The following is a 56,472-nucleotide window of genomic DNA, read 5'->3' on the forward strand; positions in this document are numbered from 1 at the left end:
CGCAGGTCACCTCGATCACCGAGGGGCGCGTGAAGTTGCAACCATGGACGAGCTCGCGCTGGGCGGCCTCCACGACCGGCGGATAGGCGTGGCCGAGCCCGACCGCCCGGTTGCCCATCCCGTACTCGATGTACTCATTCCCGTCGGGATCCCAGACGCGGCATCCGGCGCCGCGGACGAAGAAGCCGGGGGCCAGGGTCGGATACTGGTCGTCTCCCTTGGCGTAGGTATGGCAGCCGCCCGGGATTAGGTGATGGGCGACGTCCCGCAGGCGGGCGGAGTTCTGGAATTGGCGGATCTGCAGGCTCACCCGAATCCTCCTCGCGACGCCGGATGGCCGCGGCCGCTTCGGCAGGACCACTCGGCCGGAGAGGCCATGGCGGAGCGGCTGCGGCGGCTGCCGCGACAGGGCCCCGCGACGCGCCGGCTCGAAGCCGGCAGACCGGCAGCCTGATTGTCGGCCAACACTAGCCGCGCAAGTCGGCGCCGAGAGGATAGCAATAGGGACGAAGCCCCTTCGTAGGCTGCCCCTCACCCTGCAAAGTTATCCGGCTGATAGCCTCCGCCCTTGGACGTATCCGCGGGACGCCGCCCCTGTGCGTTTTCTCAATTCTGCTGTCTTGCCGGCGGCCCGGGCTGGTCCGGACAATCGGAACCATTGGTTGCGGAGCCTGCCGTCGGGCCCGGGGGCAGGCCATCGGCCCGTCCCGGCCTTCGCCCAAGAACGGGGAGCGGAATTGGCATGAAGATCGTGATCGTGAACCGCTACTTCTATCCCGACGAGTCCGCGACCAGCCGCATGACTGCCAGCCTCGCCTTCGACCTAGCCAGTCGGGGGGTGGAGGTCCATGCGGTCTCAGGACGCTGCCTGCACAACGCGCCCCAGGCCGGCCTGCCGCCGCGCGAGCATGTGCGCGGCGTCCTTGTCCACCGCATCCGGACCAGCCGGTTCGGCAGGGGAAGGCTGCTTGGCCGGATGTGCGACTATCTCACCTTCCATCTCGGCGCGGCCTGGTTGCTCGCGCGGCTGCTTCGCCGCGATGATGTCTGCATCGTCTGCACGGACCCGCCCTTCCTGTCGCTGTCGGTGCTGCTGCCCGTCCTGGCGCGGCGCGCGCGCATGGTGAACTGGATCATGGACCTGTTCCCGGAGGTCCCGATCGCGCTCGGGATGATGCGGGCTGGCACGCCCCTGGCGCGCGCGACCCTCTGGCTCAGGGACCTCTCGCTCCGGTTCAGCCGCTGGAACGTCGCGCCGATCAGGGCCATGGCGGACCTCCTCCGGCGCCGGGGCATCCCCGCCGAACGGATCGCCGTGGTGCATCACTGGTCCGACGGCGACGAGATCCCCGCGCTCGCCCCTCGGCAGTCGCGGTTCCGCCGCCTCTGGGGACTGGAGGACAAGTTCGTCCTCGGCTATTCCGGCAATCTCGGCCGCGCGCACGACTTCAGCACCGTGATCGATGCCGCCGGGCGCCTGACGCACCGGACCGACATCGCCTTCCTTTTCGTTGGCGACGGACATCGCAGGGAATGGGTCGAACGGGAGGTGGCGCGCAGAGGCCTGCGCAACGTGATGATGCGGCCACTGCAGCCGCGCGAGCTGCTTGCCGAGACGCTGGCCGTGGCCGACGTCCACCTGGTGACGCTGCTGCCGGCCATGGAACCCTACATCGTGCCGAGCAAGTTCTACGGCATCGCCGCCGCCGGACGGCCGACGCTGTTCGTCGGCGACCCCACGGGCGAGATTGCCACCCTGGTGCGGGACGGCGACTGCGGCGATGCCTTCCCCATCGGTGGAGGCGAGGCGCTGGCTGCACGCATCGCCGCCCTCGCGGACGATCCGGCCGAGTGCGCGCGCCTGGGCGCGAACGCACGGCGGCTCTTTGAGAGCGCCTTCTCCAGGGACCGGGGCGTGGCCGACTGGATCGGCATCCTCGACGCGACCATGCAGCCCGCGCCCAACGCCTCCCTGATCCCGGCCGCGAAGCGGGTCGACACGAACGTCCGGCAGTGATCCGACCCTGACGTCCCGGTAAGCACCCCTCCTGCGGCGCAATGCTCGCCCATTCGTGCGCGGCTCCTATCGGAGGAATTGCCGCACTGCGGAACAACACGAAATTCCGGCTATGTTTGCGGGATCTCCCACCCTCGTTTCACATGTAACCCGGAATGTGGCAACCCATAACAGCATTTCACCCGAAAAGCCGGTTTGGTGTAGACATCAGTCAACCAAGGATTGCGATTGAATTTAAATGGAACCCCGACAGAAACTTCACGACAGCTGCGAAGTTTGCACTTTTTAAAACGCAACAATCAAGAAGCCCCCACGGAATTTTCGGGCGATCTTAACCAGTGGAAAACTTGTATCGGCATCGCACGCGCTTGGCCTTGATCACCTTCGCAGCAGGCGTTCGAAACGTGGGCGGATATTGTCCTGTAACGATGGGGGAGCGCATGAGGGACGCGGGATTTGCAATAAAGTCTGAGGCTTTTCAGGACGACGTCGATTACGTCTCTGGACCTGACAGCGAAGAGACCAGCGAGCACGCCCCGTCCTCGCCGCCCCGCAGGGCCATCATCGTGATCGACACCCGCAAGCTGACACTCGAGTGCTTCACGCTGTGGCTGGCGTCCTCGCTTCCCGAATTTGGCTTGGCTGCGGCCAGCTCGGTCGATGAAGCCCTTGCATGGGCAGCTTCGCATCCGGGCGCCGCGTCCATGATCCTCCTCAATCTCAGCACCTCGCCGATCTCCGATCCCGGTGTCACCGCCGAGATCGCGCAGCTGAGGTCGGCCCTGCCCTCGGCACCGATCCTCGTGATCGCCGACCAGGAGAATTCCGAATGCGTGCTGGAGGCGCTGGACCGCGGCGTCCGCGCCTACATCCCCACCAACACCGCCATTGCCGTGGTTGTCGGGGCCATCCGGCTCGTTCAGGCCGGCGGCGTCTTCGTGCCGTCGAGCGCGATCCGGCATGTCCACGCGCAGGAGGTCTCGTCGGCACATGCGGACGAATCCGATGACGGCACGCATGGCTTCACGCCGCGACAGATGCAGGTCCTCGCCTGCCTGAGGGAGGGCAAGCCGAACAAGGTGATCGCCTACCAGCTCAAGCTCTGCGAGAGCACGGTCAAGGTGCATGTGCGCCACATCATGAAGAAGCTGGGGGCGACGAATCGCACCCAGGTCGCATTCCTGACGGGCAATCTGTTCGATCAGGGACGCGCGCCGGCATGAGCCCCGAGTGGCGGAGCCCCCAACTCCGCCGCACGGTCCGCCGCCCCGCACCGCCGGGGATAGCCCGACCGGCACGGCGATGCTTGCCGCAGGCAAGGGCATCCACTGCAGCGACGCCGTCGAACTTGCCCCAGGCGATGCCAGCCTCCGGTGGCGCCCGACCTCCTTGACCTTAGCCGCCATACCAGGACCGGATCATCACGCACGGGGTAAGGCCGATGGCGCCGAAAGCCGCATCGGAAGAGGAGGTATCGCGCGCTGCGCACCAAATGGCTGATCCGAAGGGATCGGGGTGCCTAAGTAAGTAGGATGAGGAACGCAGTCCCAACAGGCAAGAAGACAGGGTCAGCCTTCTGCGGGCATGATGCCGTGGTGCATAAGAGTGTCTAAACGGATAACTCGCTTGCGAGTTCCGGAACCCGGACAAGCGTCCGTCATAATCGCGTCGGGGCAGGCTGCGCCGGTGAATGGCGGGTCGGGACTGGCACAGGGGTTGGCAGCACAGGCGTCGGTGAGTCGCAGTGCAATGGGAGATCCTGCCATGGGTAACACCAAGGTTTTCGTCCACCATCGGACGCGGCTGCACGAGGAATCCATCTTCGAGCTCTTAAAGTCGACGGAGTTCCAGCGCATCCCGACCGGTGAAACGAGGGGGGTCCCAAGCGAGCCGCCCGACCTGTTCATCACGGACCTCGCCCTCTTCCGTCGCAACGTGAAGGCGCTGCAGGACTGGTGCCAGTCCCCGGCTCGCATCGTGTTCGTCGCCGACGATTTCAGCCTGGGCGACCTCCGCCTGGCGCTCCGCCTCGGTGCGAATGGCTATGTCCTGAACCGCCTCTCCTCCGAGGCCTTCGTCATGTCACTGCGCCTGGTTATGGCGGGGGAGAAGGTCTTTCCCACGGAGCTGACGCGAGAGATCTTCTCCCGGGAATTCAAGAGGAAGAACGGCTCCAGGCAAGCTGCCGTCCCCTCTGATCCGGCGCTCGAGCGCATCCGTTCCGGTGCGGGCATCGAGTTCACCCGCCGTGACCTGCGGATCATCGACATGATCGCGTCGGGCGTCGGCAACCGCGAGATCGCGGGCTCGATCCAAGTGACCGAGGATCTCGTGAAGATGTACGTGCGCCAGATCATGAAGCGGATCAACGCCAGCAACCGCACGCAGGTTGCGATCTGGGCAGTGCAGCACGGCGTTGTCCGGCAGGAAGCCGCGCTCGTCGACTGAGCGAAGGACCGCCGTGGGCGGCATGCCCCCACAGGTAACCAGCGGGATGGGTGACCGACGGGGTGGGGACCAACAGGGCGGAACGACGATGACCAGGCCGACGGTACTGTTCCATCACGCCAGCAGGCTGGAGAGGATCTCCTTTGCGAAGCTGCTGGAGCTCAATGGCTTCGAGGTGTTCACCCGGCCCGAGGAAGCGGATGGCGCGACCTCCCCTGACGAGGCCGACCTGATCATCTTCGACCTCGGCTACGCCACCGCCCACAACACGGCATTCCGCGATTCCTGTGCCCGCTCCGCCAATGTCGTCGTGATCGCGCAGGATTTCGGCTTCGAGCACGCGCGCATGGCCTTTCGCGTGGGAGCCAAGGCCTTCCTGCTGTACCGAATGTCGACCGAAGCCCTGGTCCCGGCGCTCCACTTGGTGCTGACGGGCGAAGCCGTGCTGCCTTCGGAGATCGCCTCCCTCCTGCTGGCCGAGGATCGCGATGGCGGCGACGATCCCTCAGTCGCCCAGGCGGCACCCGAGCCCGGTTTCCAACTGCTGGGGCTGCCCGGGCTCGTCGAGCGCGACGTCCGCGTGCTGTCGCTGGTTGCGCACGGACGCAGCAACAAGGAAATCGCGCGCCATCTCGGCACGACCGAGGAGATGGTGAAGCTCTATCTCCGCCAGATCATGGCCAAGATCAACGCCCGCAACCGCACTCAGGCGGCAGTCTGGGCCATGCAGAACGGCTTGGCCGAGCGCGGCGAGCCGACCTCCTGAGCCCTGGCTGAGAATTGAGCCGTAGCTGAACCCCGAGCCGGCCCGGCGCGCCCGCGCCCGTCCACGGTCTCCGTCCATCCTTGCGTACAGGACACGCATCGCCCGCGCGACGAACAGGCGACCCCGTTGTTGTCTGCGTTCCACCGGCCCCTCGCGAGGGGAGGCCGGGCAACCGCTCACGGGAGACCCCGATGTCCGAACAAGCGCTCAAGGACCTTCTGATCGAAGAGCTGCAGGATACCTACAGCGCCGAGACGCAGATCACCGAGGCCCTTCCGAAAATGGCCCAGGCCGCATCCTCGCCACAGCTGAAGCAGGCGTTCGAGACTCACCTCCGCGAGACCGAGGGCCAGATCCGCCGGCTCGAGCAGATCTTCCAGATCCTCGGTGCCCAGCCCGGCGGGAACACCTGCGAGGCGACGCAGGGCCTCATCGAGGAGGCCGAGGAGATCATGGGAGAGGATCATCCGCCCGAGGTTCTGGACGTGGCCCTCGTCATGGCGGCCCAGAAGGTCGAGCACTACGAGATCGCCAGCTACGGCTCCCTGCGCACCCTCGCCCAGACCTGCGGCATGGACGATATCGCCCGCCTGCTCGAGCAGACGCTCGAGGAGGAGAAGGCGACCGACCAGAAGCTGAACCAGCTGGCCGAGGGCGACATCAACCAGCGCGCCTTCAAGGCCGCCTGACGCTTCGCGCAGCGCCCCCGGGGCCGGTGCACCGGCCCCGGGGGCGCGCCCTTTCGGCCTACCAAGCCGGACACAATCCGGCCTCGCTCAGCCGCCCGCGCCCTTGACGGCGTAGCTGGAGAGCACTGGCCCGCACCCTTGAACGCCGACGCGTGTCAGGAATGCGGGGCAAAGCGGTTCCGGCTATCCCGTGCCCCGCTCGCCGAACTTGGCGCCTTCATCGCAGTTGCGCGCGGACGCAGCTTGGCTGATCGCGACCGTAGGCCCGCATCTGGAGGAGATCGAGACAGGCCTGGCCGCCTTGTCCGAGCTTCGCGACAAGCCGGCCGGCATCATCCGCCTCACTGCTGTGGACCACGCGGCAGAAACGATCCTCTGGCCCTCGCTTGCAAATTTCCTGGCCGAGTACCCGGATGCCCAGGTCGACTTGGTCGTCGACAACATGCTCCGGGACATCGTTGCCGAGCGCTTCGACGCCGGCATCCGGATGGGCGAGCGTGTCGCCCGCGACATGATCGCCGTGCGGATCGGACCCGAAATCCGCATGGCCGCCGTTGCCACGCCCGCCTACTTCAAGAAGCGCCGCAAGCCGAAGGTCCCTCAGGATCTAGCGACGCATAGCTGCATCAATCTACGCCTGCCCACACTGGGCGAAGTCTATGCCTGGGAATTCGAGCAGGGCACGCGTGAGATCAACGTGCGCGTCGAAGGGCAGCTGACCGCCAACGACATCGTGGTGATCAGGAACGCCGCGCTTCATGGCCTCGGCATTGCGTTAATGCCCGAAGATGTGGCGCAACCCCATCTGGATTCCGGTGGCCTGGTCCGTGTGCTGGCGGACTGGACGCCGCCATTTCCCGGCTACCACCTGTATTATCCCAGTCGGCGGCAGCAATCGCCCGCTTTCGCCCTGCTCGTCGAGGCGCTGCGCTATCGTGGATGACGGAACATCCGTTTTCGATCCTGACCACCGGAAACCGGACCGGCCCGGTGCCGGCCACACTCGGTCATGCTGACCTATTTCGCGCCTAGCAAATATCTGTGCCCGCTCCATGTGCTGTCCCCTTGGCAGCGTCTTCCGAAGCGGCCCCCTCCCGCGCGGCTCCGTGCCGGTCGAGGATCCCCGCCGCGCGCCGCCGGCGCAGCGAAGATCGCCCGCCCGGCCCCCGCGGCCTGACGCGACCTCGGACCGGACGGCACCCGCCGCGGAGCACATCCCAAGTCCCCAAGGGCACGTCCCGTCCCCCGCGAAGGGGACAGAATTCGTTTGTTGACGGGGCGCATCGTAGGCGAAACAAACGTCTGCGGGCGCGACGCGCCCACGGATTCGGGAGGGATTGCAATGACCGGATCGTCGGCGCGCGTGCAGACCGGCGGCTACGACTTGCCCGTCTACGACTACGTTCGTCCACCCGAGCTGGCGGGCGGCCCGCGGCGGCGCTATCCCGTCGTGATCGTCGGCGGCGGCCTGTCGGGGCTGACCGCGGCCTGCGACCTCGCCTGCCGGGGGATTGAGGCGGTCCTGCTGGACGAGGACGACACGATCGGCGTGCGCGGCGCGTCCAGCCGGGGCATCTGCTACGCCCAGAAGAGCCTCGAGATCTTCGACCGGCTCGGCATATACCAGCGCATCCGGGACAAGGGCATCACCTGGTCCGTCGGCAAGGTCGTCGAGGGCGAGGAGGTCCTCTACAGCTTCGACCTCGCGCCGGGGAGCGCCTCGGCCCAGCCGCCCTTCATCAACATCCAGCAGTTCTACGTCGAGTGGTTCCTGGTCGACCGGATCCGTGAGCTCGGCCGCACCGACCTGCGCTGGAAGAACCGCGTCACGGCGGTCCGCCAGGGCGCGGAGCATGCGGTGCTCAGCGTCGAGACGCCCGATGGCGCCTACGAGATCGAGGCGGACTGGGTCGTCGACGCCACCGGCCTCGCCAGCCCGATCCGCGACGGGCTCGGCCTTCCGACCCATCCCGAGCGCGGCGAGGATCGCTGGTGCATCTCGGACGTGCGGTTCCGCAAGCCCTTGCCGACCGAGCGCTGGACCTGGGTCGAGGCGCCGTTCAACGAGAACCGCGCGGTCTGGCAGCACCTGATGGCGGACGGAGTCTGGCGCATCGACTACCAGATGGCGCCCAATGCGGATCCCGCCGAGGTCAGCCGCACCGAGGTCGCTGAGGCGCGGCTGCGCGCCCATCTGGGCCCGGAGGTCGAATTCGAGGTGGTCTGGGTCGGCCCCTACTCGTACCGCACGCACCTGATGGACGATTTCCGGTGCGGCCGCGTGCTGTTCATCGGCGATGCCGCCCATGTGATGAGCCCGTTCGGCGCGCGCGGCGGCAACAGCGGCATCCAGGACGCGGACAATCTCGGCTGGAAGCTGGCGCTGGTCCTTCGAGGCGAGGCACCGGAATCCCTGCTGGACAGCTTCGACGCCGAGCGCCGTCCCGCCGCCGCGCACAACATCAAGGTCACCAGCCGCACCGGCCGCTTCCTGGCGCCACGCACCGAGATGGAGCGGATCATCCGCAAGGCCGTGCTCGACCTTTCGACCGAGCACCCCTTCGCCCGGCTGCTGCTGAACACGGGCCGGATGTCCGCGCCCTTCCGCTACGACGCCTCGCCCCTGAACACCGGGGCCGAGGGCGAGGCCGTGCCCAATGTCCGGCTCGGCGAAGGGGTGCTGTCGGACCTGCTGCGCGGCGAGGGCGCCGCATTCGTCGCGCTGTGGGCCCCGGACCCGGCCCAGCCGGGCCTCGCCGCCGCACTGCAGGCCGTCGCCGAGCGGGGCTGGCCCGTCCGCGTCTTCGCCTGCGGGGCCGAGGCGCAGCCGCTGCCGCATCTGTCCGGCTCCGGCATGGGGCTGCTGGGGCTGACGCCCGGCACGCTGCTGCTGGTGCGTCCGGACCAGCACCTTGCCGCCCGCATCCGCGACGCCGATCCCGCGGCGCTGGAGGCAGCGCTCGCCAGGGCGCTGTGCCGGGCGCCCTCCGACGCGCTGGCGCGAGCCTGACCGATTCCCGAAGGAAGACACATGCGCACAGACCCGAACATCCCGGATCCCGACGGCTTCTACGAGGCGCTGCTCGACACCCATGCCGGGCTGAGCATCGAGGAGAGCCACGCGCTCAACGCGCGGCTCGTCCTGCTGCTGGCCAACCAAATCGGCGATGCGGCCGTCCTGCGCGCCTGCCTCGCGGCGGCCCGCGCCTCGGCCGGCCAGAACCGGGACACCGCAAGCCGGGACACGCAGAACCGGGAGACCGCCCGATGACCGCCTCCTTCGCCTCGACGGCGGACCTCGCCGAGCAGAAGCCCCGGCTGATCGAGCTCGCGCGCGACGTCTACGGATTCGTCAGCGACTTCGACCCCAATTGCGGCTTCGTGGTCGGCCCCGAATACGTCGTCGCCATCGACACGCGGGCGACACCCGCCCTGGCGCGCGAGATGCTGGCCGCCATCGCGCAGGTCACCGACAAGCCCGTGCGCTACGTATTCCTGACCCATTATCACGCGGTCCGCGTGATGGGCGCCTCCGCCTTCAAGGGCGCGACGATCATCGCCAGCCAGGGGACCCTGGAATGGGTGCTGGAGCGCGGCCAGGCCGACCTGGAATGCGAGGTGCGCCGCTTTCCGCGCCTGTTCCGCGGCATCGAGGAGGTGCCGGGCCTGACCATGCCCGAGCTGGTCTTCGACAGCCACCTGACCCTGCGCCTCGGCGAGCGCGAGCTGCATCTGAGCTATCTCGGGCGCGGCCACTCCCACGGGGATGCCGTGTGCTGGATCCCTGACTGCCGGGTGCTGTTCTCTGGCGATCTGGTGGAGAACCGCTGCGGCGTCTATGCCGGCGACGGCTATGTCGGGGAATGGATCGACACGCTGGGCCGCCTGCGCGCCCTCGGGGCCGAGGTGATGGTGCCCGGCCGGGGCGCGGCGCTGCAATCGCGCGAGGCCGTGCTCTCGGCCATCGACGGCACGCAGTCCTTCCTCTCGGACCTGCGGGACGTCGTCACAAGGGCGCGCGCCGGCGGCGCCGACATCAAGGCCTGCTTCGCGGCGGCGGAAGCGGCTATGACGCCGCGCTATGGCGACTGGCCCGTCTTCGCCCATGTCCTGCCCTTCGACGTCGTGCGCCTGTACGAGGAGCTCGAGGGCGTCCGGGACCCGAGCCTTTGGACCGCGGAGCGCGACCAGAACCTTTGGACCCTGCTGCGGGGCTGATCCCCGGCTGATCCGGCCTTTTCACGCGACCTGGGTCACTCGGGCCGCGTCACTCCGGCCGGATCAGCCTGGGCAGGTTGCGCAGGCACAGCGCGAAGAGCTCGCTCTGCGAGGAGATGGCGAGCTTCTGGTATGCCCGCTTGCGCAGCGTGATCACGGTCGAGGGCTGGACGCCGAGGTCGAGCGCGATGCCCTCGGTCCGGTAGCCCAGCAGGATCCGGCTGCACACCGCCTGCTCGCGGGCGGTGAGCCGTCCGCTCGCGAGGTCGATCAGCCGCTCCACGAAGGGCAGCGTCCGCCCCGCGCTGATGTCCGCCTGCACGATGTAGTGGGCGCAATGCTGGCGCACGATGCTGGTGAGCAGCGTCGCAAGCCGCGACAGCACCGACACCTCGCCCTGCCGAAATGGTCCCGAGCGCTGCGTGCGGTAGAGGTTCAGGTAGAAGGCGATGTCGGAGCTGCGCCAGATATACGAGACCTTGTCGACGATTCCGACGGTCGTATAGAAGCGCTGCGCGTAGCTGCGCGTGGCGAGACGCGTGGGATCGTGCCGGCGGAAGATCACCTTCCGGCTGTTCGTCACGCGGCTGAGCTCGGCGAAGTTCGGGTCGAAGCGATAGTACTGGCTGACATAGTCCCGGGTCAGCGACCGCGCGACGGACAGGTCGACCCGGCTGGCCACCACCACCGATTTCAGCCCCTCGGGCTGGGAATAGCTGCTGATCGTGCAGTGGTCGACCGGGACCAGCCCGGCGATCCCGTCCAGGAAGGCCTCGTCGAAGCGCGGCGTGCCGATGGCGGCGATGGCCTCGGCCAGCGCGCTGAAACGGCCGATCGCGGCGTCGCTCAGCTCGTCCTCGGGCGCGCCAGCCCCGTCCCGGACCTGAACCGTCATGACCGGATCTCCTGCTGCTTGTCCCCCTTCAAGGGTACATACACGCAAATGCTGGCATCTCTAGCATTTTTGCATGGGAACCATCCCGGCCTGCGGCCGGGCTTCAAGGGGAGATCCGGGTGAGCATGGAACTGGTCGTCATCGACGTGCGTCCCGGCGCCGCGGCCGAGAGCCAGTCGGGCCTGCAGATGCTGCGGCCCCGGATCTACGGCGCGGCCGCAAGGCCGCCGGGGGCGCGCACGGCGGCCCTGATCATGCACCCGACCAGCAACTTCATGGGGCACTACCTCCTGGAGCCGCTCGCCAAGCGCGGCATCGCGGCGCTGGGCCTGAACACGCGCTATCTCGGCAGCGACGTCGTGCTGGTGCTGGAGCGCGCGATCCAGGACATGGGCGCCGGCGTCGCCTGGCTGCGCAGCCAGGGCTACGAGAGGGTCGTCCTGGTGGGCAATTCGGGCGGGGCCGCGCTCTCGGCATTCTTCCAGGTCCAGGCCGAGGAGCTAACCATTACCGACACGCCGGCCGGCGATCCGGTCGACCTGGTCCCGCAGGACCTTCCGCCGGCCGACGGGATCGTCCTGGCGGCCGCCCATCTCGGCCGGTCGCGGCTGATGGACACCTGGATCGACCCGGCCGTGATCGACGAGCGGGACCCGCTCTCGTCGGACCCCGCCATCGACATGTTCAACCCCGAGAACGGCCCGCCCTATTCGGCGGAGTTCATGGAGCGCTACCGCGCTGCCCAGCGTGCCCGCAACGCCCGCATCGAGGCCTGGGCCCGGGCGCGGCTGCGCCAGCTCCGCGCCCGCGACGGCGGCCCCCGCGACGAAGCCTTCGTGATCCACCGCACGCTGGCCGACCCGCGCTGCCTGGACCCCGCGATCGATCCCAACGACCGCGCCCCGGGCACCACGGTCTGGGGGCTCCCGCGGGCGCAGAACTACGCCGCCAACAGCATGGGCCGCTACACTTCGCTCACGGGCTATCTCAGCCAGTGGTCGCAGAGCAGCCGCGGCGACGGCCCCGCGAACCTCGCCAGGACGCGCTGCCCCGTGCTGCTGCTGGAGTACACGGCGGATTCGTCGGTCTTCCCGTCGGACAACGCCCTCTGGGCGCAGGCGGCGGGATCCCGGCTGGAGCGCCACTCCGTCAAGGGCGGCAACCACTACCTGACCGGCGCCCCGCACCTGGTCGAGGAGGTCGCCGACCGCATCGCCGCCTGGACTGCGCGCCTGTGAGCCCGCCCCGTTTCCCGAACCCCGAGAAGGAGGGATCAGAAATGACTGCCATGTCCGCCCCCGTGTCAGCCCCCGTGCCCGTCCACGGCCTGCACCATTTCGCCTACCGCTGCCGCGACGCCGAGGAGACGCGCGCCTTCTACGAGGATCTGCTGGGCCTGCCGCTGGCACACGTGATCAAGGCCGACCACGTCCCCAGCACGGGCGAGTATTGCCCCTACGTGCACATCTTCTTCCAGATGCAGGACGGCTCCTACATCGCCTTCTTCGACCTCGGCGACGACGTCGCGCCGGCCCCCTCGCCCAACACGCCGGCCTGGGTGAACCACATCGCGCTGCGAGTCACCTCGGTCGAGGATCTCGAGCGCGCCATGGCGCGGCTGAAGGCCGCCGGGGTCGAGGTGCTGGGCATCACCGACCACCACATCATCAAGTCCATCTACTTCTTCGACCCCAACGGCCTGCGCGTCGAGCTCACGACCATGACCGTCGAGGAGGAGTACATGCAGGAGGCCGCCAGGAGCGCGCATGGCGAGCTCGCGGCATGGAACCAGCACAAGGACGCACGGCGGGCCGGCGCCCGCTAGGGGGCCGGGGCGGAGCGCAGCCGCGCAGGCCGGGAGGAAGCCAAGGATGAAGCTGTTCACGACATGCGGGCTGCCGGCCCGCGAGCGAAGGGCGGCCTGGGACGAGGTGGTCGCGAAGGTCTGCGGCCCCTTCATCGCGGAGTACGGCCCGGACGATACGGTCCTGGACGCCGAGATGGACGTCCGCAGCCTCGGCGGCCTGCACTGCGCCATGATCGCCCAGAACACGCTCTCGGTGCGCCGCTCTCGCGTGGAGGTCGGCCGGGCCGACGACCGCCTGTGCTTTGTGGTCATGCAACTCCGCGGGCGCAGCCGCATGGTCCAGATGAACCGGGAGGCATGCCTCGCGCCCGGCGATATGACCCTGATCGATTCCGGGCGTCCCTGCGCCTTCCATTTCGACCGGGACAACGCCCAGTTCTCGCTGCACATCCCGCGCGGCCTCATCGAGCGCCACCTGCGGGCCGGCAGGCTGCCCTTGGCCGAGCCGATGCGCGGCGGCCTCGCCGCCGCCGCGGGGGCCATGATCCGCTCGCTCTTCGAGACCGGCGGCACGCTGAGCGCAAGGCACGGGGCGGTCGCGCGCGAGGCCCTGACCAGCATGATCCTGTCCATGCTCCTCGACGACGACGTCGCCGACGGCCCCGCCGTGCCGGCCCATGCGGATGCCCAGGTCGCTGCGATCCGGGCCTATATCGAGCTGCATGTGGATGCCCCGGGCCTGTCGGCCGCCTCGATCGCGCGGGCGCATAGGATGTCCGTCAGGCACCTGCACCGGCTGTTCCAGGCCACCGGGACGACGGTCGGCGACTGCATCCGCGGGCTGCGCCTCGAGAAATGCGCATCCGACCTGCGGAACCCCGGCATGCGCGGCGCCACCGTCACGGAGATCGCCTACCGCTGGGGCTTCTCCGACGCCGCCCATTTCAGCCGCAGCTTCCGCGCCGCTTTCGGCCAGGCACCGCGCGAGTACCGCGCGACGCTCCGCATGTAGCCAGCTCCAATCTGCAGCGGCCTACGAACATCGGCCTGTGACGTGTCGGCTATCGGCCGGTTCTATTCCCATTTGGAAAGGACCCGGGAATGGCCATCGCCAGCCACACGCGTCGCCCGCTGTCGATGCTACGCCACTTCCTCGAGAATGAGGCGTCGGCCGGTCTGGTGCTGATGGGCGCCGCGACGCTCGCCCTCATCGTGGCGAACTCACCACTGGCCGATGCCTATTCCAGTGGGCTTCATGCCCATGTCGGCCCACTCAGCGTCGAATATTGGATCAATGACGGGCTGATGGCGGTCTTCTTCCTGCTCGTCGGGTTGGAGATCAAGCGCGAGATCCTGGACGGGCAACTATCGACCTGGCCTCGCCGCGTGCTGCCGGGCATCTCGGCACTGGGCGGCATGGTGGCCCCGGCGCTGATCTACGTCGCATTCAACTGGGGTGATCCCGCGACGATACGCGGATGGGCCATCCCGACCGCTACCGACATTGCCTTCGCACTCGGCGTCTTGAAGCTGATCGGTCCGCGTGTGCCGACCTCGCTCCAGGTATTCCTGGCAGCGCTCGCGATCATCGACGACCTCGGCGCCGTCGTTATCATCGCTCTGTTCTACACCAGTGATCTGTCCGTCACGGACCTAGCATTGGCGGGCGCCGTGCTCCTCATTCTGACGGTGATGAACAGGCGCGGCGTGACGCGGCTCTGGGCCTACCTGCTGTTGGGGTTCGCCCTGTGGTTCTTCGTGTTCCGCTCCGGCGTGCACGCCACAATCGCCGGGGTCGCGCTCGCCTTTACCATCCCCCTCGCCCCATCGCGAGGCCGCCCGGACGACATGGCGGGATCGCCATTGCACCGGCTGGAACACGGCCTCCACAACTGGGTCGCATTCCTGATCGTCCCTGTGTTCGCCTTTGCCAACGCCGGAGTATCCCTCGAAGGCGTGACCGCGGATGCCTTGCTGGACGACCTCACCTTGGGAGTGGCTTTCGGTCTGCTCCTCGGCAAGATGGTCGGCGTGTTCGGCTGCGGGTTCGTGGCCGTCCGCGTTGGCCTCGCCGACGTGCCAATGGGAGCCAACAAGCTTCAGTTCCTTGGCGTCTCGTTGCTCTGCGGCATTGGCTTCACCATGAGCCTGTTCATCGGGCTGCTCGCCTTCGCCAACGATCCGGCACTCCAGGAAGAGGTCAAGATCGGCATCCTGTCCGGCTCGCTGCTGGCAGGCTTGGCTGGATGGGCCGTGCTGCGTTTCGCGCCAAGGACGGCGCGCGCCATGCCTCCGGCATCCCGCGCGGGATCCAGGGCAACCCGATAGGATCAGACTGCCCCCGCCCCCTGCTTCGCGCGTTGCCATTCGGACAGCCTGAGCCCGGACCCGTCCTGCCCATCCCGGGACCGCACGGCGACGGGCCATGCCGGACACTCATGAGCCTGAGCAGCTCCTATGCAAGGCCGAACTCCCGCATGCGCTTCCAGAGCGTCGTCCGCGACACCCCAAGATGTCGCGCAGCCTGCCCCCGGTTGCCGCCGCTGCGGCGCAGCGCATCCTCGACCTTGATCCTCGTCGCTGCCGCAAGTGCTTCGTCGAGGGACCCTTGCACCCCACGGTAGGTGCTCTCCAGCGCAGTCTCCGGAAAGAGGTCCGACCGTCCGATCACGGGACCGTCTGCCAGGGCAGCCGCGCGCTCGATGCGGTTCCTCAGCTCGCGGACATTTCCTGGCCAGTCATGCTCCGCCAGCGCCGCGATCCCCTCGGGCGACAGCGTCCGCGGCCCGATTCCGAACCGGCTCGTCGCATCCTCCAGAAAGTGCCATGCCAGCATCGGCAGGTCGTCGGGACGCTCGCGAAGCGGCGGAACACGGAGTTCGACGACGTTGATCCGGAAGAGCAGATCCTCCCGGAAGCTCCCCTTGGCGACCAGTGCGGGGAGATCGGCGTGGGTGGCACATACGAGGCGGCCCCCGAAGCGTCGCTCGTGGCGCGCACCGATCGGAAGAAAGAGCCGCTCCTGGATCACGCGCAAGAGCTTGGGCTGCTGATCAATCGGCAGTTCGGCCACCTCGTCGAGGAAAAGCGTGCCTGATCCGACCCGCTCGAAGAGACCCATGCCGGGGCCGACGGCGCCGGTGAAAGCCCCCTTCTCGTGGCCGAACAGCGTGCTTTCCACGAGGTCGCGTGGAATGGCCGCGCAGTTGACGGCGACGAATGGTTCGGCCGCCCGCGGCGACGTACCGTGCAGCAGCCGCGCAGCCACTTCCTTGCCGACGCCGGTCTCACCGGTGATCAGGACCGGAATGTCGACCCGAGCCGCCTTCCGCAGGAGCGCCTCGACATGCCGCATCCCCTGCGAGACGCCCAGCGCTCCACCCTCAGCCGGGGCTGCGTGCTCCCGGCAGACCTCGCGCAGCACATCGACCAAGGTGTTGACGTTGATCGGTTTCGTCAGATAGTCCCGCGCGCCCGCCTTCATCAGGCGCACCGCCTGATCGACCTGGCCGAACGCCGTAATGAAATAGACCGGCAACGCCCCGTGCATGTCCAGGAGGTGCCTAAAGATGGCCTCCCCGTCCATATCCGGAAGGAGAATGTCGCTCACCACCGCGCGTGGCGGAACCAACTCTTGTAGAATGTCCAGCGCCTCCCGTCCGGTCGTCGCCAATCTCGGCTTCAGGCCTTCGAGGCGCAGCCTCTGCACCAGTGCCGGACCAAGGACGGCGTCGTCCTCGATCAGGAGCACCCAGCCACCCTCGCTCATCGCATCATCCTGCATTCAGAGCGTCCTGCGCCTGCGCGGCGGCGTGCGGACCCGCCTGCCGGGCTCCGAAAGTGAAGGGAACCTCCAGCCGGACCAGCGTTCCACGACCGGATTCGCTGTTCACGGTGGCACGACCGTCAAGCGCTCCCAGGAGCGACACGACCACGTCGATCCCGAGGCGTCGAGCCTCCCGATCGGTGCGGCCTTCGGCCAGCCGCGATGCCACGGCCTGATCAAGGCCAGGGCCCTGGTCCGTGACCTCGCAGATCAGCTTGTCTCCCTCCGTTTTTGCGGCGAGGCCCACCGTGCCTCCCGCAGGCGTGGCGGCGCAGGCGTTCAGGAGCAGGTTCAGGAGCACCTGACGGACCTCGGCCGCGCCGAGACCGAGCGTTTCGGGCACGTCGACCTTCCACGCCAGCGCCACCCCGCGCCGCGCGGCCTCGGGTGCCACGAGATGACGCAGGTCGTCGAGATCCTGGCGCGTCAGGCGGCGGTCATCCGGCGGGCGATACAGGTCGAGGGCTCCCGTCACGATCCGGTCGATCGTCTCGATCCCCCTTTCCAGGAGCCCCAGGGATTCCGCGCGGACCTGTGCGTCTTCGCCGAAGCGTCGAAGGGTTGATATCGCCGTGGCCAGCCCGCCCAACGGATTGCGGACCTCGTGAGCCATGGTTGCGGCCATGCGGCCCAGCGCCGCCGCCTGCTCCTGATCCGCGAGCGCACGGAGCAGGCGCTCTCGATCCCTAACGCCCTCGACCATGCGCTGATAGGCAGCGAAGAGCCGGGCGCTCTCGGCATCGGCCTCCCGCAGGACGCGCTTGGGCAAGGGCACAGGCTTGCCGGGGGGCTGGGATCCAAGGTGATCCACCAGGATGCGGACAGGGCGCGAGAGGCGCTGCAGGACCAAATAGGCCAGCAACCCGCAGACAAAGGAGAATGCGAGGTCCACTGCCATCACGGCCCATGTCAGCCGATCGCGCGCCGCGATGATGCTCGACACGTCGAGCGCCACGACCACGCCACCTCCACCCTCGCCCCTGGGCCCGAGGCGGCGGCCGGCCCAGCCGATCCTTTCTTCGGCGTCGACGTTGAACGGCAGCCGCAGGATGTCTTCGAAGGGACGCGCATCGATGGTGCCGTCGCCGGCACGCGCGACCAGCCGACCGTCGCTGTCAAAGGCGAAGAGCGCTCTTTCCGCGATGCCGACCTGCTGGTCGAGAGCGCTCGCGAAGCGTCGTTCGATCTCGATCGCGGTGCCCGAGGTGACCGATGGGCCGATGCTGGCTGCGATCCCGTCGAGATAAACCTGGGCCAGACGCTCGAGCCGTTCACCCTCGCGCGAGGCCATGATGCGGACCGCCACCTGGGTCGAGCCGACCGCGACCGCAAAGACCATGACAGCCGCGATGGCCGGCACGCGCAGGGACGGCGGGACAGGTGCCTTGGTCCAATTCGGGATCCTCATCCTCCCAACTTGGCCTCGACCGGCCTTACGGCAAGAGCGTAACCGGAAGAGTGCCGGCGGTGACTTCGAACGGGCAGCTCCGGACCATGCCGAACCAGCCGAACTGATGCGAAAGGCAACCCATCACGGCCCCGTCGAACCGTCGGATGCTTCGGCGAAGCGCGTCGGGCTCGAAGTCCAGGTCGATCGGATCCATGACGGCCACGCTGCGGCCGTGCGCCTGAATCAAAGCGACCTGCTCGTCGATCGCCGTCTGGACAATCGGCCGATAGCTGGCGACGGGCAGTAGCGTCACCGTAGCATCGGGCCATATCCCGGAGTGCAGGAACCTCCGGGCAAGCTGTGGGCAGCCAGCCGTGCCGGAGACCACGAAGACCACGCTGCTGATCCTGGATGGCCGCTGAAGCACCCGCAGAATCGGGACGAACGACTGGCGCGCGATGATCGTGGCAAGTTCCTCGTCGGGAGCCGCATCGAAACCGTCGTACCCAACGCCGGCCGGGACGACCACGAGGTCGCAGCCTGCGACCATCGCGGCGAGCCCGTCCAACCCCGTCTCGTCGTGACGGGTGGCGACGTCGATCACTTGGCCATGGGTCGCCGACTCGAACTCGCGCAAGGCCGATGCAGCCACCTCGCGCATATGGGCGCGGCGTCGATCCGCTGACCAGCGTGCCCAGTAGCCGCCGCCGGCAGGGATCGCCTCGGGCCGCACCGACGGGGCCGGGTCCAAGGCGGTGAGGCCGAGCAGCTTCGCCCCGGAGGCGGCCGAGAGTTGGGTCGCATACTCGATCGCCTCCCGCTGCGCGGCACCGCCTCCCAGCCAGCAGACGATACGCCGGGTCGTCTCGGCCGACGTGGCGGCGGCCGCACGGGACTGATCGCGCAAGGGAACAGGAGTCATGGCACCCTCCGGTGGAGCCGGCAGGCGGGCACGCGGCCTGCGGGCCGGGTCGATGTCGAAGACGCGCCGGTCGAGCACGCCCGCGAGCGCGTCGCTCATCGTGGCCGGATGGATCGGCGCGCCCGCGATGTAGGCGGCCCGGCCGAGGACATGCGCGGCGATCGGGGTGGTCGCGAGCAGGAAAGCGACACCTGCGATCGCGGTTATCCATGCGGCCATTCCACCAAGCGTAGCCGCCGCTCCCAGGAGCAGCAGGCCCGAGCCGACGACGCCCGCCTTCGTGGCCGCATGCATGCGCGTGAAGGGATCGGGCAGCCGGGCCACTCCGAACGCGGCCAGGCCGATGATCACCGAGCCTGCCAGGATGAGCGTCGCCGACAGGATCTCCCAGGCGATCGTCATTGCTCCGCCTCCTCATGCGAGACGCTCCCGCGTTCCATAAGGCCGGCCAACGCGACCGCCCCGAGGAAGCCGAAGACGGCAACCCCCAGCGCCACGTCGAGAAACGCGGTGCTGCCGGACAGGATCGCGGTCAGCGCCCCGGCGGCAATCCCGAGAAGGCCGAGCATGTCGGTGGCAATGGCGCGATCCGCAGTGGACGGACCGCGCAGCACGCGCCAGGCGACCACCAGGAGTCCGAGGCTGACGATGAATGAGCCGAGTGCTGCGGCTCCCGTGACAAGGCTCATGGCAGCACCTCCTGCGCCCGTCGTTCCAGGGTCGCCTTGATCCCCGTGATGGTGGCCTCGGTGTCGGGCGAATGAAGCGCGTGGACGTAGAGCGTCCGGCAATCCGCGGACACATCCAGGCTGGTCGTTCCCGGCGTCAGGCTGATCATATTGGCCAGCAGGGTGATGCCTTCCGGGGAGCGCACGTCCAGCGGCACGGCGAGGATCGCCGGCTTGAGCCTTTCCTGTGCTCCCAGCACGGCCTTGATGGTGTCGAGCGTCGCCTTGGCGAGCTCGATCAGGAAGGTGCCGGCCACCTTCGTCCAGCCGAGGGCGGCGATCATGGCGTCGTCTCCGTGAGGGTCGCGGCCTGCACGGGCCCCAGAACGGCCGCAATGTAGGCATCGTGGTCGAGCAACCCCTCCGCCGCAGCGACGGACAAAGCGGCAAAGGGCTCGGTCCATAGGCCGATCGTCATCGTCAGCACGCAGAGGACGGCGATGGGAGCGTAGGTGCCGAAACGAGCCATGCGTCCGAGCGGGATGACCGGATGCGGATTCGGCTGCGGCTTCCAGAACGCCTCGTTCCAGATCTTGACCATCGAGAAGAGAGTCAGCAGCCCGACGATCAGGGCCACGCCCGCGAGCAGCCAGGCCTCGGCCTCGAGACCGGCGCGGATCACAGCGAGCTTGCCCCAGAAGCCGGAAAGCGGCGGTAGCCCGGCGAGCGACAGCGCCGGAATCAGGAACATCAACCCCAGCAGCGGCTTCGCGGCCCACAGCCCACCCAGGCGCCCGAGCGCGAAGGACCCGCCCTCGCGCTTGATGGCGCCGGCGATCAGGAACAGGTTTGCCTTAACGACGATATGATGGACGATGTAGAGGATGCTGCCGGCGAGAGCGAGCGGGGTCATCAGCGCGACGCCGACCAGCATGTAGCCGATCTGGCTGATGATGTGGAATGACAGGATGCGGCGCACGTCGTAGTGGGCCGCGGCGCCAAGGACGCCGGTCACCATGGTCGCCATGGCGACGACCGTCAGCATCGGGCCGAAGAAGCCGGTATCGTAGCCGAAGACCAGGGTGAAGACCCTGATGATCGCATAGACGCCGACCTTGGTAAGCAGTGCCGCGAAGATCGCGGCGACCGGCATGGAAGCGGTGTGGTAGGCCGCAGGCAGCCACGAGAACAGGGGAAACACTGCCGCCTTGGCGCCGAACGCGACGAGGATCAGCAGGCCGATGGCTGCCACTGCTCCCTGGTTCCCGACCGTCGGGACGGTCCGCGCAAGGTCGGCGAGGTTGAGCGTTCCCGTGAGCCCGTAGAGAAGGCCGACCGCGATCAGAAAGAACGAGGTCCCGATCAGGTTCAGGGCCACGTACTTGATTCCGCCTTCGACCTGGTCCCTGGTGCCGTCGAGCACGAGCAGGCCGAAGGAGGCGATCAGCATCACCTCGAACCAGACATAGAGGTTGAAGAGGTCGCCGGTCGCGAATGCGCCGCAGACACCGAACAGCAGTCCGTGGAACAGCGGGTGGAGGCCTCGCCTGTCGCGCGAGGCCCGCCCGGAGCCAAGAATATAGACGGCGACTGCAAGGGCCTTTAGTCCAGCGATTGCGAGCATGATCGCGGAGAAGGTGTCGACGACGAGGACGATCCCGAAGGGCGCCGGCCAGTTCCCCATGCGTCCAACCAGCGGCGGGCCGCCGGCAACCTCGAGAAGAAGCAGAATGGTGGCGATGGACAGGGCCGCGGCGCCCGCAACGCTGGCTACCCTTTGGGCGACCGGACGGCTCCACAGCAGAGCGGTCATGGCCGCCGTCGCGAGCGGGATCAGCAGCGGTGATGCGAGGAGCGGCTGCATCACGCGGCCTCCCGCCGGGGCTCGGCCGGGCGCACTGCCGCGGGCGCATTGTCGGGCCTGTCGGTCTCGCGCAGGTCATCCGCATCGACGGTCCCGAGGCGGATGAAGCCTTTCAGCAGCAGGACCAGCGTGAAGGCGACCAGGCCGAATCCGATCACGATGGCGGTCAGGACCAACGCCTGGGGAAGCGGATTGGCTGCGTCCGCGGCGAGCGCGCCGGCTCCGGCCTCGACCACCGGCGGCGCCATCGGGCCGAGCCGGCCGGACAGGAAGATGGCGATGTTGGCAGCCGTGCTGAACAGGACGAATCCTATGGCAACCCGGATCAGGTGACGGCTCAGCACCAGGTAGACCGAGCAGCCGGTGACGATTCCGGTGGCAAGTGCGACCGCGATCTCCATGGGCTCACTTTTCGACAAGCGACAGGAACATGGCGGTCACCGTTCCGAGCACGGTCAGGTACACGCCGAGATCAAAGAGCAGCGGGGTCCCAAGCGGCAGCTGGATGCCGACATCGGGGAACCACCAGCGATGCGTCAGGTAGGCCGCGGCCGAATCCAGGAATGCGGGCAGACCGCTCGCAGCCGCGACGAGAAGTCCAAGGCCACAGAGTGCCGCCGGATGCAGGCGCAGCATCCGCAGTGCGGCCGCCCGGCCCCTCGACACGGCGTAGACCGCCACCCCGGCCGCGGCGATGAGGCCTCCGATGAAGCCACCGCCCGGGGCGTTGTGGCCACGGAGCAGGACGTAAACCGAAACCGCGACCAGGCACCAGAGAAGCAGGGCCGACGAGCTGCGAAGGATCAGCGTCGGCTTCATGCTCTGGTCTCCCCACGGATCGAGCGCAGCACGGCGAGAACCGCAATGGCTGCCAGCGCCAGGACGGTGATCTCGCCGAGGGTATCGAGGGCACGGAAGTCGACGAGGATCACGTTGACGACGTTACGGCCGTGGGCCGCAGGGACGCTTTCCGCGCCGAACCACACGGAAAGACGCGGGTCGAAGGGGGTCGCCAGCACGGCCAGCAGCAGCAGCGTCATGGCTCCTCCCGCGCAGCCGGCGATGGAGGCGTCGATCCACCTGTCGCGGGGCGAACGCGGAAGCCTTCCGCGCAACGGCAGACGAACCAGCGTCGCAGCCAGGATCACCACGAACAGCGTCTCGACCGCGAACTGGGTAAAGGCGAGATCCGGCGCACCGTTCACCAGGAACAGGACGGCGGTTGCAAAACCGACCAGGCCCGATGCCATGATCGCCGCGATCAGCGTTCGCGCGAGGACTGCCGCGACCGCTCCTGCGATCAGGAGAATGGGAACGAAGATCCGCGGGTCCGGCCAGCCCGCCTCGACACTGGGCAGTGAAATGCCGCCGCGGAAGGCCAGCGTGATCAGGGCACCCAGGCTCGCGACTAGGAACAGCGTACGCAAATAGTCGCGCAGACTTCCGTGCTGAACCATGCCCGTCACCCGCGCGGCAGCCGGAACCAGCGCCCCCAGGACGCGGTCGTAGGCCCTGGCAGGTCCGAAGCGATCGAGCTGTCGGAGGGAGCGCAGGACCAGGCCCAACCGCTCCCAGGCGAGATACAGGCCGACGCCCATCGCGACCGTGGCGATGCTCAGCACGAGCAGCGGACTGAAGCCGTGCCAAAGGGCTAGGTCGACGCGGACGGACTCGCCAAGCAGCGCCGCCGCCGCGGGATTGACGAGCCACGAGCCGAAGAGGGAGGGGATGCCACCCGCCAGCAGCCCGAGGATGCCAAGGACCAGCGGGCCGGTCATCATCGCCCACCCGGGATCGTGAGGCGCTTTCGGCGTTGGACGCGGACGGGCGAAGAAGAGGCGGAAGGACAGCACCCCCGCTATCGCCACCATGGCGGCATTCACCAGGAACCCACCTGCCACCAGCAATCCGGCGGCATCGCCGGATTCGAGCTTGGCCTCGTAGACGAGCTCCTTGGCCACGAAGCCTACGAAAGGCGGCAGGCCGGCCATGGACAAAGCCGCCAGGACGGCGCCCAGGGCGGTGATCGGCATGACGCGGGCAAGACCGCCAAGCGCCGATGCGTCACGCATTCCCGTCTCGTGATCGACGATTCCGGCCACCAGGAACAGCGCCGCCTTGTAGAAGGCATGGACCAGGAGAAAGACGATGGCAGCAGTCGCGGACAACGCAGGCGGGATGCCGATCAGCATGACGAGCGTGCCGAGCCCGGTCACCGTCGTATAGGCCAGCACCCGCTTCAAGTCGGTCTCGCGCAGGGCCAGGAAGGCTCCAGTCAGGGCGGTGGCGAGACCGAACCAGGTGAGAACCCCCTGCCAAAGATCATGCTCGAGGTAGACAGGGTTGAGCCGGGCCAGCAGGTAGACGCCGAGCTTCACCATGGTGGCGGAGTGCAGGTAGGCGCTGACCGGCGTCGGCGCAGCCATCGCGTTGGGCAGCCAGAAGTGCAGAGGCACTTGGGCGGACTTGGCGAAGCAGCCGATGATGACGAGGATCATCGCGGCTTCAGCCGCAGGCGCTGCGAGCACCGCTTCACGGGCCGCGATGATCCCGCTTATGGCCGTTGTTCCGGCCGCTGCGGCGACCAGAACCAACCCAGCCAGCAGCGCCAGGCCGCCACCGCCCGTGACCAGCAGGGCCTGAAGGGCCGCGCGGCGGGCGGTCGCCTTCTCGTGGTCGAACCCGACCAGGAAGAAGGATGCGAGGCTGGTCAGCTCCCAGAAGATGAACAGCGTGACCACGTCGTCCGCCATGACGGCACCGAGCATGGCCGTCATGAACATCAGGACGATCGCAGCGAACCGGCTCCGTCTGGGGTCGTCGTGCAGATAGGAGCCGGCGTAGAGGAACACGAGAGCGCCAATGCCCGTGATCAGCAAGGCGAACAGCAGCGACAGCCCATCGAGCGACAGCCCGCCGGTGATCCCCAGCGATGGCACCCCCCAGAAGGATGCCGTGATGGCTGCGCCGCCAGCGACCTGGGGGACGGCCCACAGCAACAGGACGAAGGCGGCCGCAGCCACCATGGTTGCGAACGGCATCGCGAGGCGCGGCGGCATCGCCATCGCAGCGACCGTGGCTGCGGCGCCGAGGCCGATCGGAAGGAGAACTGAAGTGATCATCCGGGTCCTTTCGCCGGCTCCCCTTACAAGGGGCGTGCCAACGGACCCGGACCGACCGCAGCCAAGGGAATCAGCGCGGAATCACCACGTCGCAGGATCGGATCTGTTCACCCGCGCGCACACGACCTCGTTGCGATGTTCACGATCGTGAACATGGAGCTCAGGCGGGAGGGTGCCGCGAATGCGAGGTCAGGCTCTGTGTGGGCAAAACGCAGCAGCCCGTCGAGGCGTAGCTGATGCCGACGCTACCCTCCCGACTGCGGAGCCGACCGAAGAGTGCCAGGCCGACGATGCGCCGGCCGGTACTCGAGGATCTGCCTCGGCGACGAAGGAGGCATCGCCTGCCCTCCCGATCCCGGCGGGCTCGGAAGGGGTCGTCGCCTCGTCCACATACCTTCAGGCGCCAGCCGTGGTGCCTGTCGTCACAGCAGCCGGCTGATCTGCTGATTGCAGATTCGTCGCGTCGGGTACCGGATGGATGTCGCCTGCTCCTGGCTGGTGCGGTGCATGAATCTCACTACTGCCTGCCCGTGGCCGCGATGAGATCATGCCCGCGGCTGGATGATCCCAGGTCGCTCCGCCTATCGCATCAGGGATGGCAGCAGCAGCGAGATCCCGGGAACCAGGATCAGGATCGTGATCCGGATCAGGTCGGCGACCCAGAACGGGGTAACGCCGCGGAAGATCGTGCCGGTGGTCACCTCCGGCAGGACGGCGCGGATCACGAAGACGTTCAGGCCCACGGGCGGCGTGATCAGGCTGATCTCCGTCACCACGACCACGATGATGCCGAACCAGATCAGCACGAGCTGGGGATCCATCATGGCGCCGAAGTCCAGTGCCGCGATCACGGGGTAGAAGACCGGGACCGTCAGCAGGATCATCGACAGGCTTTCCAGCAGGCAGCCGAGGATGAAGTAGATCCCGACGATCACGAAGATAACGAGCATCGGCGAGAAGCCCTGGGCCACGATCCATTCCGTCAGGACGGTGGGCGCCTGGGTCATGTTGATCATGTTCGAGAAGACCAGCGCGCCGATCAGGATCGAGAAGATCATCGCGGTGGTCCGGGCGCTTTCGGCCAGGACGTTGAACAGGATGCGCCAGGTCATCTTCCCGCGCAGCAGCGTGAAGGCCAGGGCGCCCGCGGCGCCGATGCCGGCCGCCTCGTTGGGCGTGAAGATGCCGCCGTAGATGCCGCCGATCACGACGAGGAACAGCGTGACGATCCCCCAGATGCCCTTGAAGGCCTGGAGCCGCTCCGGCCAGCTCATGCGCGCGCCCGGCGGGCCCGCCTTGGGATCGCGCCAGGTCACGAAGGCGATCGCGCCGAGATAGCAGAGCACCGCCACGGCGCCGGGCAGCAGCCCCGCGACGAACAGCTTGCCGATGTCCTGCTCGGTCATCAGCCCGTAGATGATCATCACGACGCTGGGCGGAATCAGGATGCCGAGCGTCCCGCCCGAGGCGATCGAGCCCGTGGCCAGCTCCATGGAATAGCCGTACTTTCGCATGGACGGCATGGAGACCTTCGCCATGGTCGCCGCCGTGGCGAGGCTGGAGCCGCAGATCGAGCTGAAGCCCGCGCAGGCGAGCACCGTCGCCATGGCGAGGCCGCCCCGCCGATGGCCCAGCAGGGCGTAGGAGGCGGCGTAGAGCTCGCCCGACAGGCCGGCCTGGGTCACCAGATTGCCCATCAGGATGAACAGCGGCACGACAGCGAGGCTGTAGGTGAGCCCCGTCTCATAGGCCGTGGTCGCCACCATGGACGCAGCGGCGGTCCAGCTCACCAGCAGGCCGAAGCCGACATAGCCGACCAGCCCCATCGCGAAGGCGATGGGCACCCGCAGGCCCATCAGGACGAGAAGGGCAGCGAAGCCGATAAGTGTCGCGGTCATGTCGCCCCGAGGGTGCTGCCTTGGTCGGAAGGTTTGCGCGGCGAGAAGAACTCGGCGATGCCGAGCAGCACGAGGATCAGCGCCGTGATCCCGCACATCACGCTCATCAGGTACATCACGGGCGCGAGCGGCAGCAGCAGCGTCGCCGTCGAGTCCCCGTATTCGGCGGCGTCGGCCGCCTTCGTCCAGAGATGCGCCGCGATGAACGCCATCGCGCCCGCGCAGACCAGCGAGATGATGCCGTCGCGCAGGTTGCGCAGGGCCGCGGGAACCGCCGTGTCCAGCAGGTCCACGGTGATGTGCTCGCGCGAGATCGAGACCAGCGGAAGCCCGCAGAAGACCATGATCCCCAGCAGCACCTCGGTCACCTCGAACGCCCCGAGAAGCGGCCGGTTGAAGAAGTAGCGTCCGCCGACATCCACCACCGTCAGCGCCATCATCCCGAACAGGATGAGGGCGACGACGAGGCGCAGCACGAGCTCGATAACCGAGATCATGCGCTGCGCGACGCCGCCGCCCGTGCTCACTTGGCCCCACCCTGGATCGCGGAGATCTCGGCGCGCAGCTCGGACAGCACGGCCTTGCCGTCGACACCCTTCTTGGCGGCGGCCTGTATCCAGTTCGCCTCGATGGGCGCCGTCCGCTCCCGGATGCCCTGGATCATGGTGTCCGAGGCGGTGACGAGCTGGATGTTGTTGGCCTTGACGTGGTCCATGGCCCGGGCGTTCGCCTTGTCGAAGGCCCGCCCGGCCAGGCGCGAGAACGCCTCGCCCGAGACCCGCATGACGGCCTCCTGGTCCTCCTTCGGAAGCCCCCGGAACTTCGCCTGGTTCATCACCAGGAAGAAGGAGGAGTTGTACAGCCCGCCCGGGATCACAGTCACGTGCTTGACCACGTTGGTCAGCTTGAAGCCTTCGATGCTGTCCAGCGTGAACAGCACCCCGTCCGCCACCCCGTTAGACAGGATCTGGTAGACCTCGGAAGCCGGGTGCAGCAGCGGGCTCATGCCCAGCGCCTGGGCCGTGTCGTTCACGACGCCCCCACCCACGCGCATCTTCTGCCCGCGCAGGTCATCAATCGTGGCCATCGGGCGCGTCGCATGCATGATGTGGCCCGGCGTATGGGTGAAGACGCCGAGGACCTGGACGCCGCGATGCTCGGCAGCCTTTTCGAAATGCTTCTTGTAGATCCGCCAGTAGGCCGCCGAGATCGCCTCGGCATTGTCGCCGACGAACGGCATCTCGACGGCCTTGCTGAGTTCGAAGCGGCCGGGCTGGTAGCCGTGGATGCCGTAGGTGATGTCGGCCTGGCCCTCGCGAGCGACGTCGAAGGCGCCGGCGGGCTTGCCGATCGGTGCCGGCAGGATGGTGACCTTCACGCGTCCCTGGGTCTCGCGCTCGATGCTCTCGGCCCACGGCTTCATGGCGTCGGTGACCAGGAAGTATCCCGGCGGCAGCCAGGACGACATGGTCAGCTCGGTTGCGGCGCTGGCCGAGCCGCAGGCCGCCGCCAGCGCGGCGGCGGAGACCAGGAGCCTGCTTGCGATTCTTCCGATGAACGACATTGGTCCTCCCAAGACGGCGTTTCCGCCCACCGGTCCGGCGGCGCGATTGTTCAGTAGGCGAAGCATACTGATTTGGTTTCGGTGTAAAGATCCAGGGCCGCCCTGCCCATCTCCCGCCCGATGCCGGACTGCTTGAAGCCACCGAAGGGCAGGTTCGCGTCCACGAGGTTGTGCGCGTTGACCCAGACCGAGCCCGCCTTCACCTTCCCGACCAGCGCCATGATCTTGCGGTGGTCGTTGGACCAGATGCTTGCGCCCAGGCCGAAGGACGTATCGTTCGCCTTGCGCGCGACCTCGTCCAGATCGTCGAAGGGCATGGCTGCGATCACCGGCCCGAAGATCTCCTCCCGGACGACCTTCATGCGGTGATCGACGTCGACGAGGACGGTCGGCCGGACGAAGAAGCCCTCGCCCGCATATTCGTCCCCGCCGGCCAGAATCCGGGCACCTTCCTCGGCGCCGCTGCGGATGTAGCCCGTCACCCGCTCCTTGTGCCGGCGCGAGACGAGCGGATTGATCTGGTTCGCCGGGTCCCAGCCGGGCCCGATGCGCAGGGCCTGCGCCGCGCCCGCCAGCCGCTCGACCACCTGGTCGAAGATCCGGGACTGGACGTAGAGGCGCGAGCCTGCCGTGCAGACCTGCCCTTGGTTGAAGAAGATCGCGGCCGCGGCGCCCTCGGCCGCGACGTCGGGCGACACGTCGTCGAGGACGATCACCGGCGACTTGCCCCCGAGCTCCAGCGAGAAGCGCGTCATGTTGCGCACCGCGGCCTCGCCGATCAGCTTGCCGACCTCGGTCGATCCCGTGAAGGCGACCTTGTCGATGCCGGGATGGCGGGCCAGGGCTGCGCCCGTGGTCTCGCCGCGCCCGGTCACCACGTTGACCACGCCCGGCGGGATGCCGGCCTCGAGGCACAGCTCGGCCAGGCGCAGCGCCGTCAGCGGCGTCTCCTCGGCGGGCTTCAGGACGACCGTGCAGCCGCAGGCCAGGGCCGGGGCGATCTTCCATGCCGCCATGACCAGCGGGAAGTTCCAGGGGATGATGGCGCCGACCACGCCGACGGGCTCGCGCAGCGTCATGGCGCGGTACTGAGCGCCCGGCGGAAACGGGATCGAGACGTCGAGGGTCGAACCCTCGATCTTGGTGGCCCATCCCGCCATGTAGCGGATGAACTCGACCGAGTGGCCGACCTCGACGCCCCTGGACAGCGCGATCGACTTGCCCTGGTTCAGCGTCTCGATCTCGGCCAGCGTCTCGCCGTCGCGCTCCACCAGCTCGGCCAGCCGGACCAGGATGCGCTCGCGGTCGGCGGGGCGCATCCGCCGCCACCCCTCGCTCTCGAAGGCCTCCCGGGCGGCGGCGACCGCCCTGTCCACGTCGGCGGCGGTGCCGTCGGCTACCTCGGAGATCACCTGGCCCGTCGCCGGGTTGTAGACCGGCAGCGCCGCGCCGCCGCCCGGGACGAGCCTGCCGCCGATGAAATGCCCGTGCGCGCGCGCCAGGAAGGCGCGGACGGCGGGGCTGGGATCGAAATCGGTAACGGTCTGATCCATGGTTGCCTCCTGCCTTGGGTCCGATCAGCCTTTCCGGTCGGGCTCCTGGGTCCAACCGCGGATGGCCTCGGAATGGTCGCGCTCGGCGCCGACGCGCTCGCGGGCCAGCGACCAGCGCTCGCGCACCAGGCGCGAGACCGGCGCCTCGATCCCCAGTGCCTCGCCGAGGTCGGCCGCGATCTTCACGTCCTTGGCCAGGAGCCCGAGCTGGAAGCCGGTGGCGAAGCGCCCCGTCACCACATGCTCCTTCATCACCAGCTCCGACACGAAGCTGCGCCCGGTCGAGGCGTTCACGATCTCGACAATGGTCTCGGGCGCCAGCCCGAAGCGCTCGCCGATGATCAGGGCCTCCGCCGTCGCGGCGTAGGCGGCCGCGGCGCAGTAGTTGTTCAGCGCCTTCATGGCATGGCCGGATCCCAGCGGGCCGGTGTCGAAGAGCCGATCGCCCATGGTCCGCAGCAGCGGTCGGGCACGCTCGATGGCCTCCGCGTCGTCGCCGCCGATCATGATCGCCAGGGTGCCTGCCGCGGCCCGCGGCACGCCCCCCGACACCGGCGCGTCGACCAGCGCGATGCCGCGCGCCTTCAGCGCCGCCCCGAGCTCCTGCGTGCCCAGCGGGTCCGAGGAGCTCATGTCGATCACCACCGTCCCCGCGCCCAGATGCGGCGCGAGGCCTCCCCCTGCGCCGCCGGTCAGCACCTCGCGCACGATCTGGCCGGTCGGCAGCATGGTGACGACGAACTCGCAGCCGCCGAGATCGGCGAGCGTCTCCGCCGCACGGCCCCCGTGCTCGGCCACGAAGCGCGCCATCCGCTCGGCCGAGCCGTCATGGACCGTCACCGCGTGGCCCGCCTTGGCAATGTTGGCCGCCATCGGCCAGCCCATGTTGCCGATCCCGATGAACCCAACCCTCATGGCCGTCCCTTCCTTCCCTTCCGGGGCCTCATTCAAGGCCCATCTCCTTGAGCACGTCCTGGGCGTTCAGGATGCTGTCCACCCCGGCGGGGACGCCGGCATAGATCATGGCGTGCAGCAGGACCTCGCGGATCTCCTCCTTGGAGACGCCGTTCTGGATGGCGCCGCGCACATGGGTCCTGAGCTGGTTCGGCCGGTTGAGGACCGTCAGCATCGCCAGCGTCAGCATGCTGCGCGTCTTGCGGTCCAGCGGCTCGCGGTCCCAGATCTCGCCGAAGCAATAGCGGGTGACCAAGTCCTGCATGGGCCGGGTGAATTCGGTCGCGGCTTCGATCTGCTTGTCGGCCCCGGCGGGGCCGAACATGTCGCGCCGCACCTGGAGGCCGGCGGCGAAGGCGTCGTCTTGGCTGGACATGGCGGTTCCTGTGGGGCTGTCCTGTTGCGGGTGGTCGGCGCGCTAGACGGGATAGTGCAGGATCACGAAACCGCCGCTCGCGTAGTTCGCGGTGTCGGCGGCGACCGCCTGCCCCGCGGGGGAGCTCATGGCGGCGCCCATGGCGGCCTCGTCGGCGAACTCCCCTTCCCAGATGCAGAAATAGGGCGAGGGCGCGCCGACGCCCTGGACCGAAAAGCTGTGACGGCTGGCCCTCAGCCCCGGAAGCCTGGCCGCCAGGGGCAGGTGCGTCTCCGCATAGTAGCGCCGGAACGCCTCCGGATCCCTGGGCTGGTGGTAGAGGACCAGGACCTTGTGCATGACGGGCTCTCCATGCCGCGGCCGGTTCGGCCGCGTCCACGACTGTTCATGACACCGATGGTAGCGTGAACCAGCCAGCCAATCTTGTCGCGGCGTGACCTGTGACTTGACCCAAAGGGACAGATCCGGTGCCGCCGGCGTCGCACCGGCCGAAAAAGCCGGGACCGGGCTCATCAAGGCTCCTGCGCAGGGGCCCTTCCTGTGCTAGGAATTGGGGCGAATTGCGGGCAACGCCCCGCCCGCGATCCACCGTCCAGGGCGGGAAACTTGAAGCTTCCGGGTGTGCCGCAGTCCAGTTCTGTGAGGCCGCCTTCGCTGCGGTCGCGCCTGCTGCTTCTCGTCGTATCGCTGCTGGTCCCGTTCCTGGTCGGGACGGCGTTCATGCTCTACTCCGCCTACGGCCGCGACCGCGAGCAGATGGAGAGGCACCTCGCCGAGACGGCGCGAGCGCTCTCCCTCGTGGTGGACCGCCAGTTCGGGCAGGCGGAGGCAGCCCTCTGGGCGCTCGCCGCAAGCCCGCACCTAGACAGCGGCGACCTGGACGGTCTCGATCGCCTGGCCCGCCGGTCCGTGCGGATCCCGGAGAGCTGGTTCGTGCTCGAGGAGCGCGGCCGGCAGGTCGTGAACACCCTCCTGCCGCGGGGAACGGCACTGCCGGAGCTCGAGAACCAGGATTACTGGGCCAGCGCCAGCACCGAGCGCCCGCATGTGTCGCACCTGTTCAGGGGCACGCTGGCGCGCCAGCCGACCTTCGCCACCTCGCTGCTGGTCGAGAGAGGCGGGCGCACCTTCCACCTGAGCATCGTCACGCTGTCCAAGGCATTCGACCGCCTGCTCTCGGAGCAGGGCCTCCCCCCGAGCTGGGTCGGCGCCGTGCTCGATCAGAACGGGATCGTGGTTGCGCGCACCCGCGAGGCGGAACGCTTCGTTGGCAGCCCCGGAACGCCGGACGTCGTGAAGCGGGTCCGCGAGGGCGTGGAGCGGGGCGTCTTCCAGAGCACGTCGCTGGACGGCGTCTCCACGGTCGTGGCGTTCAGCCGCTCTCCCGGCTCGGGCTGGAGCTTCGTCGTCGCCGTACCGCGCAGCGAGATGACGCGCACGGCGCGGCTCTCGGCGCTGCAGCTTCTGGTCGCCGGAGGGTTCCTCCTGGTCCTCGGGGCCGCGCTTGCCGGCGCGGTCGCCCGCTCCATCGCGCGCCCTGTCGAGGCGCTGGCGCTGGACGCCGAGGCGCTCGGCCACGGCGTCCAGCCCCGGACGGACCGCCTCGCTCGGAGCTTCCGGGAAACCCAGGCGGTCCGGACGGCCATCGACCGGGCCGCCGCGGCGCTCGCCGAGCGTGAGGCCGAGCGGGACCGCGCCGCCGCGGAGCTGCGGCGGCTGAACGAGACGCTGGAGGAGCGCGTCGCCGCCAGGACCGCCGAGCTTGCCACCGCCAATGCGCGCCTTCTCGGCGAGATCGAGGAGCGCCGCAAGGCCGAGGCCCGCCTGTCGCGGGCACAGCGCCTGGAGGCTGTCGGGCAGCTCACCGGCGGGCTGGCCCACGATTTCAACAACCTGCTGATGGCCATCCTGGGCAGCCTGGAGATCCTGGGCCGGAGGCTCGGCGACGGCGCGGACGAGCGGGTGCGCCGCCTGATCGGGAATGCGACGCACGCAGCCGAGCGCGGCGCCAAGCTGACCTCGCAGCTCCTGGCCTTCTCGCGGCGCCAGCGCCTGGACCCCAAGCCGGTCGACGTCAACGCCTCGGTGGAGGGGATCGTCGGGCTGATGCGCCATACCCTCGGCGCGACGATCAGCATCGAGATGCACCCGGGCGCGGATCTGTGGCCCGCCCTCGCCGATGCGACGCAGCTCGAGCTCGTCGTCCTGAATCTGGCGCTGAACGCGCGCGACGCCATGCCGGACGGCGGCACCCTGACCATCGAGACCGCGAACGCCACCGCTGAGGATTCGGAGGCGCCCGAGGCGCCGCCGACGGGCGAGTACGTCCGGATCTCGGTCTCGGACACGGGCACCGGGATCCCGCCCGAGACGCTTGAGCGCGTCTTCGAGCCCTTCTTCACGACCAAGGAGGTCGGCAAGGGGTCGGGGCTCGGCCTGCCGCAGGTGCTGGGCATCGTCAAGCAGCTCGGCGGCGGCATCAGGATCGAGAGCCAGCCAGGCGCCGGCACGCGGGTCGAGGTCTACCTGCTCAGGGCTGCCGAAGGCGTGGTCCCGGCCGCCGCGGCCGCCGGCGACGCCTGGGCGGATTCCGTGAGCGGCCGGTCGGTCCTCCTCGTCGACGACGACCACGATGTGCGCCGGGCGGTCGCCGGCATGCTGCGCGAGGCAGGCTGCCGCGTGACCGAGGCCGAAGGCGGCGCCGCGGCCATCGAGGCGATGGAGAACGCCTCGCTCCCCTTCGACCTGGCGCTGGTCGACTACGCCATGCCTGGCATGAACGGCCATGAGACCGCCCACGGGATCAGGGCGCTGGCGCCGGCGCTTCCCATCCTGATGATGACGGGCTATGCCGACCAGCGGGACCTGCCGCTGTCGGGACCGTTCACGGCCCGGCTGAACAAGCCGTTCCGCGCCGGCGAGATGCTGGCCAGAATGGCGGAGATCCTGAGCCGCGACACCGCCCCGGCGACTGGCGCCTGAGCGGCCGGCCCTCTCAGCTCTCGAAGACGATCTGGACGCGGTTCGCGGCGAACCGGGAGACACCGTACTCGACCGGCCGTCCGCGGCCGTCCACGTTCACGGCCTCCGACACCAGCACGGGCGTCGTCCGCGACAGGCGCAGGTGGTGCATCTCGTAGGCATCGGGAAGCCTTGCCGTCACCCGCGTCACCTTTCGCGTGTAGTCGCCGACGCCGAGGCGGGTCAGGGTCGCGGTGATGCCGCCTTCCGTCCCATAGACCTCCAGCAGGTCCGGGAATCGGGACGCGGGGAAGTGGTGCATGGCGAGGCTGAGCGGCGCTCCGTCGACGCTGCTCAGCGTCTCGACCAGGGCCACCATCTCGCCCGGCACGATCCCGAGCGCCTTTGCGACCGCCGAATCGGCGGGCACATGCGCGGTCCGCAAAGCATGGCCGGAAGCCGAGCGGGACTGCCTGCGGATGATCTCGCTGAAGCGCGTGCGCCGGCCCAGCGGATAGTCGATCACGCCCTCCTGCACGAAGGTGCCCCTGCCCTGCTCGACCCGGACGAGCCCTTGGTCCTGAAGCTGGGCCACCGCGCGACGCAGCGTGTGCCGGTTGACGCCGAACCGGGCGGCCAGCTCCTCCTCGGTCGGGAGGCGCCCGCCGGGCGGGAAGACCTGTTGCGCGATGTCGGCCTCGAGCGTCTCGGCGATCTGGCGCCAGAGAGCCACCCCGCTGCCCCGACCGATCCCCATGCCGCCTCTCGCCCGCTGTCATTCAAGTTTCACCAAGAGATGGTTTACATCACCTGCGGCCCTTCTCATACTCCGAAACATGTATACGTCTAGATGAATTCGGAGACGGCATGTCGGAAATCATCACCGAGCCGGAGCAGGGGCCCGGAAACGAGGCGCGGCGCCGCTGGATGGCGGTCCTGGCCCGCGCCAGCCGCGCCGAGCTGGAAGCGGAATGGAGCGACCTGCCCCGGCCGCCCTCCTACGAATGGCTGCGCCGTCCCGAGGTGGGGCTGGTGATGGTGCGCGGCCGGGCGGGCGGCACCGGGCAGGCATTCAATCTCGGCGAGATGGCGGTCACCCGCTGCGCGCTGCGCCTGGCCGATGCCGCCTTCGGAGCCGTCGCGACCGGGCACGCCTACGTCAAGGGCCGGGACCGCCGGCACGCCGAGCTGGCCGCAGCATTCGACGCACTGCTGCAGACGCCGGACGGCCGCGGACCCGCGCAGGAGGCCGTACGGCGCCTGGCTGACCGGCGGGCGGCCGAGCGCGAGCAGCGCAGCCGCAAGGCCAATGCGACCAGGGTCGAGTTCTTCACCATGGTGCGCGGGGAGAATCCACGGTGACCGCAGCCTTCGAGACCGGCTTCGACACCAGCCGCCTGGCGACGGGCTTCGCGGATCCCGTCCTGGACGCCCAGGCTGCTTTCCGGCGCCTGCTCGCGGCCTTCTCCTATGTCGGCCGCATCCAGGAGGTCGCGGAGATCGCCGAGATACCCGCGCCGCTGAACGCGGCCACCGCGTCGTTCTGCCTGACGCTGGCCGACCTGGAGACGCCGCTCTGGCTCGATGGCGCGGCCGGCCGGCCGGCGGTCGCCGCCTGGCTGCGCTTCCATTGCGGGGCGCCGCTGGCGGACGCGCCGGAGGGGGCGGCCTTCGCCGTGGTCGCCGATCCCGCGGCGATGCCCCGGCTGGACCGCTTCGCGCCGGGAACCGACCAGTATCCCGACCGCTCCTGCACGGTGGTGATCCAGGTGGAGGCCTTGAGCCAGGGCCAGGGCCAGGGCCAGGGGCAAACGCTGCGGCTGCAGGGCCCGGGCATCGACGGGACGCTCGACCTCGTGGTCACGGGGCTGCCGCCGTGGTTCGCGGAGACCTGGGCCCTCAATCACGCGATCTATCCCATGGGGGTCGACCTCGTGCTGACCTGCGGCCGGAAGCTTGTCGCCCTGCCGCGCGGCACGCGCATCGAAGGGTGATGCCATGTATGTCGCCGTGAAGGGTGGCGAGAAGGCCATCCTCAATTCCCACAAGCTGCTGGCAGAGGAGCGCCGCGGCGACCCGTCGGTGCCCGAGGTCTCGCTGCGCCAGATCGACCAGCAGCTCGGCCTGGCGGTGGACCGGGTGATGACCGAGGGCTCGCTCTACGACCGCGGGCTGGTGGCGCTGGCCATCAAGCAGGCGCGCGGAGACCTGGTCGAAGCGGTCTTCCTGCTGCGTGCCTACCGGACAACCCTGCCGCGCCTTGCGGTCTCGGAGCCCATCGACACCGCCGCAATGGCCGTCCGGCGGCGAGTCTCCGCGACGTACAAGGACCTGCCGGGGGGCCAGGTGCTCGGCCCCACCTACGACTACACCCACCGGCTGCTGGACTTCGCGCTGGCGGCCGAGACGGACGCGCCGCCGGAAGCGCTGGAGCCGGCCGAGGAGCCGGTCGCGCACCCGATGCTGCGGGTCTGCGACGTGCTCGGCGGCGAGGACCTGCTGGAGCCGGAGACGCCTGCCGGCGACCCCGCCTCCGGGGAACCTGAGCCATTCGACCTGACGCGCGAGCCGCTGAGCTTCCCGGCGGGCCGGGACCAGCGCCTGCAGAACCTCGCCCGCGGGGACGAGGGTTTCCTGCTGGCGCTGGGCTATTCGACCCAGCGCGGCTTCGGCGGCAACCATCCCTTCGCGGGCGAGATCCGGCTGGGCGAGGTATCGGTCGAGATCGTCCCGGAGGAGCTCGGCTTCGCCATCGACATCGGCGAGATCACCGTCACCGAGTGCCAGATGGTCAACCAGTTCGCGGGGTCGGCCTCGCGCCCGGCGCAGTTCACCCGCGGCTACGGCCTGACCTTCGGCCATTGCGAGCGCAAGGCCATGGCGATGGCCCTGGTCGACCGGGCGCTGCGCTGCCGCGAGCTCGACGAGACCGCGCGCTACCCCGCACAGGACGAGGAGTTCGTCCTCTACCACAGCGACAATGTCGAGGCCTCGGGCTTCGTCCAGCACCTGAAGCTGCCGCACTACGTGGATTTCCAGGCCGAGCTCGAGCTGGTGCGCCGCCTGCGCGCCGACCACGGGGACGCCCGCCGCAAGGAGGCCGCGGAATGACATCCGGGATCGGGGCCGCCGAGCCCATGCAGACCACACGGGCCGCCATCGGGGATTCCGACCCCGACGGCGCCGACCGCTACAACTACGCCTATCTCGACGAGCAGACCAAGCGCATGATCCGGCGCTGCCTGCTGAAGGCCCTGGCCGTGCCGGGCTATCAGGTGCCCTTCGGCAGCCGCGAGATGCCGCTGCCCTACGGCTGGGGCACGGGCGGCATCCAGGTGACGGCCAGCATCATCGGCCCGGACGACGTACTGAAGGTGATCGACCAGGGCGCGGACGACACCACCAACGCCGTGAGCATCCGCCGCTTCTTCGCCCGCGTCGCCGCGGTGGAGACGACCGAGGCCACGGCCGAGGCCACGGTGATCCAGACCCGGCACCGCATTCCCGAGCAGCCCCTGCGCGAGGGTCAGATCCTGGTCTATCAGGTCCCGCAGCCCGAGCCGCTGCGCAAGCTGGAGCCGCGCGAGGGCGAGACGCGAAAGATGCACGCCTATGCCGAGTACGGCCTGATGCATGTCCGGCTGTACGAGGACATCGCCCGCTTCGGGCGGATCGCGACCACCTACAGCTATCCAGTGATGGTCAACGGACGCCACGTGATGTCGCCGACCCCCATCCCCAAGTTCGACAACCCAAAGATGGGCGGCAACCCGGCGGTTCAACTTTTCGGGGCGGGGCGGGAGAAGCGGATCTACGCGGTCCCACCCTACACCGATGTGCGGAGCCTCGACTTCGAGGACCATCCCTTCGCGATCCAGCGCTGGGACGAATGCTGCGCGCTCTGCGGCGCCGGGGACAGCTACCTGGACGAGGTGATCCTGGACGACAGGGGCGGACGCATGTTCGTCTGCTCGGATACCGACCATTGCGGCACCCGGCGCGCCCGGGGCCATACCGGCAGGCTTGGCGCCGACGCGGCGACCGCGGCTGCCGCCAAGCCCCGAGGAGCCGCGCGATGACCGCCCCGGTGCGCACAGCCCCCACCCCGCTGCTCCGGGTCTCGGGGCTCACGAAGCGCTTCGGCCCCGTGACGGCGTGCCGGTCGATCTCGTTCGACCTGCACCCGGGCGAGGTGATCGGGATCGTGGGCGAATCGGGATCGGGAAAGTCGACCCTGCTGAGCTGCCTGTCGGCCCGCCAACGGCCGGATGCGGGCACGGTCGAGTACGCCACCCGCTCCCGCGGCCTCGTCGACGTCTATGCCCTGTCCGAGCCCGAGCGCAGGCTGCTCGCCCGCACCGAGTGGGGCATCGTCCACCAGAACCCCCGGGACGGGCTGCGCATGGACGTCAGCGCCGGCGGCAATGTGGGCGAGCGGCTGATGGCGGTCGGCGACCGGCACTACGGGCACATCCGCGCCAAGGCGGAGGACTGGCTGCGCAAGGTCGAGCTGGACCTCGGCCGCATCGACGACCTGCCGCGGACCTTCTCGGGCGGCATGCAGCAGCGCCTGCAGATCGCCCGGAACCTGGTGACGGGCCCGCGCCTCGTCTTCATGGACGAGCCGACCGGCGGCCTCGACGTCTCGGTCCAGGCGCGGCTCCTGGACCTGCTGCGCGGCCTCGTGCGCGAGCTCGGCGTAGCGGCCGTGGTGGTCACCCACGACCTGGCGGTGGTCCGGCTGCTAGCGGACCGGCTGATGGTGATGTGGCGCGGCGAGGTCGTGGAGTCGGGCCTGACCGACCAGGTGCTGGACGACCCCCACCATCCCTATACCCAGCTCCTGGTATCCTCGGTGCTGCAGGTCTGAACGGCGAGGAGTGGAGATGACGACCATGATCGAGGTCCGCGGCCTCACCAAGTCCTTCGTCCTGCACACCCAGGGCGGTGCCCGCATCCCGGTCTTCGCGGACCTGGACCTGGACGTCGCCGCCGGCGAGTGCGTCTGCCTGCATGGCCCCTCGGGCACCGGCAAGTCGACGCTGCTGCGCTCGCTCTACGCCAACTACAAGCCGCAGGCGGGCCATGTGCGCATCGCCCATGGCGGCGGCACCGTCGACCTGGCTTCGGCCGAGCCCTGGCAGGTCCTGGAGGTCCGGCGCGCGACGATCGGCTATGTCAGCCAGTTCCTGCGGGTGATCCCCCGCGTCCCCGCCCTCGACATCGTCGCCGAGCCCGCGATCGCCTGCGGCACCCCCGCCGAGGCGGCGCGGACCGCGGCGCGACGCCTGCTGGAGCGGCTGAACATCCCCGAACGGCTGTGGACGCTGGCGCCCGCCACCTTCTCCGGCGGGGAGCAGCAGCGGGTGAACGTCGCCCGCGGCTTCGTCCATCCCTACCCGATCCTGCTCCTGGACGAGCCGACGGCCTCGCTCGACGCCGCCAACCGGCAGGTCGTGGTCGAGCTGATCCGCGAGGCGAAGGCGCGCGGGACGGCGATCGTCGGCATCTTCCACGACGACGAGGTCCGCGCCGCGGTGGCGGACCGGCTCTTCGACATCCGCGCCTGCACGAGGTCGGCAGCATGAGCGGCGAGACGATCCTGACCAATGCGCGCCTCGTGCTCCACGACGAGGTCGTGCACGGCACGCTGGTCCTTGCGGGCGGGACGATCCGCGGCCTGTCCTCCGCCGCGACGGCTCTGCCGGCCGCCATCGACCTGGAGGGCGACTACCTGCTTCCGGGCCTGATCGAGCTGCATACGGACAACCTGGAAAAGCACTTCCAGCCGCGCCCGGGCGCCCATTGGCCGTCGCCCATGGCGGCGGTCATCGGGCACGACCTGCAGGTCGCCGGGGCCGGCATCACCACGGTCCTCGACGCGGTCTCGGTCGGCGAGTACCGGGAGGGCAGCGGCCGGCGCAAGATGCTCAGCGACGCCGTGGCGGCGGTGGACGAGGCCCGCTCGCGCGACCTGCTGCGCGCCGACCACCTGCTGCACATGCGCTGCGAGGTGTCCGACCATGCGGTGGTCGAGATCTTCGAGCCCTTCGCCGACCATCCGCTGCTCAGGCTGGTATCGCTGATGGACCATACGCCGGGGCAGCGGCAATGGGCGGAGCTGTCAAAGTACCGCCTGTTCCACAAGGAGAAGAAGTGGACGGACGAGGAGTTCGCGGCGCATCTCGCCCTGCGCAGCTCCGAGCAGCAGCGCTACGCCGTCGAGCACCGCAGGCGCATCGTCGACATGGCGCGCGAGCGCGGCCTGACCCTGGCGAGTCACGACGACACGATCCCCGCCCATGTTGACGAGGCTGTCGGGGAAGGGGTCACCATCTCGGAGTTCCCGACCACGCTCGATGCGGCGCGCCATGCGCGGGCGCGCGGCCTGAAGACAGTGATGGGCGCGCCCAACGTCGTGCGCGGCGGATCACATTCCGGCAATGTCTCCGCCGGGGAGCTGGCGTCGGCCGGCCTGCTCGACGGACTGTCCTCGGACTACGTGCCGCTGAGCCTGCTCCATGCGGCCTTCCTCCTGCACGACACCCATGGCCTGTCCCTCCCGGCGGCGGTCGCAACGGTCTCCGCCAACATCGCGGGGATGCTGGGGCTGGACGATCGCGGGGCCATCGCGCCCGGGCTGCGGGGCGATCTCGTCCGGGTGCGGCGCGTCGCGGACCTGCCCGTGGCGCTGACCGTGTGGCGCCAAGGGCGTCGGGTCGTCTGAGGCCGCCATGGGAGAGCGCTACGCCGTCTATTACGCCCCGCCTGCCGGTCACGACCTCTGGCGCTTCGGCTGCCGCTGGCTCGGCCGGGACCCCGAGACCGGCGCGATGCTGGACCAGCCCGCCGTGCCGGGGCTGGAGCCCGGCCGGCTCGCGACGCTGACCGCATCACCGCGGCTCTACGGATTCCACGGCACGCTGAAGCCGCCCATGCGCCTTGCCGACGGATGGCAGGCCGGGGATCTGCGCGCGGCGGTGGTGGATCTTGCGGTCTCGCTGCGGCGCTTCGAAGGGCCCCGCCTGACCCTTCGCGCGATCGGAAGCTTCCTGGCGCTGGTGCCCGACGAGCCCTCGGCCGCGCTGGACGGGCTGGCGGCGCACTGCGTCACCGAGCTGGACCGCTTCCGCGCCCGGCCGACGCGGGACGAGTTCGAGAAGCGGCTGTCCGCCGGCCTCACCCCGCGGCAGCAGGAGTTGCTGGCGGCCTGGGGATATCCCTACGTCCTGGACGCGTTCCGCTTCCACCTGACCCTGACCGGGCGCCTGGAGGACGCGGACCGGGCGCTGATCGAGCCTTATCTGAGGCAAGCCACCGCCGCCCTGTGCGGCACGCCGATGCCGGTGGCAGAGATCGCCCTGTTCCGACAGCCCGGCCCCGGCCAGCCCTTCGACCTGATCGACCGCGTTCCTCTGGAAGGCTGATGCTATCCGCAGCGAAGAAAGGGGCTGGCACGCCGCCGCGTGCCAGCCCCTTTCTTTCTTTGTACTTGCGCGCTGATAGACGAATTCAAAGATTAGTCTAGGCACACTCAAAGTTTTATCGAAGCGCAATACACCCGTCACACGGGATCCTTATGCTTCGGTCTCGCAGGATCGGGGCCGGCGCGAAGGCGAACGACCAGTCGGTCATCTAGACGTCTCTATGAAAGCGCGGCAGCCATGACGGGAAGCCCGGAGGAGCGGAGTTGAGCACCAGTGCCACATCCCTCGGCCCGGAGCCGCTGCTGCACCCTGGTGCGAGCGTGTGCGACAGCCGGCTCGGCCGGTACACCGAGATCGGCGAGCGAACGACCGTCGAGGAGACGGATTTCGGCGACTACAGCTACGTCGTCCACGACAGCAGCATCATCCATGCCGAGATCGGCAAGTTCTGCTCCATCGCCGCCTTCACGCGGATCAATCCCGGCAACCACCCGACTTGGCGCGCGAGCCAGCATCACTTCACCTACCGCGCGCGGCAGTTCGGGCTGGCCGAGGAAGACGAGGAAGGCTTCTTCGACTGGCGGCGCCGCCACAAGGTCACCATCGGACATGACGTCTGGATCGGCCATGGCGCCGTGGTCCTGCCGGGCGTCTCGATCGGCACGGGGTCGGTGGTCGGCGCAGGGGCCGTCGTCTCCAGGGACGTCCCCGCCTATACGGTGGTGGCAGGCGTCCCGGCGCGCCCCCTGCGGGCGCGCTTCCCCCGCGATCTCGCCGAGCGTCTTGAGGCCCTCGCCTGGTGGGACTGGTCCCACGACCGGCTGCGCGCCTGCCTGCAGGATTTCCGAGATCTCGACGCGGCCGCCTTCGTCACGAAGCACGGGGGCTGAGGCATGCGCGGCCTGCTCTTCCTTGTCGTGGGGCCCAGCGGGGTCGGCAAGGACAGCCTGATCGACGGGGCCCGGCGTCGGCTGGCCGGCGACCCGCGGATCGTGATGCCCGCCCGCGTGGTGACGCGCCCTGCCGGGGCGGGCGGCGAGGACCATCTGGCCATGTCCGAGGCGGCCTTCGCGGCTGCCGAGGCGCAGGGCGCCTTCTGCCTCTCCTGGCGCGCCCACGGCCTTGCCTACGGCATTCCCGCATCCGCCGCCGAGGCCCTGGCGGCCGGCCGGTCCGTCGTCGCCAACGTTTCGCGCGCCGTGATCCCCGAGGCGCGCCGGCGCCTGGCACCGCTGCGGGTCGTCGCCGTCACGGCGCCGGCCGAGATCCTCGCGGCCAGGCTGCACGCGCGCGCCAGAGAGGACGCGGCCGCCATCGCGGCGCGGCTCGCCCGTGCCGACGCGGGCGCAATCGACGGCCCGGACGTCCTGGTACTTCGGAACGCCGGCAGCCTGGAGGACGGCATCTCCCGCTTCACCGCCCTTCTGCTCGGCCAGATCGACGGCAACGCCTCCGAGTCCCCCTTGTCCCACCCCAATGTCCTGGGAGTCCAACCATGAAACTTCGCGCAGCGGCCGGCCTTGCGGCCGGCATCATGCTTGCCGCCACCGCCTCCCTCGCCCAGGCGGCCGAGCGGATCCGCTTCGCCGTGACCGACCTGGCCGGACTCGAGCAGCTCCAGCGCGAGTTCGGCGAGTTCAGCGGCGTGCTCCGCCAAGCGACGGGCCTGGAGGTCGACTTCTTCCCGGTGACCAGCCGGACCGCCGCCGTGGAGGCGATGAACGCGAAGCGCATCGACTTCGTCCTGACCGGCCCCGCGGAATACGTGGTCTTTCGCAAGCGCGGCAACGCCGCGCCGGTCGTGGGCTTCTCGCGGCCGGACTATTTCTCGAACATCGTCGTTCTGGCCGGCAGCCCCTACCAGCTCCCGGCCGACCTGAAGGGCCGCAAGGTCGCCTTCGGCGATGTGGGCTCGACCTCGACCCATCTCGGGCCGATCCAGACCCTCGCCGACCAGGGCCTCGTCCCCGGCCGGGACTACCAGCCCATGCATGTGAACCGGAACGTCGCCATGGAGGCGCTGATCCGCGGCGACATCGCTGCGGTCGGCATGAACTTCACCCATCTGAAGCGGGCCGAGGCCAGCTATCCCGGCACTGCCTTCCGCGTGATCGCGCGTGGCCGCGACCTGCCTGCGGACGTGCTGCTGGCCGGCGCCCATGTGCCCGAGAGCACCGTCGCCACCGTCCGCAAGGCCTTCACGACCCATGGGGACGCGCTGCTCAAGGCGATGATGGTCGGCGAGGACAACCAGAAGTTCAAGGGCGGGCGCTTCCTGCCGACCATCGCGGATGCCGAGTACAACTACGTCCGCTCCATGTATGCGACGATCGGCTTCCCGGAATACGCCGACTTCGTGGGGCAGTGAGGTGAGCGCGGCAGCGGCGGAGCGCCGCGACATCCCAGTGGCGGTGGCCTGCGAACCGGCGACCGTCGACCTCGCGGCCAAGGGGCTTGCCAAGTCCCTGGGCGGCCGCAGGATCCTCGACGGCGTGGATCTCCACGTCCGGCGCGGACAGGCGGTGGCCCTTATCGGGCCCAACGGCGCCGGAAAGTCCACGCTGCTGCGCTGCTGCCTGCGGCTGGTGGAGCCCGAGGCCGGATCCCTCAGCCTGCTGGACCAGGACGTCATGGCGCTGCGCGCGGCCGGCCTCCGGCGGCTGCGGGCCCGTGTCGGCTTCGTCTTCCAGCGGCACAACCTGGTGCCGCGCCTGTCCGCCCTGACCAACGTGATCCACGGCGCGCAGGCGCGCCGCGCCGGCCCGCGCGTCTGGCTGCAGGGGCTTGCCCACGCGTCCGTCCGCGAGGAGGCCATGCACTGCCTGGAGCGGGTCGGGCTGTGCCATGTGGCGCGCCAGCGCGTCGACAGCCTTTCCGGCGGCCAGTCGCAGCGCGTCGCCATCGCGCGGGCGCTGATGCAGCGGCCCGACTTCGTGATCGCCGACGAGCCGGTGGCGAGCCTCGACCCTGCCGCCGGCGAGGAGGTGATGGAGCTGTTCGTCGACCTCATGCGCCGGCAGCGCACGACGCTGCTCTACACCTCCCACAATCTCCATCACGCCCTGGCCTATGCGGACCGGCTGGTCGCCCTGCGGGCAGGCAAGATCGCGCTGGACGCTCCGGCGAACGCGATCGACGCGGCCGATCTCCGCGGCTTCTACGCCTGAGGGCCCCATGAGCACCGTCGCACCGGCAGCCCCGACCGTTCCCCGCCACCCCGCCCCGCCCCGATTCGAGCGGCCCGGCCCCGGCGCCTTCGCCGCGGCGGTCGCCGCGCTTGCCGTGCTCGCGGCCGCCATCGACGGCGTCGGCCTGTCGCTGACGCACCTCGTCGAGGGCATCCCCAGCATCGGCCGCATCCTGGAGCGCATGTGGCCGCTCGATCTCTCGCGGTTGCCCTTCATCGGGCAGGCGCTGCTCGAAACCTTCCAGATGGCGCTGGTCGGAACGGTGCTGGGCGTCGCTCTGAGCGTCCCTCTCGCCATCGCCGCCACGCGCAGCCACAGCCCCCACCCGCTGGTCTATCTCGCCGCCCGGGGCCTGATCTCGGTGTTCCGGACCGTCCCGGACCTGGTCTGGGCGCTGCTGTTCGTCGTCGCCGTCGGCCTCGGCCCCTTTGCGGGAACGCTCGCCATCATGGTCGACGCGGTCGGCTTCTGCGGCCGCTTCTTCGCCGAGGCCATGGAGGAGGCCGACAAGGGCCCCCAGGAGGCGCTCCGGGCCCTCGGCGCGGGGCGGCTGGGCATCGTCTTCTGCGCCGTGGTCCCGGCCTCGCTGCCGTCCTTCGTGAACACGGCGCTGTTCAACCTGGAGAAGGCGACCCGCTCCTCCGTCGTGCTCGGGCTTGTCGGCGCCGGCGGGATCGGGATCGAGCTGAAGGTCGCGATGGACCTCTTCTCCTACGATCTGGCGGCGACCATCATCCTCGCCGTCTTCCTCCTGGTCGTCCTCGTCGAGCAGGGCAGCGCCCTGATCCGGCGGCGGCTCATGTGATCTCCTGCCCTGAGAGGTTCATTCCCGTGCTGACGGAAATCCGCGGCGGCCGAGTCCTAACCGAGGACGGCGCGCTCCAGGACTGCTCGGTGTTCTTCGACCGCTCCGCCATCCGCATTCTCGGCCCGGCCGGGTCGGCCGCGGCGGACCGCATCCTGGACGCGTCCGGCCTGCTCGTGCTCCCAGGCATCGTCGATCTCCACGGCGACGCCTTCGAGCGGCAGCTGATGCCGCGGCCGGGTGTCCATTTCGACCATGGGCTTGCGCTGCTCGACACCGACCGGCAGCTCGTCGCCAACGGCATCACGACGGCCTTCCACGGACTGACCCTGTCATGGGAGCCCGGTCTGCGCGGCGACGAGGCTGCCGAGGACTTCATGACCGCCCTCCAGCGTGCCCGGCCGATGCTCGCCTGCGACACGCGCCTGCACCTGCGGTTCGAGACCTTCCACCTCGACGCGGTGGTCCGGGTCGCGTCCTGGATCGAGGCCGGCCGCGTCGACCTTCTGGCCTTCAACGACCACGTCGACATGATCGCGGCCAAGATCCGCAAGGGCAGCAGCCTTACCACATATCTCGGTCGAACCGGCCTGTCGGCGCAGGAGTTCACGGATCTCCTGGCCCGGGTGCGGAGCCGGCGGGATGCCGTTCCCAAGGCCGTACGCCATCTTGCTGCCGCGGCGCGCGCCGGCGCGGTGCCCATGGCCTCGCACGACGACGAAACGCCCGAAATGAGGCAATGGTACCGCACGCTCGGCTGCCGCCTCTGCGAGTTCCCGGTCGACGTCGCGACCGCCCGCGCGGCGCGCGAGCACGGCGATGCGATCATCCTGGGCGCACCCAACATCGTGCGCGGCGGCAGCCATGCCGAACGCCTCTCGGCACGGGAGGCGGTGGCGCTCGGCCTCTGTGACGTCCTGACCTCCGACTACTACTATCCCTCGCTGCTTCAGGCCGCCTTCGCCCTGGTGCGCGATGGCGCGGCGCCGCTCGGCGCGGCCTGGGGGCTGGTGTCGTCGGGGCCGGCGCTGGCTGCCGGCCTCGGAGACCGAGGGGTCCTGGCGGCGGGGTGGCGGGCGGACATCGTCCTGGTCGAGGACGGCCGGTCGCAGCGCCCGGACGGGGCCGGCGCGGCGCTTCCCACCGTCGCCGGAACCATCGCCGGCGGCAAGATCGCCTGGGCCGCCGACAGGATATTACCCGCACTTCAGTGAGACATGTCGCCGCTGGTATACGAATGCCCCGATTGGTAGAGTCCCGGCCGACCAAGCGACGGATGCGCCATGACGGCACCGGAGAACATCCTGCGTGACGCCGCCCGGACCCTGGACGACAGGGACCTGTTGATGGCTCTCGACCTCGCCCGGGAGCAGGTCGCGAGCTGCCGGGCGGCGGACCTGACGCCGTTGCTGAGCCTGAAGGAGGCGATCCTCATGGGGGAGCTGGACCGCCGCAGGATCGCGTCGCCGAAGCGATGAGCCGACGACGCGGCGCCCAGTCGCCTACGCGCCGCGGTCGAGGCCTCTTGGCGCGAAGGCGGGGCCGACCGAGACCCCGCCGAAGAATCCGGTCCCCTGCGCACGCTCGTGAAGTCCGGCCCTGGTCACCTCGCCGACGCACCAGATCTTGTCCACGACCTCTCCGGTGGTCGAGAGGGGAAACAGGCCGTGGCAGACAGCCCTGACATGCTTGTCGGGGCCTCCATACATGACGGTCCCGACGACCGGCGCTCGCGTGCGGATGACCGTCTCATGATCGCCCCAGAGCTTGCCGCGCCTCTCAATGTGAGGGATCTCGGAGAATTTCCGCCCCGTCAGCCGGACCGAGGAGAGGAACTCCATCTCCGTTCCCACCAGGCGGTACCGGAAGTCCAAGGGGTCGGAGAGGACATCCACTAGGATCGTGAAGGACAGAAGCTCCGGGATATCGAGAGGATCCAGGCTCGCACGGCGCGGCACCGCCATGTCCCCGCGAATCCTGTTCCAGTACCGCTCCGCCTTTTTAATATTCCCGTCCATCTGCACTCTGGGATCACGCCGCCAACCACATACCTTTTTATGTTTCTGCGAGTTAATGGCCGATGAACGGGCGCGACGATCCTTCGGTTGCCGACGATCCCGCGCACGGGCCCGGCGCCTGACGCGGTCCAGGCCGGTCACCCGCCCGAAGCGGATCGGCGGGGCGCCTCCGCCGAGGCGCGGTCATCGAGCGGTAGCTGGATCCGGCACCGGAGCCCCTCGGGCCGAAAGTCCAGCTCCGCTCCGCCCCCGACCTCGGCGGCGAGGCTGAGCTCGATCAGCTTCGTTCCGAAGCCGCGGCGCTTCGGCGGCTCCACGCGCGGCCCTCCCGCTTCGCACCAGTCCAGGGTCAGCATCCGGGCTGGTTCCGTCGCAAGGCTCCACGAGACTTCGATCCGCCCCTCCGACGTGGACAGCGCGCCATGCTTCGCCGCGTTCGTGACGAGCTCATGCATGACCAGGGCGATGGCCTGGGCGGCCTTGGGCGTCAGGGGCACCTCGGGGCCGGAAAGGACGATGCGGGTCTTGTCGCCGGGGCCGAGCGCATCGAGTGCATCGGAGACCACGTCCTGGAGGAGGGCCGCCGACCATTGCCCCTCCGCGAGCAGGGTATGGGTGCGGGCCAGCATCTGCAGGCGGCCGAGCACCGCCCGCCGGAAGTCCTCGGCCCCCTCGGCCCGAGTCTGCCTCACGATCGACTGGACGACGGCGAGGAGGTTCCGGGCTCGATGATCGATCTCGTTCATCAGGACGCGCTGGTGCTCCTCCGCGCGCCGGCGTTCAGTGACGTCGACATTCGTGCCGACCATGCGTTGCGCCCTGCCCTCCGAATCGTAGAGGAAGAAGGACGAACCCTCGATATGGCGGATCTCGCCGTCGCGGCGGCGGATCCGGAACGCGAAGTCGAGATGCTCGTCCTGCCGCGCTATGGCCTCGGCCATGCGCAGCTGCATGGCGGGCAGGTCCTCCGGCAGCACCTGCCTGGCCCAGGAGGCGATGTCGCCGCCGAAGCTGCCGGGTTCCAGGCCGAACAGGCGCTCCGCCTGCTCGGACCAGACGATGCGGCCGGTCGGAACCGACCAGTCGATGATCCCGATGCCATGGGCACGCACGGCAAGGTCGAGACGCTCCTGGCTCTCCGCCAGGGCCGCTTCGGCCATCTTGCGGTCGTGGATGTCGATCGAGGTTCCGAACCAGGCGGTGATGCTCCCGCCGGCATCCCGGAATGGCTCGGCGCGCGCGACATACCACCGGTGCTCGCCGTCGTGCCGCCGGTATCGGCATTCGACCTCGTAGGTGACGCCGCGCCTTCGCGCCTCCGACCAGATGCCCTGGGTACGCTCGGCATCGTCGGGATGCAGCGCCTTCGCCCAGCCGTCCGGCAGAGCATCGTCGGGTCTCTGGCCGGTGTAGGCATACCAGCGCTCGTTCAGGTAATGGAGCTGGCCATCCGGAGTCGCGAACCAGACGAAGGCCGGGACCACGTTGGTCAGGGCCTGCAGCCGGGCCTCCGCCTCGCGCCGCTCGTCGATGTCGATGACTGAGCCGACATAGCCAAGGAACGTGCCGTCGGGTCCGAACCGCGGGGCCGCGGCGTCGATCGCCCAGCGGTAGGCGCCGTCGCTGCCGCGCAGGCGGTATTCAAGGCGGAACGGCCGCTGGGTAATGTTGGCGTCGCGGAAGATGCGCTCGGCTTCCGCACGATCGTCGGGATGGGTTGCCTCCAGCCAGCCGAAGCCGAGCGCCTCCGCCTCCGCCTGCCCGGTGAATTCGTACCAGCCGCGGTTCAGATAGCTGCACGATCCGTCCGGTTCCGTGACCCACATCATCATGGGTGCGTGATCCGCCATGTTGCGGAAGCGGGCCTCGCTCTCGCGGGCCTGCGCCTCCGCCCGGGCACGCTCGACCGCAGCCCAGGTCCGCTCGGCAACGGCCTCGACGAGGCGGATCTCGGCTCCGTTCCAATGCCTCTGCCCGGCATGCGTGACGGACAGGGCTCCGAGCAGGCGCCCCTCTTTGATCAGCGGGACGTCGAGCGCGCTCTGGGCGCCGCCAGGCCCTTCGGTCCGTAGAACGGGACGGCCCGTGCGCAGGTTGTCGAGGATGTTGCGCAGGCCCGTCGCGAAGCCGGTGCCGCTGTTCCCGGGCGACAACCGTCCCTCGGACCGGTCCTCGATCCACTCGCAGACCACCCGCACGCTGCGGGAGGCCCCGTCGATCGCGGCGTAGTGCACGCCGCTGGCGGCGAGGCTGCGGCCCAGCGCCTCGGCCGCGACGGCCTCGATCTCCTCCGGGTCGGCCAGCCCGCGGAGCCTGTCCTCGAGCCGGAGGAGAAAGGCGTCCCGCCGTTCCGCCAGTACGCGGGAGGTCGTCTCCTGGCATGCGCAGAACATGCCGCCGATGGCGCCGCTCTCGTCGCGAATCGGCGAGTAGGAGAAGGTGTACCAGGTGTCCTCCGGGTAGCCGTTCCGCTCCATCACCAGGTGCAGGTCGTCCGACCAGGTCGGCTCGCCGGCCAGCGCGCGCTCGACCAGCGGGCGGATATCCTCCCAGATCTCCGCCCAGATCTCGTGGAACGGCAGACCGAGCGCCCCGGGATGCTTCGCCCCGAAGATCGGCACATAGCCGTCGTTGTACAGAAAGGCGAGTTCGGGTCCCCAGGCGATGAACATGGGGTGCCTGGAATTGATCATGAGGCCGACCGCGGTGCGCAGCGACAGCGGCCATCCGCCGGGATCGCCAAGGGGTGAGCCCGTCCAGTCATGGGCGCGCATCCGCGCCCCCATCTCGCCGCCGCCAGTGAGGAAACCCGGCTCCATCAACGAGGCCCCCTTGGCACCCAAGATCGCTCCCTTCCCATCCGCTCGCGGCAGGTTCCCGATCCAAAGTACAGCAACGGGCCCGTCCGGCCACCCCGCACCACGACAATTTGGCACGGCGTCGGCGCAGGAGAACCGGAAGGCGCCGATTCACGCCGATGCGTCACAAAGTTGAAAAAAATTCTTGCTAGGACTCCGGACCGTGCCTGGCCCTGCGCCCGGCCGAGCCATCCGGGAGCGGCGTCATGATGCAGATGGTCCATGCTTCGCGCCCGACGCAGTCCGAGGCCGGCGCGTCGGGCACGCCCGCGGCGGCCCGCTGGCTCGCCGCGCGGAACCTGACCGCCGGTCTCTTCCACGCCTTTCAGCCCGTCCTGCAGATGCGCACGGGCCGCATCATCGGCTACGAGGCACTGCTGCGCGGCTGGGATCCCCAGCAGTTCGACAGCCCCCTCGCCGTGTTCGAGACAGCGTTCGGCCGCGGCATCCTGCCCGAGGTGGAGACACTGCTGCACCGCCGGGCCATCGACGCCTTCGCCGAAGTTCCCGGCGCCGGCACGTTCAAGCTGTTCCTGAACGTCGGTGCGCGGCTGGTGGGAACGACCGGCCTGCTGACCGACACCGCCCGCGCCGCCAGGGCCCGCGGCATCCAGATGGCCCTGGAGATCTCCGAGCGCGACACCCTGGCGGAAGGCGTCTGCCTCGAGAAGACCGCGGCCGAATATCGCCGGGCCGGAATCGGCGTCGCCCTGGACGATTTCGGCGTCGGCTTCGCCGGGCTGCGCATGCTCTACGAGGCGCGTCCGGACTACGTGAAGATCGACCGGTACTTCGTGGACGGCATCGAGCGCGACCTGCGCAAGCGCGCCATCGTCAGCTATCTCGTCGGCTACGCCCATGCGCTGGGCATCACCACGATTGCCGAGGGCATCGAGACCGCGGCCGAGTTCCATACCTGCCGCGACATCGGATGCGACTTCGCGCAGGGCTACCTGATCGGCCGCCCCGAGCGGCTGAGCGAGACGCTGCCGACCGCCTCGGCGCTCGTCGAGGCCCTGAACCGCGAGGACAGGCGTCAGACTCCGCCCGCCCGCCAGCGCCTGTCCGAGCTGCTGGAGCGCCTCGAGCCCCTGCGCATCGACGAGCCGAAGGCGGCGCTGCTGGAGTATTTCGGCAGCCTCGACGCACCGCCTGTGGTCCCGGTGGTGGACCGCAACGGCGTCGCCCAGGGCGTGATCCGCGAGCGCGACCTCAAGCGCTTCATCTATGCGCCCTTCGGCCCCGACCTGCTCCGCAACAAGACGCGCTCGAATACGCTCGAGGCGGTGGTCGTCCCCTGCCCGATCTGCGACATCGACACGCCGCTCGAGCGCGTCGTCGAGAGCTTCTCCGAGACGCCGGTCTCAGACGGCATCATCGTCGTCGAGGGCGGCGAGTATGTCGGCTTCCTGAGCGCCCATTCGCTGGTGCGCCTGATGCACGAGCGGCGCATCGCGCTGGCGACCGACCAGAACCCCCTGACGCGGCTGCCCGGCAACAACCTGATCGAGGCGCATATACGCAGCGTCCTGGACGACCGCGAGCGCCCGCACGTGCTGGTCTATTTCGACTTCGACAACTTCAAGCCGTTCAACGACAGCTTCGGCTTCCGCCAGGGCGACCGCGCGATCCTGATGTTCGCCGAACGACTCCGCGTGGCGGCCGTGGGCCTCGGCGGCTTCGCCGGCCATATCGGGGGCGACGACTTCTTCCTGGCGGCGAGTGGCATGGAGGAGGGCCTGGTGCTGGCCCAGGTCGCCGAGCTGCTCGACCGCTTCCGTTCGGACGCCGAGAGCCTCTACGACGCCGAGGCGCGCGAGCGCGGCTGGTTCGAGGCCCGCGACCGCGACGGCGCGCAGCGTCGCTTCCCGCTGCTGGCGGTCAGCGCCGTCGTCGCCACGATCGCGCCGGGGGCGGAGGATGCGACCATGGAACGGATCGTCCGCGCCATCGCGGGCGCCAAGCCCGAGGCCAAGCGGAGCCGAGCGAAGATCGGCCTGATCCGCTTCTAGCTCGAACCCTGCCCGGGCGCTGCCTTCCGCGCCAACCTGGCAGGCGTCCGCCTACGGCTTGAAGAGAGGACCGGCGCGCTCGTTCGAGTAGATCCGGAAGATCGAGCTTCCATAAGCGTATTCGCCGATCCGCGTCAGCCAGCCCCGGGACCGGAACGTCGCCTCCAGGTCCGCGGGGTTGTTGACGATGAGCCACACGCGGCGGGGCCGCTCCTCCAGTGAAAGCGCGATGTTCCGCAGCACGGATTCCATGACCGGCCCGCGGAAGGGATTGAAGAAGAAGAAGACGTCCTCGTCCGCCCGCACCCGATAGGATGCGGCGTCGCCCTCCACGATCTCGAATGCGGCTTCCGCATGGCCGCGGGCCTGGAATGCGGCGATGTTGCGCCTGCAGATGGCGCACAGCTCAGGCGCGAACTCCACGCCGACGACCCTGCGGAAGCGATAGCCGGCGGCCATGACGAGCGTCCGACCCTTGCCGCACCCGAAATCGACGAAGACCCGCCCCTGCGGAAGGTCCAGCCTGTCCATCAGCTTCCGGAAGGCCCGCGCGCGCGTCGGCACGTATGAGACGCCCAGAAGCTTGTTGGGGCTGGAGATCCTGAGGCCGGCCAGACCGACGGGGGCCGAGGTCTCGATGCCGAACATGCTGTCGAAAAGCGCGTCCTCGACGAGTGCTGCGGCGTTCTCGAAGGTTCCGCGGACACCGAGCCGGATCACGCTCCTCGCCAGCCGCGAGACGAGGCCCCGGCCGCCTGGGGCCCAATGCCGGGCGCCGAACGCGTGATCGCGGGTCATGGCGGCTCGCCCCGGAGGGTCGGGGCCGTCGGCCGGACATCCTCCAGATCCCGAGGAGATGCGAACGTGACCGTCCTCACGCCTCCCTTGGGGCGGGATCGGTCCTCGGAATCGAACGCTCCGCCGCCTGGACGCGCTGGGAGCGCCCCGGGCGTGGATGAAAACATGGTGCCGAAGCCATCCGGTAACGAAAACACGCCGGACTCCCTTCACCCGGGCTCATGCCCGACTTGTGCCCTCCTTCAGAGCGTCTTGAGGAGATCGTAGACACCAAGGGCCAGGGCGCCCCGCCGCAGCGACGCGCGCACCGGTGCGGGAAGGAAAGACAGCCGCGGCGCAAGGCCTGCCTGCCTGGTTCTATCGAAGGCCCTGGCCGCATCGTACTCCGCACGCAGCACCCTCACAGTGTTCAGCCCCGTGTCCAGGACCAGGCACGTCGCCCGCAGCTCCGCCGAGCGCGGCCGCCCCACGGTACCGGGATTGACGAGGTAGAAGGCATCGCCGCGGAGCTGGACCTCGTCGCCGGGACAGGCCCGGACCAGCCCGTTGCTGAACTCGAACACGGCGACGTGGTGCGTGTGCCCGAAGGCGCAGATGCGCGCTCCAGACGGGTGCCGCACAAGGGCGTGGAAGCTCGCCAGCCGCCGCCCGTCGTTGTCCAGCCTCACGGTCTCGCGCCCGGTCTCCGGGTGCAGCGCGCCGTGCACTGCGACAAGACGGCCCTCCACCACGCGCTCCGTCGGCAGACCGGCCAGGAACTCGAGGGCGCCGCGGTCGAGACGCCGGCGCGTCCAGGAGATCGAGCGTGCCGAGGTCGCGTCGAACTCCCGCGTCGAAAGCTGCCCCGCGACGGCCCTGTCGTGGTTGCCGGCCACGCAGACCGCCCCGCAGGCCTGGATGAGCGCCACGCATTCCGCGGGCTGCGCGTTGATCCCGACGATGTCTCCGAGGCAGACGATGCGGTCCACCCCCTCCCCGGCGATCGCTGCGAGAACGGCGCGAAGCGCATCGAGGTTGGCGTGGATGTCGGAAAGGATCGCGATCCTCAACGTGCGCTCCGCCCGGCTGGCGCAGGCCGCAGAGGAAAGCATCGAAACCAGAGGGTCCGCAGGACGGGCATCGGGTCGTCCCAGGTCACAGCCGATTTCGCCTCGCAGCGCCATGCCCAAGCCAGCCATTTCGGAACCGACATGCCGCTGGCCCTGGCCGCCGAGAAGTCGTTCAGCACGTGGCACCAGTTGACGCCGGCTCGAGCGCGGCTCATGGGCGGACGCGGCAGCCCGACGAGGTCGGCATAGACCAGGGCCGGAAGGTTCATGCCCGCGACGGCCCCGACATGATGCCAGAGCGTGAAGCGGGGGTTCACCTCCAGCAGGTGGAGCCGACCGTCCGGTCCGCGCTTGAAGTCGAACTTCGCTACGCCGCGCAGGCCGAGCCTGCGCACCAGCGAACGGCCCAGCGCCTCCACGTCCGGGGCGTCCGTGGTGGTCAGCGCGGTGCTGTGTCCGAAAGCGGCGGGCCGGGTGCGCAGCTTGCGTCCGGTGAAGTCCCCGACGACCTCTCCCGCTTCATCCACGTAGACGTGATAGCTCTCGATGCCGGTCTCGGGGCCGGGGATCATCTCCTGGATCAGGAGTTCCTCTCCCGCTGCCGCGAAGCGCGGCCACATCTCCAGAAGCATGTGCCGCGAGGCGATGCCGAGCGCCTTGTACGGCCCCCCGACCGCCTGCCACGACGCCCGGCGCGTGAGCGGCTTGACGATCAGGGGGAAGTGCAGGTTCAGGTCCGTCGGCGCCGGGCCTGCCGCCGGATCCACCCGGAACGCCTTCGGAACGGGAAGATCCAGGCGCGCGGCAAGGTCCTGGAACCGCGCCTTGTCCACGAGATCCTCGATCAGGGAACGGTTGGCGATCACGAAGCGGAACGCCTGAGCCAGCCGGTCCCGGTACCGCGACACCAGGACCATCTGCAGGTCCTCCTCATAGAAGAGGACGGGATGCTCGGGCAGCGCGGAACCGAACCGCAGGAGCGCCTCGACCAGCCTGTCCGCATCCTCGGCGGCGTCTTCACAGAGCAGGGCCGCACGCGTGAAGCGGGACGACACGGTCGGACTGTCCGGCCGCGCGACCGCGACGCAGGAGATGCCTGCCAGCCCCAGCGGCCTCACGATGTTCATTCCGCCCATGACGCAGGCAAGCACGTCTCCCGAGACACGCGCGGCCGACTCCGCGCCTGGTCTCCAACGGAGCCTTGGTGCGCGGTTCGCGATCGGGTCGTCCGGGCGCGAAGTGACGGACCCGGTGGGCCAGCTCGTCGCCATTCACGTCTCCGTGGAACAGAGATTCCATTCGCGCGCATCGAAGGGCTGCGCTCCCGGAACAAAGGGGAGCCGCCCAGGAGAAATGGCTACGCCTGATCGAGTTCTGCCGACGAAACAGTCAAGCCGTCACCTACGGCCGGATCGAAGCAGGACAACAATGGTGGCTGAACCAGCGTCTGCCCGATCGCCCTCCGATGACTTGGTCGCCAAGCGTCGGCGACTTCCTCCCGGTGAAAGGCTCCGGGGCGTACTGGAAAAGCTACCATAGCGCAAAACAGACTGAAAACAGGAGGTCGTCCTGCCCCTGGGATTTACTATAGCAGCAGGGCGACCATAAGAAAAGATATGTTATTGATCGCACCTGGACATGGACGCTGGTGCGGCCCCTCTCCCCCGGAGGGCGTGGAATGGCGCAAGACCGGCGGCACCAGATCGGTTCCATGAGGAAGCGCGTTCAGCGCAATCCGTGAAGCGGCGTTCCGGCGCTTCGGTCCATTCCCGAACGGCCCCTCAGGCCCCGGGCCCGGGCAGGCTGGCCGCTCAATGACCGGTCTCGCGCTCGTTCAGGGCCTGCGCGATCAGCTTCGCCGCCTCGCGCAGCGACAGGTCGGGGCTCCGGCGGCACATGACGTCGACGGCCGCCTGGACGGCACCGACCTCGTCGGCGCCGTCCAGGCGCGCCACATCGTAGGCCTCGAGCCCGAGAACCGCATTCCAATCCGGCATGGGCCGCCTCCGGGGCAAGTTGGGACGCAGGTCCACAACAGGGCAGGCAGCCGGTTGTTGCTGCACCGCGGCATTCCATCGGGTCGAGCGCGGAATGCGTCACGAAGCGCCGCCTGGGAGCCGACCGGGCGCCGGCATGGTTGGGGCGGCCTAGTCGACCTCGCCGGGCGCGGTCATCTCCTCGACCTTGCGGGCGATCCGGCGGAGCAGCTCGGTGGTCGCGGCGAGGTCGGCCTCGGCGATGTCCGAAAGCACCTCCTGGCGGAGATCGTCGGCAAGGCGCTGGACCTCGGCGGCCAGCGTCCGCCCGGCCTCGGTCAGGGAGATCTGGTTGGCGCGGCGGTCGCCGTCGACGGGCCGCCGCGCGATTGCGCCCTGCCGC

The 56,472-nt window shown here is 69.1% G+C and carries 56 protein-coding genes (2 of these 56 running past the window's edge); 30 read left to right on the plus strand and 26 right to left on the minus strand.

What is annotated here, in order from left to right; translation table 11 throughout:
* Positions 1-310, minus strand: partial view of a glutamate-1-semialdehyde 2,1-aminomutase gene (locus JUB13_RS21810; protein ID WP_328702984.1) — the beginning only. It extends 1,034 nt beyond the left edge of the window; only the first 310 of its 1,344 coding nucleotides appear in the window; the start codon lies at positions 308-310; its stop codon lies off the left edge, out of view.
* 432 nt (positions 311-742) lie between these two features.
* Here JUB13_RS21810 and JUB13_RS21815 point away from each other — a divergent pair, with 432 nt between their 5' ends.
* The 9 genes from JUB13_RS21815 to JUB13_RS21855 all read left to right on the plus strand — a co-directional run bounded on the left by JUB13_RS21815 (position 743) and on the right by JUB13_RS21855 (position 10,138).
* On the plus strand, positions 743-2,017 hold the full coding sequence (locus JUB13_RS21815) for a glycosyltransferase family 4 protein (RefSeq protein WP_207482603.1): 1,275 nt from the start codon (positions 743-745) through the stop codon (positions 2,015-2,017).
* A 368-nt stretch (positions 2,018-2,385) separates the two neighbouring features.
* Positions 2,386-3,240, plus strand: a complete 855-nt coding sequence (locus tag JUB13_RS21820) for a response regulator transcription factor (RefSeq protein ID WP_207482605.1) — start codon at positions 2,386-2,388, stop codon at positions 3,238-3,240.
* Between the two features lie 541 nt (positions 3,241-3,781).
* Positions 3,782-4,465: a LuxR C-terminal-related transcriptional regulator gene (locus tag JUB13_RS21825; protein ID WP_207482607.1), complete on the plus strand. Its 684-nt coding sequence runs from the start codon at positions 3,782-3,784 to the stop codon at positions 4,463-4,465.
* Between the two features lie 88 nt (positions 4,466-4,553).
* Complete coding sequence (locus JUB13_RS21830) at positions 4,554-5,231, plus strand: LuxR C-terminal-related transcriptional regulator (RefSeq protein ID WP_207482609.1); 678 nt, start codon at positions 4,554-4,556, stop codon at positions 5,229-5,231.
* A 191-nt stretch (positions 5,232-5,422) separates the two neighbouring features.
* Complete coding sequence (locus JUB13_RS21835) at positions 5,423-5,920, plus strand: YciE/YciF ferroxidase family protein (RefSeq protein WP_207482611.1); 498 nt, start codon at positions 5,423-5,425, stop codon at positions 5,918-5,920.
* A gap of 226 nt (positions 5,921-6,146) precedes the next feature.
* Positions 6,147-6,863 (plus strand): LysR substrate-binding domain-containing protein, encoded by a 717-nt coding sequence (locus tag JUB13_RS21840; RefSeq protein ID WP_207482613.1) that lies wholly within the window; start codon positions 6,147-6,149, stop codon positions 6,861-6,863.
* 399 nt (positions 6,864-7,262) lie between these two features.
* Positions 7,263-8,930 (plus strand): FAD-dependent oxidoreductase, encoded by a 1,668-nt coding sequence (locus tag JUB13_RS21845; RefSeq protein ID WP_207482615.1) that lies wholly within the window; start codon positions 7,263-7,265, stop codon positions 8,928-8,930.
* Between the two features lie 21 nt (positions 8,931-8,951).
* On the plus strand, positions 8,952-9,191 hold the full coding sequence (locus JUB13_RS21850) for a DUF2783 domain-containing protein (protein ID WP_207482617.1): 240 nt from the start codon (positions 8,952-8,954) through the stop codon (positions 9,189-9,191).
* A complete protein-coding gene (locus JUB13_RS21855) occupies positions 9,188-10,138 on the plus strand; it encodes an MBL fold metallo-hydrolase (RefSeq protein WP_207482619.1) in 951 nt (316 codons plus the stop codon). The genes JUB13_RS21850 and JUB13_RS21855 overlap by 4 nt, the downstream gene beginning before the upstream one ends.
* Positions 10,139-10,187: 49 nt before the next feature.
* On the opposite strand, the gene JUB13_RS21860 is transcribed toward JUB13_RS21855, so the two are convergent.
* Positions 10,188-11,033, minus strand: coding sequence for a helix-turn-helix transcriptional regulator (locus tag JUB13_RS21860; protein ID WP_207482621.1), 846 nt, complete (start codon positions 11,031-11,033; stop codon positions 10,188-10,190).
* Between the two features lie 119 nt (positions 11,034-11,152).
* Here JUB13_RS21860 and JUB13_RS21865 point away from each other — a divergent pair, with 119 nt between their 5' ends.
* From JUB13_RS21865 to nhaA, 4 genes are all read left to right on the plus strand, one after another.
* A complete protein-coding gene (locus tag JUB13_RS21865) occupies positions 11,153-12,271 on the plus strand; it encodes an alpha/beta hydrolase (protein ID WP_207482624.1) in 1,119 nt (372 codons plus the stop codon).
* Between the two features lie 41 nt (positions 12,272-12,312).
* Positions 12,313-12,858: a VOC family protein gene (locus tag JUB13_RS21870; RefSeq protein WP_236025130.1), complete on the plus strand. Its 546-nt coding sequence runs from the start codon at positions 12,313-12,315 to the stop codon at positions 12,856-12,858.
* 46 nt (positions 12,859-12,904) lie between these two features.
* Positions 12,905-13,852: a transcriptional regulator FeaR gene (gene feaR, locus JUB13_RS21875; protein WP_207482626.1), complete on the plus strand. Its 948-nt coding sequence runs from the start codon at positions 12,905-12,907 to the stop codon at positions 13,850-13,852.
* An 89-nt stretch (positions 13,853-13,941) separates the two neighbouring features.
* Entirely contained in the window at positions 13,942-15,168 is a 1,227-nt protein-coding gene (nhaA, locus tag JUB13_RS21880; RefSeq protein WP_207482628.1) for a Na+/H+ antiporter NhaA, read from the plus strand.
* Between the two features lie 127 nt (positions 15,169-15,295).
* Here nhaA and JUB13_RS21885 read toward each other — a convergent pair whose 3' ends face one another.
* The 16 genes from JUB13_RS21885 to JUB13_RS21960 all read right to left on the minus strand — a co-directional run bounded on the left by JUB13_RS21885 (position 15,296) and on the right by JUB13_RS21960 (position 31,316).
* On the minus strand, positions 15,296-16,591 hold the full coding sequence (locus tag JUB13_RS21885) for a sigma-54-dependent transcriptional regulator (protein ID WP_328702985.1): 1,296 nt from the start codon (positions 16,589-16,591) through the stop codon (positions 15,296-15,298).
* 22 nt (positions 16,592-16,613) lie between these two features.
* Positions 16,614-18,074 carry a sensor histidine kinase gene (locus JUB13_RS21890; protein ID WP_207482632.1) on the minus strand — a complete coding sequence of 487 codons (1,461 nt, stop codon included), beginning with the start codon at positions 18,072-18,074 and terminating at the stop codon, positions 16,614-16,616.
* A 25-nt stretch (positions 18,075-18,099) separates the two neighbouring features.
* Entirely contained in the window at positions 18,100-19,380 is a 1,281-nt protein-coding gene (locus JUB13_RS21895; protein WP_207482634.1) for a cation:proton antiporter, read from the minus strand.
* Positions 19,377-19,667, minus strand: coding sequence for a monovalent cation/H+ antiporter complex subunit F (locus JUB13_RS21900; RefSeq protein WP_207482636.1), 291 nt, complete (start codon positions 19,665-19,667; stop codon positions 19,377-19,379). Before JUB13_RS21900 ends, JUB13_RS21895 begins: the two co-directional genes overlap by 4 nt.
* Entirely contained in the window at positions 19,664-19,990 is a 327-nt protein-coding gene (locus JUB13_RS21905; protein WP_207482638.1) for a Na+/H+ antiporter subunit E, read from the minus strand. Before JUB13_RS21905 ends, JUB13_RS21900 begins: the two co-directional genes overlap by 4 nt.
* Complete coding sequence (locus JUB13_RS21910; protein ID WP_207482640.1) at positions 19,987-21,510, minus strand: proton-conducting transporter transmembrane domain-containing protein; 1,524 nt, start codon at positions 21,508-21,510, stop codon at positions 19,987-19,989. The genes JUB13_RS21905 and JUB13_RS21910 overlap by 4 nt, the downstream gene beginning before the upstream one ends.
* Entirely contained in the window at positions 21,510-21,911 is a 402-nt protein-coding gene (locus JUB13_RS21915) for a sodium:proton antiporter (RefSeq protein ID WP_207482642.1), read from the minus strand. Before JUB13_RS21915 ends, JUB13_RS21910 begins: the two co-directional genes overlap by 1 nt.
* A 4-nt stretch (positions 21,912-21,915) precedes the next feature.
* A complete protein-coding gene (locus tag JUB13_RS21920) occupies positions 21,916-22,329 on the minus strand; it encodes an MnhB domain-containing protein (RefSeq protein ID WP_207482644.1) in 414 nt (137 codons plus the stop codon).
* On the minus strand, positions 22,326-24,632 hold the full coding sequence (gene mbhE / locus JUB13_RS21925) for a hydrogen gas-evolving membrane-bound hydrogenase subunit E (RefSeq protein WP_207482646.1): 2,307 nt from the start codon (positions 24,630-24,632) through the stop codon (positions 22,326-22,328). Before mbhE ends, JUB13_RS21920 begins: the two co-directional genes overlap by 4 nt.
* Before the next feature lie 581 nt (positions 24,633-25,213).
* The gene (locus JUB13_RS21930; protein WP_207482648.1) at positions 25,214-26,530 is read right to left on the minus strand and encodes a TRAP transporter large permease; all 1,317 of its coding nucleotides are present in this window, start codon (positions 26,528-26,530) and stop codon (positions 25,214-25,216) included.
* Complete coding sequence (locus JUB13_RS21935; protein WP_207482650.1) at positions 26,527-27,057, minus strand: TRAP transporter small permease; 531 nt, start codon at positions 27,055-27,057, stop codon at positions 26,527-26,529. Before JUB13_RS21935 ends, JUB13_RS21930 begins: the two co-directional genes overlap by 4 nt.
* Complete coding sequence (locus JUB13_RS21940; protein ID WP_207482652.1) at positions 27,054-28,094, minus strand: TRAP transporter substrate-binding protein; 1,041 nt, start codon at positions 28,092-28,094, stop codon at positions 27,054-27,056. Before JUB13_RS21940 ends, JUB13_RS21935 begins: the two co-directional genes overlap by 4 nt.
* Before the next feature lie 50 nt (positions 28,095-28,144).
* The gene (locus JUB13_RS21945; protein ID WP_207482654.1) at positions 28,145-29,647 is read right to left on the minus strand and encodes an aldehyde dehydrogenase family protein; all 1,503 of its coding nucleotides are present in this window, start codon (positions 29,645-29,647) and stop codon (positions 28,145-28,147) included.
* 24 nt (positions 29,648-29,671) lie between these two features.
* Positions 29,672-30,562: an NAD(P)-dependent oxidoreductase gene (locus JUB13_RS21950; RefSeq protein ID WP_207482656.1), complete on the minus strand. Its 891-nt coding sequence runs from the start codon at positions 30,560-30,562 to the stop codon at positions 29,672-29,674.
* Between the two features lie 28 nt (positions 30,563-30,590).
* The gene (locus JUB13_RS21955) at positions 30,591-30,977 is read right to left on the minus strand and encodes a carboxymuconolactone decarboxylase family protein (protein ID WP_207482659.1); all 387 of its coding nucleotides are present in this window, start codon (positions 30,975-30,977) and stop codon (positions 30,591-30,593) included.
* A 42-nt stretch (positions 30,978-31,019) separates the two neighbouring features.
* Entirely contained in the window at positions 31,020-31,316 is a 297-nt protein-coding gene (locus tag JUB13_RS21960; RefSeq protein WP_207482661.1) for an EthD family reductase, read from the minus strand.
* 300 nt (positions 31,317-31,616) lie between these two features.
* Between JUB13_RS21960 and JUB13_RS31515 the strand changes: the two genes are divergently transcribed.
* Positions 31,617-33,959, plus strand: a complete 2,343-nt coding sequence (locus tag JUB13_RS31515; RefSeq protein ID WP_207482663.1) for a hybrid sensor histidine kinase/response regulator — start codon at positions 31,617-31,619, stop codon at positions 33,957-33,959.
* 13 nt (positions 33,960-33,972) lie between these two features.
* Here JUB13_RS31515 and phnF read toward each other — a convergent pair whose 3' ends face one another.
* Positions 33,973-34,695, minus strand: coding sequence for a phosphonate metabolism transcriptional regulator PhnF (gene phnF, locus JUB13_RS21970; RefSeq protein WP_207482665.1), 723 nt, complete (start codon positions 34,693-34,695; stop codon positions 33,973-33,975).
* A 110-nt stretch (positions 34,696-34,805) separates the two neighbouring features.
* Between phnF and phnG the strand changes: the two genes are divergently transcribed.
* From phnG to JUB13_RS22045, 15 genes are all read left to right on the plus strand, one after another.
* Positions 34,806-35,300, plus strand: a complete 495-nt coding sequence (gene phnG, locus JUB13_RS21975; protein WP_207482667.1) for a phosphonate C-P lyase system protein PhnG — start codon at positions 34,806-34,808, stop codon at positions 35,298-35,300.
* Positions 35,297-35,932, plus strand: a complete 636-nt coding sequence (gene phnH, locus JUB13_RS21980; RefSeq protein ID WP_207482669.1) for a phosphonate C-P lyase system protein PhnH — start codon at positions 35,297-35,299, stop codon at positions 35,930-35,932. The genes phnG and phnH overlap by 4 nt, the downstream gene beginning before the upstream one ends.
* A 4-nt stretch (positions 35,933-35,936) precedes the next feature.
* Entirely contained in the window at positions 35,937-37,049 is a 1,113-nt protein-coding gene (locus JUB13_RS21985) for a carbon-phosphorus lyase complex subunit PhnI (RefSeq protein WP_207482671.1), read from the plus strand.
* Positions 37,046-38,017 carry an alpha-D-ribose 1-methylphosphonate 5-phosphate C-P-lyase PhnJ gene (locus JUB13_RS21990; protein WP_456237120.1) on the plus strand — a complete coding sequence of 324 codons (972 nt, stop codon included), beginning with the start codon at positions 37,046-37,048 and terminating at the stop codon, positions 38,015-38,017. Before JUB13_RS21985 ends, JUB13_RS21990 begins: the two co-directional genes overlap by 4 nt.
* Entirely contained in the window at positions 38,014-38,808 is a 795-nt protein-coding gene (phnK, locus tag JUB13_RS21995; RefSeq protein WP_207482673.1) for a phosphonate C-P lyase system protein PhnK, read from the plus strand. Before JUB13_RS21990 ends, phnK begins: the two co-directional genes overlap by 4 nt.
* A 16-nt stretch (positions 38,809-38,824) precedes the next feature.
* Positions 38,825-39,526 (plus strand): phosphonate C-P lyase system protein PhnL, encoded by a 702-nt coding sequence (gene phnL / locus JUB13_RS22000; RefSeq protein WP_207482675.1) that lies wholly within the window; start codon positions 38,825-38,827, stop codon positions 39,524-39,526.
* A complete protein-coding gene (locus tag JUB13_RS22005) occupies positions 39,523-40,665 on the plus strand; it encodes an alpha-D-ribose 1-methylphosphonate 5-triphosphate diphosphatase (protein WP_207482676.1) in 1,143 nt (380 codons plus the stop codon). Before phnL ends, JUB13_RS22005 begins: the two co-directional genes overlap by 4 nt.
* Before the next feature lie 7 nt (positions 40,666-40,672).
* Positions 40,673-41,365, plus strand: a complete 693-nt coding sequence (locus tag JUB13_RS22010; RefSeq protein WP_207482678.1) for a DUF1045 domain-containing protein — start codon at positions 40,673-40,675, stop codon at positions 41,363-41,365.
* Positions 41,366-41,628: 263 nt separating this feature from the next.
* A complete protein-coding gene (locus JUB13_RS22015; protein ID WP_207482680.1) occupies positions 41,629-42,255 on the plus strand; it encodes a DapH/DapD/GlmU-related protein in 627 nt (208 codons plus the stop codon).
* 3 nt (positions 42,256-42,258) lie between these two features.
* Positions 42,259-42,864 carry a phosphonate metabolism protein/1,5-bisphosphokinase (PRPP-forming) PhnN gene (gene phnN, locus JUB13_RS22020; protein ID WP_207482682.1) on the plus strand — a complete coding sequence of 202 codons (606 nt, stop codon included), beginning with the start codon at positions 42,259-42,261 and terminating at the stop codon, positions 42,862-42,864.
* Positions 42,861-43,733 carry a PhnD/SsuA/transferrin family substrate-binding protein gene (locus tag JUB13_RS22025; protein WP_207482684.1) on the plus strand — a complete coding sequence of 291 codons (873 nt, stop codon included), beginning with the start codon at positions 42,861-42,863 and terminating at the stop codon, positions 43,731-43,733. The genes phnN and JUB13_RS22025 overlap by 4 nt, the downstream gene beginning before the upstream one ends.
* Position 43,734: 1 nt before the next feature.
* The gene (locus tag JUB13_RS22030; protein ID WP_207482686.1) at positions 43,735-44,532 is read left to right on the plus strand and encodes a phosphonate ABC transporter ATP-binding protein; all 798 of its coding nucleotides are present in this window, start codon (positions 43,735-43,737) and stop codon (positions 44,530-44,532) included.
* A 7-nt stretch (positions 44,533-44,539) separates the two neighbouring features.
* The gene (gene phnE, locus JUB13_RS22035; protein WP_207482688.1) at positions 44,540-45,358 is read left to right on the plus strand and encodes a phosphonate ABC transporter, permease protein PhnE; all 819 of its coding nucleotides are present in this window, start codon (positions 44,540-44,542) and stop codon (positions 45,356-45,358) included.
* Positions 45,359-45,384: 26 nt separating this feature from the next.
* The gene (locus tag JUB13_RS22040) at positions 45,385-46,572 is read left to right on the plus strand and encodes an alpha-D-ribose 1-methylphosphonate 5-triphosphate diphosphatase (RefSeq protein WP_207482690.1); all 1,188 of its coding nucleotides are present in this window, start codon (positions 45,385-45,387) and stop codon (positions 46,570-46,572) included.
* A 69-nt stretch (positions 46,573-46,641) separates the two neighbouring features.
* On the plus strand, positions 46,642-46,836 hold the full coding sequence (locus JUB13_RS22045) for a hypothetical protein (RefSeq protein WP_207482692.1): 195 nt from the start codon (positions 46,642-46,644) through the stop codon (positions 46,834-46,836).
* 24 nt (positions 46,837-46,860) lie between these two features.
* Here JUB13_RS22045 and JUB13_RS22050 read toward each other — a convergent pair whose 3' ends face one another.
* Both JUB13_RS22050 and JUB13_RS22055 read right to left on the minus strand, forming a co-directional pair.
* On the minus strand, positions 46,861-47,376 hold the full coding sequence (locus tag JUB13_RS22050; protein WP_268914401.1) for a PAS domain-containing protein: 516 nt from the start codon (positions 47,374-47,376) through the stop codon (positions 46,861-46,863).
* 137 nt (positions 47,377-47,513) lie between these two features.
* Positions 47,514-50,219 carry a PAS domain S-box protein gene (locus JUB13_RS22055; RefSeq protein ID WP_207482696.1) on the minus strand — a complete coding sequence of 902 codons (2,706 nt, stop codon included), beginning with the start codon at positions 50,217-50,219 and terminating at the stop codon, positions 47,514-47,516.
* Between the two features lie 221 nt (positions 50,220-50,440).
* Here JUB13_RS22055 and JUB13_RS22060 point away from each other — a divergent pair, with 221 nt between their 5' ends.
* The gene (locus tag JUB13_RS22060) at positions 50,441-52,246 is read left to right on the plus strand and encodes a GGDEF domain-containing protein (protein ID WP_207482698.1); all 1,806 of its coding nucleotides are present in this window, start codon (positions 50,441-50,443) and stop codon (positions 52,244-52,246) included.
* A gap of 51 nt (positions 52,247-52,297) precedes the next feature.
* Here the strand turns inward: JUB13_RS22060 and JUB13_RS22065 are convergent, their stop codons facing one another.
* The 5 genes from JUB13_RS22065 to JUB13_RS22085 form a co-directional block, all read right to left on the minus strand.
* Positions 52,298-53,044 (minus strand): class I SAM-dependent methyltransferase, encoded by a 747-nt coding sequence (locus tag JUB13_RS22065; protein WP_207482700.1) that lies wholly within the window; start codon positions 53,042-53,044, stop codon positions 52,298-52,300.
* A gap of 242 nt (positions 53,045-53,286) precedes the next feature.
* Positions 53,287-54,093 carry a metallophosphoesterase family protein gene (locus JUB13_RS22070; protein WP_207482702.1) on the minus strand — a complete coding sequence of 269 codons (807 nt, stop codon included), beginning with the start codon at positions 54,091-54,093 and terminating at the stop codon, positions 53,287-53,289.
* Positions 54,090-55,220, minus strand: a complete 1,131-nt coding sequence (locus JUB13_RS22075) for a carboxylate--amine ligase (RefSeq protein ID WP_236025132.1) — start codon at positions 55,218-55,220, stop codon at positions 54,090-54,092. The genes JUB13_RS22070 and JUB13_RS22075 overlap by 4 nt, the downstream gene beginning before the upstream one ends.
* Before the next feature lie 684 nt (positions 55,221-55,904).
* Complete coding sequence (locus tag JUB13_RS22080; protein ID WP_207482706.1) at positions 55,905-56,090, minus strand: hypothetical protein; 186 nt, start codon at positions 56,088-56,090, stop codon at positions 55,905-55,907.
* Positions 56,091-56,240: 150 nt separating this feature from the next.
* On the minus strand, positions 56,241-56,472 hold the 3' portion of the coding sequence (locus JUB13_RS22085; protein ID WP_236025133.1) for a MarR family winged helix-turn-helix transcriptional regulator. It continues 155 nt past the right edge of the window; 232 of the gene's 387 nt are visible here — the last part of the coding sequence; its start codon lies beyond the right edge, outside the window; it ends in the stop codon at positions 56,241-56,243.

It is taken from the genome of Arenibaculum pallidiluteum, from assembly GCF_017355985.1.
Lineage (GTDB): Bacteria > Pseudomonadota > Alphaproteobacteria > Azospirillales > Azospirillaceae > Arenibaculum > Arenibaculum pallidiluteum.

Bases quoted from the DNA above. Each gene is read 5' to 3' on its own strand.
- JUB13_RS22010 (WP_207482678.1), top strand. From the start codon at position 40,673: ATGGGAGAGCGCTACGCCGTCTATTACGCCCCGCCTGCCGGTCACGAC.
- JUB13_RS21835 (WP_207482611.1), top strand. From the start codon at position 5,423: ATGTCCGAACAAGCGCTCAAGGACCTTCTGATCGAAGAGCTGCAGGAT.
- JUB13_RS21930 (WP_207482648.1), bottom strand. From the start codon at position 26,530: ATGACCGCGACACTTATCGGCTTCGCTGCCCTTCTCGTCCTGATGGGC.
- JUB13_RS21905 (WP_207482638.1), bottom strand. From the start codon at position 19,990: ATGATCGCCGCCCTCGGCTGGACGAAGGTGGCCGGCACCTTCCTGATC.
- JUB13_RS21940 (WP_207482652.1), bottom strand. From the start codon at position 28,094: ATGTCGTTCATCGGAAGAATCGCAAGCAGGCTCCTGGTCTCCGCCGCC.
- JUB13_RS22050 (WP_268914401.1), bottom strand. From the start codon at position 47,376: ATGGACGGGAATATTAAAAAGGCGGAGCGGTACTGGAACAGGATTCGC.
- JUB13_RS21870 (WP_236025130.1), top strand. From the start codon at position 12,313: ATGACTGCCATGTCCGCCCCCGTGTCAGCCCCCGTGCCCGTCCACGGC.
- phnG (WP_207482667.1), top strand. From the start codon at position 34,806: ATGTCGGAAATCATCACCGAGCCGGAGCAGGGGCCCGGAAACGAGGCG.
- JUB13_RS21950 (WP_207482656.1), bottom strand. From the start codon at position 30,562: ATGAGGGTTGGGTTCATCGGGATCGGCAACATGGGCTGGCCGATGGCG.
- JUB13_RS21955 (WP_207482659.1), bottom strand. From the start codon at position 30,977: ATGTCCAGCCAAGACGACGCCTTCGCCGCCGGCCTCCAGGTGCGGCGC.
- nhaA (WP_207482628.1), top strand. From the start codon at position 13,942: ATGGCCATCGCCAGCCACACGCGTCGCCCGCTGTCGATGCTACGCCAC.
- JUB13_RS21985 (WP_207482671.1), top strand. From the start codon at position 35,937: ATGTATGTCGCCGTGAAGGGTGGCGAGAAGGCCATCCTCAATTCCCAC.
- JUB13_RS22075 (WP_236025132.1), bottom strand. From the start codon at position 55,220: ATGAACATCGTGAGGCCGCTGGGGCTGGCAGGCATCTCCTGCGTCGCG.
- JUB13_RS21990 (WP_456237120.1), top strand. From the start codon at position 37,046: ATGACATCCGGGATCGGGGCCGCCGAGCCCATGCAGACCACACGGGCC.
- JUB13_RS21860 (WP_207482621.1), bottom strand. From the start codon at position 11,033: ATGACGGTTCAGGTCCGGGACGGGGCTGGCGCGCCCGAGGACGAGCTG.
- JUB13_RS21910 (WP_207482640.1), bottom strand. From the start codon at position 21,510: ATGCAGCCGCTCCTCGCATCACCGCTGCTGATCCCGCTCGCGACGGCG.
- JUB13_RS21855 (WP_207482619.1), top strand. From the start codon at position 9,188: ATGACCGCCTCCTTCGCCTCGACGGCGGACCTCGCCGAGCAGAAGCCC.
- phnN (WP_207482682.1), top strand. From the start codon at position 42,259: ATGCGCGGCCTGCTCTTCCTTGTCGTGGGGCCCAGCGGGGTCGGCAAG.
- JUB13_RS22025 (WP_207482684.1), top strand. From the start codon at position 42,861: ATGAAACTTCGCGCAGCGGCCGGCCTTGCGGCCGGCATCATGCTTGCC.
- feaR (WP_207482626.1), top strand. From the start codon at position 12,905: ATGAAGCTGTTCACGACATGCGGGCTGCCGGCCCGCGAGCGAAGGGCG.
- JUB13_RS21845 (WP_207482615.1), top strand. From the start codon at position 7,263: ATGACCGGATCGTCGGCGCGCGTGCAGACCGGCGGCTACGACTTGCCC.
- JUB13_RS21850 (WP_207482617.1), top strand. From the start codon at position 8,952: ATGCGCACAGACCCGAACATCCCGGATCCCGACGGCTTCTACGAGGCG.
- JUB13_RS22045 (WP_207482692.1), top strand. From the start codon at position 46,642: ATGACGGCACCGGAGAACATCCTGCGTGACGCCGCCCGGACCCTGGAC.
- JUB13_RS21815 (WP_207482603.1), top strand. From the start codon at position 743: ATGAAGATCGTGATCGTGAACCGCTACTTCTATCCCGACGAGTCCGCG.
- JUB13_RS22005 (WP_207482676.1), top strand. From the start codon at position 39,523: ATGAGCGGCGAGACGATCCTGACCAATGCGCGCCTCGTGCTCCACGAC.
- JUB13_RS22060 (WP_207482698.1), top strand. From the start codon at position 50,441: ATGATGCAGATGGTCCATGCTTCGCGCCCGACGCAGTCCGAGGCCGGC.
- phnK (WP_207482673.1), top strand. From the start codon at position 38,014: ATGACCGCCCCGGTGCGCACAGCCCCCACCCCGCTGCTCCGGGTCTCG.
- mbhE (WP_207482646.1), bottom strand. From the start codon at position 24,632: ATGATCACTTCAGTTCTCCTTCCGATCGGCCTCGGCGCCGCAGCCACG.
- phnL (WP_207482675.1), top strand. From the start codon at position 38,825: ATGACGACCATGATCGAGGTCCGCGGCCTCACCAAGTCCTTCGTCCTG.
- JUB13_RS21900 (WP_207482636.1), bottom strand. From the start codon at position 19,667: ATGAGCCTTGTCACGGGAGCCGCAGCACTCGGCTCATTCATCGTCAGC.
- JUB13_RS21895 (WP_207482634.1), bottom strand. From the start codon at position 19,380: ATGACGATCGCCTGGGAGATCCTGTCGGCGACGCTCATCCTGGCAGGC.
- JUB13_RS21920 (WP_207482644.1), bottom strand. From the start codon at position 22,329: ATGAAGCCGACGCTGATCCTTCGCAGCTCGTCGGCCCTGCTTCTCTGG.
- JUB13_RS22080 (WP_207482706.1), bottom strand. From the start codon at position 56,090: ATGCCGGATTGGAATGCGGTTCTCGGGCTCGAGGCCTACGATGTGGCG.
- JUB13_RS21825 (WP_207482607.1), top strand. From the start codon at position 3,782: ATGGGTAACACCAAGGTTTTCGTCCACCATCGGACGCGGCTGCACGAG.
- JUB13_RS21890 (WP_207482632.1), bottom strand. From the start codon at position 18,074: ATGAGGATCCCGAATTGGACCAAGGCACCTGTCCCGCCGTCCCTGCGC.
- JUB13_RS21830 (WP_207482609.1), top strand. From the start codon at position 4,554: ATGACCAGGCCGACGGTACTGTTCCATCACGCCAGCAGGCTGGAGAGG.
- phnF (WP_207482665.1), bottom strand. From the start codon at position 34,695: ATGGGGATCGGTCGGGGCAGCGGGGTGGCTCTCTGGCGCCAGATCGCC.
- JUB13_RS22065 (WP_207482700.1), bottom strand. From the start codon at position 53,044: ATGACCCGCGATCACGCGTTCGGCGCCCGGCATTGGGCCCCAGGCGGC.
- phnE (WP_207482688.1), top strand. From the start codon at position 44,540: ATGAGCACCGTCGCACCGGCAGCCCCGACCGTTCCCCGCCACCCCGCC.
- JUB13_RS21915 (WP_207482642.1), bottom strand. From the start codon at position 21,911: ATGGAGATCGCGGTCGCACTTGCCACCGGAATCGTCACCGGCTGCTCG.
- JUB13_RS21960 (WP_207482661.1), bottom strand. From the start codon at position 31,316: ATGCACAAGGTCCTGGTCCTCTACCACCAGCCCAGGGATCCGGAGGCG.
- JUB13_RS21945 (WP_207482654.1), bottom strand. From the start codon at position 29,647: ATGGATCAGACCGTTACCGATTTCGATCCCAGCCCCGCCGTCCGCGCC.